Genomic DNA, 56,864 nt, shown 5'->3' with positions numbered 1-56,864 from the left:
GGTTGGGGTCGTGGCTGCACGACCACGCCGAGGACCGGAGGGAGTTCGTGGCCGCGCTGCTGAGGGAGTCGGACACGGGCGAGCCGGCGGCCCCGCCGCGCGCCTGGTCGGCCTCATAGTCCGGGCGCCGCCCTCACCAGGCCCGCGGCGATGGCCGCGCCGAGGGCGCCGTGGTCGCCGGCGGTCTGGTCGGCGTAGGCCACGGCGAAGTCGGCGACGGCCCGGTCGAAGGTGTCGGCACCGCCGAGGTAGGCCGCGATGGCGATGCGGTCGCCGGAGCGGGCGTGGGCGCGGGCCAGGGCGGTGCCGCACAGTCGGGCGTAGCCGGAGAGCGCCGCCGGGCCCATGCCGGCGACGTCGGCGGAGCGCTTGTCCTCCCGCAGCTGCCGCCAGTAGAAGGCGCGGCCCTGGGGGCCGGTCATCGAGCCGAGGAAGACGTCCGCGGCGCCCTGGAGCAGCCGCTGACCGGCGACGACGCGCTGGCCGGGATGGACGTAGGGCCCGGTCGGCAGGTGTTCCTCCAGCACCGATCTGCGGGCCTCCCTGATCCGCAGGAACAGCGGGTCGTCGGCGTCCCGCCCGGCGAGCAGCACGAGGAAGCAGCGCACACCGACGCTGCCGACGCCGACGACCTCCCGGGCGGTGTCGAGGAAGCGGTAGCGGTCGAGGAGGTGCCGGCGCTCCTCGGGGAGGGTGGAGCGGTAGTCGCTGAAGCCCTTGCGCACGGAGGCGGCGTCGGCGGCTCCGGCGGGTTCCAGGAGCGGCGGGTGGTGGATGATCCGGCGCTGCCCGTCGACCACCTCGGTGAGCGTGCCGAGGGCGCGCAGGCCGGCGTGGCGGCGGCCGCGGGTGAGCGTGGACTCCGCGCGGGCCCGGCGCCGCCCGGAGCGGAGCAGGGGGGCCAGGGTCGCGGCGTCGATCCGTTCGTACCAGACGGCCAGCTCGCCGAGACCGGCCAGCCGGCGCATGGCCGTGCGGTAACCGGCGGCGGCCGCCCGCGCGGCCGCGTGGGTCTCGGCCTTCGAGTGGCCGTTCTCCCCGGCGGCCACGGCCACGCTGGCCGCGAGCCGTTTGACGTCCCATTCGAAGGGGCCCGGGAAGGTCTCGTCGTAGTCGGCGAGTTCGAACAGCAGCCGTCCCTCGGGGCAGGCGTGCACCGCGAAGTTCAGCAGGTGGGCGTTGCCGCACAGCTGCACGGTGAGTCCGGTGCGGGGCTGCGCGGCGAGATCCGCGGCCATCACCCCGGCGGCGCCCCGCAGGAAGGCGAGCGGTGACGCGGCCATCCGGCCGTACCTGACGGGCAGCAGCTCGGTGAGGCGGTCGCGGCCCTGCCGTTCCAGTACGGCGACGGGGTCGGGCCGTTCGACGGAGGGCAGCCAGCCGGCGTGCGCGGAGCGCGGAACGTGCTTGCGGGCCTCTTTGCCGCGCCGGGCGCGGTCCTCGGGACTGCTCATACGACGCCCTCGTCTCCACGGTCTCGCGCTGCCTCCGCTGCTCGCGTCACCTCCTGCTCGCAGTGAAGGCCGCCCCCCGGTCACGCGCATGCGGAGTACGGCGAACGGGTGAACGGCGCTCGCGCCCGGCCGTGGCGGAAGACGGGGCCGGGCGCGAGGAGCCGGGATGGTGTCACCCGGGCGCCCCGGTGGTGCGTGGGGCACCCGGCGTCCGGGTCAGCGGCTGTAGCGCATGAACGCGCGAACCATGTGGCACGTCGTGTCGGAGGGCGGGCGCATGCCGATCTCCTCCGCCGTGCTGCGGATGGTCTCGTTGCGGACCCGGCCCGGCATGTGGACACCGGAGTCGAGCAGGGCTATCGCCAGGCGCATGGCCTTCAGGCGCCGGTTGTGCGCGACGTACCACTCGCGCGGCCGCCCGGCCGGCAGCGGTCGCTTGATGACGGGCTCGTAGGGCGAGTCGAACAGCACGGGGTGCTTGGCGGTGGACTGGGTCGGCAACGGCTTCGGCTTCAGGGCGGCAGCGGGCACGGGCATCCTCCTGTCGCGGTCAGGGCACCGCCGGGCGAGTCCGGCGACGTCCTCGAACACTGCTTCTATTCTACGACCCCCCACTGACAAAAGGCCCTGGCCACAAGGGCTTTCGGGGCTCCCGTGACTCAGGTGCCGGACGGGTTCTCGCGTACTGTGTGGCCCATGGAAATCTGGATCAACCCGGCCTGCTCCAAGTGCCGCAGCGCGATCGACCTGCTCGACGCCGAGGGGGCGCAGTACACCGTCCGCCGGTACCTGGAGGACGTGCCGAGCGAGGACGAGATCAGGGCCGTGCTCGAACGTCTGGGCCTGGAGCCGTGGGACATCACCCGTACCGAGGAGGCCGCCGCGAAGGAGCTGGGGCTCAAGGAGTGGCCGAGGGACGCCGGTTCGCGCGACCGGTGGATCGCCGCGCTCGCCGGGCACCCGAAACTCATCCAGCGCCCGATCATCACCGCCGACGACGGAACGGCCCTGGTGGCGCGCACCGAGGAGGCCGTACGGGAGGCGCTGTCCCGCGACAAGGGCTGAAGATCACGCAACTCCTCTGTGACACAGGTTACTTCGTCTGCTCCTGCGATCGCTGAGCATCCCCGTTCGGGATCTCGTACATAGCGGCGTACGCTCCCCTACCTCTTTCAGGAGGCGCGCATGTCGCGCAGGAGAACTCTCGGCACGAAGAAGAAGATCGCGCTGCTCGTCAGCGCCGCGGCGGTGGCGGGCGGCGGGGCGTTCGCCCTGGCCTCCACCTCGAACGCCGCGCAGAGCCCGCAGCAGGCCAAGACGCTGTCGGCCGGGGACTCGACCGTCTGCCAGGGGCTGGCCACGGCCCACGGCAACAACGACAGGTTCATCGCGGACCAGAAGGCGAACCCGGACGCGCAGTCGGCGGCCCGGATCGCCAACCGCGAGGCGGTCATCAAGCAGATCGAGGTCCAGCAGAAGGCTGCCGGATGCACCGTTGGGGAGTCGGCTCAGGACTCCCAGGGGGCGCAGAACGGCAACGCCGGCCAGCAGGGCCAGCAGGGTCAGCAGGGTCAGCAGGGTCAGCAGGGTCAAGGCCAGCAGGCGGGTGGCGGCCAGCAGGCGCAGCCGTCGCAGACCGGTGCCGCGGGCGACAACGGCGGCGGCGCCGCGGCCGCCGGGCAGCAGGTGTGCAAGGGCTCGACCGTCACGCTCTCCGGTGAGGGCGGTGCACCGGCCGCGTCCAGCAACCAGTTCCCGGCGGGCACGACACTGAAGGTCACCAACCTGGACAACAACAAGTCCACGACGGTGAAGGTCACCTCCGTATCGGGCAGTTGCGTCCTGCTCAACAACTCCGCCTTCGAGCAGGTCCGTGAGCCCGGCAAGTTCCTCATCCGCCGTGCGGTGATCGAGAAGGTGGGGTGAGGCTCAGGGACCGGACAGGAAACCGATGAGGTGACGGGTCAGGGCGTCCGGCGCGGCTCCTGGCAGCGCGTGGTGCGAGACGTCCGGCAGCACGGCGGTCTCGACGCGCGGGAGCAGCGCGGCGGCCCGGTCCGTCACCCGGGTGGAGTCATGGGTCCTGCTGTTCGCGGCCACGAGCAGCAGGACCGGCACCCGTAGTGCCCGCAGCACGTCCGGCGCGGGGCGCGGCCCCGTCACCGGTCTGACGGACGGGAAGCCGGCGGCCGCCTCCTGGAGGTGGAGCCAGTCCGGATCCAGGGCCGCTCCCCCGGTCTCCCACCGCAGGAAGGCGCCGACACGGCGGGGCGAGGGCCGCAGCAGCATCGGCAGGGCGTGGAGCAGGTACGCCGCCTTGTACCCGGCGAAGCACTCGGTCGGGTCCAGGAGGAACAGGCGGCGCACCCGGGCGGGGGAACGCAGCGCGTGGTGCAGGGCGATCCAGGCGCCGTAGGAGTGCCCGCCCACGTAGGCCGCTTCGGCGCCGAGGCCGTCCAGCAGGGCGTCCACCCAGCCGGCCAGGTCGGCGACCGTACGGGGGTGGCGGTCGCCGGCCTGGGCGCCGAGGCCCGGGGCGCCGATCAGGTCCGGGGCGTAGACACGCCGGACGCGGGCCAGGTCGGCGGCCTGGGCGTACCAGGACACGGAGGTCGCGGAGCCGCCGCCGGGCAGCAGGAGCAGCGGGGGCGCCTCGCGCGGGCCGCAGGCGTTGACCCGGGTGTCGCCGAAGGGCGTGGTGACGGTCAGCGCCTCCCGGTCGGCCGGCCATTTCGCCAGCACCTTCTCGTACGCGATCCGGAACGCCTCGTCGTCGTACGTGTAGGTCCTCGACCTGCCGACGGGCACGGCAACCCCCTATTATCTCGCCGAGCAAGATACTTGTTGAGCGAGATGATACCGGAGGACTCCCATGCCGACCCCGCACCGCCCCGCAGCGGCAGCCGAGCTGGAGACCGTGCACCTGCTGCGCGCCGTGGCGGTCGAACTCGGCCTGCACAGCGCCCGGTTCGCGGACCGCAACGGCATGCACCCCACGGACGTACGGGCCCTGATCGCGCTCATGGACGCCCGGCGGGCGGGCGAGGAGCTGAGCGCCGGACGCCTCGGGGCCGCCCTGAGGCTCAACTCGGCGGGCACGACCGCGCTCCTCGACCGGCTCGAAGGAGCGGGGCACGTACGCCGGGTGCGCTCCGCCGAGGACCGGCGGCGGGTCGTCGTGGAGGTGGAGGAGCGCGCCGTGGACGTCGGCTGGGCGTTCTTCGGACCGCTGATCGAGCGTTCGGCGGAGCTGCTGCGCGGCTACGACGACCACCAGCGGGCCGCGATCCGGGGCTTCCTGGAGGGCGTGCGGGAGGCCGCCGCCGCGCCTGGATGAGCCCCATACCCCGGCCCCACTTCGCCTCACAAGGTGAGCCGCGCCACAAAAGCCCCAGGTAACACGGGGTTCACATACGGGCAATGGTCGGGAAACGGCCTGTTGACAGGCTGCCCGGCAGATCGAGCGGCGCACCGGTGCCGCAGCGCCGCAGCACCCGCAACAGCGCCCGACCCACCCCCGAAGGATGTGGCCCCGTGACCTTCAAGGCTGAGTACATCTGGATCGACGGCACCGCGCCGACGGCCAAGCTCCGTTCCAAGACGAAGATCATCACGGGTTCCGCCGCCGGTCTCGACACGCTGCCGATCTGGGGCTTCGACGGCTCCTCCACCAACCAGGCCGAGGGGCACGCCTCGGACCGCGTGCTCAAGCCGGTCTTCACCTGCCCGGACCCGATCCGCGGCGGCGACGACATCCTGGTGCTGTGCGAGGTCCTCGACATCGACATGACCCCGCACCGGTCCAACACGCGTGCCGCGCTGGCCGAGGTCGCCGGGCGGTTCGCCGCCCAGGAGCCGATCTTCGGCATCGAGCAGGAGTACACCTTCTTCGACGGAACCCGTCCGCTCGGCTTCCCCGAGAACGGCTTCCCGGCCCCCCAGGGCGGCTACTACTGCGGTGTCGGCGCCGACGAGATCTTCGGCCGGGACGTCGTCGAGGCCCACCTGGACAACTGCCTGAAGGCGGGCCTCGGCATCTCCGGCATCAACGCCGAGGTCATGCCCGGCCAGTGGGAGTTCCAGGTCGGCCCGCTCGCCCCGCTGGAGGTCTCCGACCAGCTGTGGGTGGCCCGCTGGCTGCTGTACCGCACCGCCGAGGACTTCGGCGTCTCCGCCACGCTGGACCCGAAGCCGGTGAAGGGCGACTGGAACGGCGCGGGCGCGCACACCAACTTCTCCACCAAGGCCATGCGCGAGGGCTACGACGCCATCATCACCGCGTGCGAGTCGCTCGGTGAGGGCTCCAAGCCGCTGGACCACGTCAAGAACTACGGCGCCGGCATCGACGAGCGTCTGACGGGCCTGCACGAGACCGCCCCGTGGGACAAGTACACCTACGGCGTCTCCGACCGCGGCGCCTCGGTCCGCATCCCGTGGCAGGTCGAGAAGGACGGCAAGGGGTACATCGAGGACCGCCGTCCGAACGCCAACGTCGACCCGTACGTGGTGACCCGCCTGCTGGTGGACACCTGCTGCGCCGCACTGGAGAAGGCCGGCCAGGTCTGATCCGTCCCGCTTCCCGGCAGGGGCGTCCGCCATGACGGCGGGCGCCCCTGCGGTGTTCGGAGGCTCCGCCGGGGGTGCGGAGCGGGCCCATGTCCGTATGCCGAGACGGTATTTCGGACCCGTGAACCAGGAAGAATCCGCTGACCAGCGCCTACCGGGCAGCCTCGGAGCTCACGAAGCGTCAACTTCACACCAAGGAAGCGTCCAAGCAGTGAGAGGACTCTCCTGCGTGGCGCGCCCGTCTGCTTCAATGGGCGCATGGCCAGCTTCCGGAAGACCACCGCGACGGGTCGCCATGACCTCGAGCCCTTCTGGCCCTCCCGTCAGCACCACGACTTCGACCGGGTGTGTTGCCGCGCGACGAACGCGCGGGCCCTCTAAAGCCGTACACCCCGGCCTTCGGCCAGCGCGGAACGACGTACGTCCCCGGCGCGCCCGACCACGAATCGCGGCCGCCGCACTTCCCGACGAACTCCTCGCGCGAAAGAGCTGACCTCTCATGGCGACCACTCGTTCCCTCTCCTCCGCCGCCCTGACCGCCCCCGCCCCCGACGGCCCCCGGCACCGGCTGCGCGCCGTCGACCGGGACGAGGTGGTGGAGGTCGCGGACTTCCTGCCGCCGGGCGCCACCTGGCTGCCCGCGCCGCAGCACGCCCTGCCCACCCTGCCCGGCCGTCCCCCGATGGTCGGCTACCTGGTGCTGGTCCCGGCCGACCAGCAGCCGCCGTTCCTGCCGGTCGCGGTCCCGGACCAGCCGCCGACGGCCGCCACCGGGGACGGCGACCCGCTGCTGCGGATCGACCCCGTGCAGCGCATCGCCTCCCTGGACGGCCGTGAACTCGACCTCACCTACCTGGAGTTCGAGCTGCTCGCGCACCTGGTGGCGCACCCGCACCGGGTGCACACCCGCGACCAGCTGGTCACCACGGTGTGGGGCTACGGCCACGTCGGCGACGGCCGCACCGTCGACGTGCACGTCGCCCGGCTGCGCCGCAAGCTGGGCGCCCAGCACCGGCAGACCATCCAGACGGTGCGCCGCGTCGGCTACAAGTACACCCCGCCGACCGGCCGCTGACCCGCTCTGCCCTCGGCATACTCCCGTTCCGTACCGCGCCCGGACCGGGCACCATCACCGGCATGAGACTTCTCGTGCTGGGTGGTACGGAGTTCGTGGGGCGGGCCGTCGTGGAAGCCGCGTGCGCACGCGGCTGGGAGGTGACCGTCCTCCACCGGGGGCGGCACCGCCCGCCGGCCGGGGTGCGGTCGCTGCACGGCGACCGCACCGCTCCCGACGGCCTCGCCGCGCTCGCCGCCGACACCGGAACGTGGGACGTGGTGGTGGACACCTGGTCGGCCGCGCCGCGGGCCGTGCTGGAGGCGGCACGGCTGCTGCACGGCCGTGCCGGACGGTACGTGTACGTCTCCAGCCGGTCCGTGTACGCCTGGCCCTGGCCCTCGCTGGACGGGCCCGCCGGGGCCGGGGCACCGGTCGAGGGCGCCGCCGCCGACGCGGGCGCGACGGACTACCCGCGGGACAAGCGCGGCGGTGAGCTGGCCGCCGTCGGGACCTTCGGCGAGCGGGACTCGCTCCTCGTGCGGGCCGGGCTGATCCTCGGCCCGCACGAGAACATCGGGCGGCTGCCCTGGTGGCTGACCCGGATCGCCCGCGGCGGCCCGGTCCTGGCACCCGGGCCCCGCGAACTGGCGGTGTCGTTCATCGACGCGCGGGACCTCGCCGACTGGGTCCTCGCAGCGGCCGAGCAGCGGCTGAGCGGACCGTACGACCTGGCCGGCCCGCCCGGCCACACCACGATGGGGAAGCTGCTCGACGCCTGCGTCCGGGTCACCGGCGCGGACGCCGAACTGCGCTGGACCGACCCGGAGGTGATCCTGGACGCCGGGGTCGAGCCGTGGACGGGGCTGCCGGTGTGGGTGCCGCCGGACGGCGAGCTGTACGGCCCCGTCCACCGTGCGGACGTCTCCCGGGCGCTGGCCGCGGGGCTGGTGTGCCGGCCGGCCGAGGAGACCGTCGCGGACACCTGGCGGTGGCTCACGGGGATCGGCGGCGTGGCGCCGCGGCGGCCGGACCGTCCGCCGGTGGGCGTGGACCCCGAGGTGGAGGCCAAGGTGCTCGCCGCCGCCGGGGGTGTACCTGGCACCACCTCCGAGGAGGGGGCCTCGGGCCAGTGAACCGGGTGCGGGGGTCGGCCAGACTGGCCCCATGAACACCGACACGAAGAGCGACGGCGTCCGCGCCCACGTCCGCGAGGTCGTGCTCGCCGCCGTACGGGGGCTCGTGCTGGCACTGGCGATGCTGCCCGTCGCCGTACTCTGCTTCACCCTGACCCTGGTGTCCGTCGCGCTGATCCCGCTCGGCCTGGGCATCGTCACGACCCCGGCGATCCTGGGCGGCGTACGGGAGTTCGCGGACACCCGGCGGCGGCTCGCGGCCGAGTGGTGCGGGATACCGATCCGGTCGTCCTACCGGCCGCTGCCGGAGGGCGCCAACCCCTGGACGCGCACGGTCCTGATGCTGGGCGACCCCGCGACCTGGCGGGACATGCGCTGGCTGCTCGCCGACATGACGGCCGGGTTCGTCACCGCGCTGCTCCCGGCCGTGCTGCTCTTCTACCCGTTCGAGGGCTTCGCGGTGGCCGCCGGGCTGTGGCGGGTGGTCTCCACCGACGGCCACCCCTACTGGTACGGCTTCGTGCCGGTCACCGACCAGCCGACCGCGCTCGGCGCGGCCGCCACCGCCGCCGTGCTCCTCTTCGCCGCGTACCACCTCACCCCCCGCCTGCTCACCACCCACTTCCGGCTCACCCGGGCCGTCCTCGGCGGTGACCAGGGGGAACTCGTCGAGCGGGTCCGGGTGCTGACCGAGACCCGGCGCGACGCCGTCGACACCTCCGCCGCCGAGCTGCGCCGCATCGAGCGGGACCTGCACGACGGCGCCCAGGCCCGGCTCGTCGCCATGGGCATGGACCTCGGCACCATCGAGATGCTGGTCGAACGGGACCCGGCCCGGGCGAAGCAGCTGCTGGCCCAGGCACGGCGCAACTCCGCCGAGGCCCTGGAGGAACTGCGCGACCTGGTACGCGGCATCCATCCCCCGGTGCTCGCGGAACGCGGACTGGGCGACGCCGTACGGGCGCTGGCACTGCGGCTGCCGCTGCCCACCGAGGTGGCCGTGGAGCTGCCCGGCCGGGCGGACGCACCGGTGGAGTCGGCCGCCTACTTCGCGGTGAGCGAGGTGCTCACCAACGCCGTCAAGCACTCCGGCGCCGACCGGATATGGGCCGACCTGCACCACACGGACGGCATGCTGCGGATCACGGTGACCGACAACGGCAAGGGCGGTGCGGCGGTCGGGGCCGGTTCCGGGCTCGCCGGGGTCGAGCGGCGGCTCGGTACATTCGACGGCGTCCTGGCCGTCAGCAGCCCCGCGGGCGGCCCCACCATGGTGACCATGGAGATCCCGTGCGTGTTGTCCTAGCCGAAGACCTCTTCCTGCTGCGCGACGGGCTGGTACGGATGCTGGAGGCCTACGGCTTCGAGATCGCGGCCGCCGTCGAGACCGGCCCGGAACTGACACGCGCGCTGGCCGAGTCGGCCCCGGACGTCGCCGTGGTCGACGTCCGGCTGCCGCCCACGCACACCGACGAGGGCCTGCAGTGCGCGCTGGCCGCCCGCAGGGCACGGCCCGGGCTGCCGGTGCTGGTCCTCTCCCAGCACGTGGAGCAGCTGTACGCGCGCGAGCTGCTCGCGGACGGCAACGGCGGGATCGGCTATCTGCTGAAGGACCGGGTGTTCGACGCGGACCAGTTCGTGGACTCCGTACGACGGGTGGCGGCGGGCGGTACGGCGATGGACCCTCAGGTGATCCAGCAGCTGCTGTCCCGGCGGTCCGCCGAGGACCGGCCGCTCGGCCGGCTCACCCCGCGCGAGCGGGAGGTGCTGGAGCTGATGGCGCAGGGACGCTCGAACGCGGGGATAGCGGCCCAGCTGGTGGTGACGGAACGGGCCATCGCCAAGCACACCTCCAACATCTTCACCAAACTGGGCCTTGAGGTGTCGGACGATGACAACCGGCGCGTACTGGCGGTGCTCGCCCATCTCGACGGCGATCGCTGATGTTCACGAACTTCCGCTGCTCAGGGGCCTGTTGAGGTTGCCGGGAGGCGAGGGGTCCGTGAGGAATTCGTGAGACCGGTGAACACCTTCGAGGCGGCGTCCGTATGGAAGGGCGCCGCTTCACTCCTGTCGGGCGCCTCGATGCTGCCCCGCAAGGAAGTCAGAGGAGTTCCATGGGACGCAACACACGAAAACGCCGTACGCCGCTGGCCACCAAGGCCATAGCCGCATCGGCGGCCCTAGCGCTCGGTGGGGGCGGGCTGATCTGGGCGAACTTCTACGCCTCGGCGCACGAGTCGAACCACCAGACGTGGGGAGGCAACCAGACGAAGGCCGCCCAGGCCCAGGTCGCGACGATCTCCTGCCCGGACGTCGGTCAGAAGCTGACGAACGTGCCGAACCGCGCCCGGACCGACGTGGCCGGCGAGCTGGCCAACCTGGACCGTCAGATCACCGACGCCTACCAGCGGCTCGCGACCACGCGGGACGCGCAGGCCAAGGACGCGAGTTTCGTGCAGAACTCCATCCTGCAGCCGCTCAAGGACCGCCGTCAGGCGATCCTCGACCGGATCAAGCTGGAGATCACCCGTGTCGGCGGCACCGCGCCCGGCGATCTGAACAGTCTCGCCGCCTGCACGGCGCAGAACGCCAACCAGACCACCGCCGGCGGGCAGCAGCAGAACGGTGGTCAGCAGCAGAACGGCGACCAGCAGCAAGGCGGTCAGCAGCAGACCGGCGGGCAGCAGGAGGGCGGCGGCCAGCAGCAGAACGGCGGTCAGCAGCAGGGCGGTCAGCAGCAGAACATCGGCGGGCAGGCCGGCAACGGTCCGGTCGCGGCCGACTTCGTGGACATCACCAAGGTCCAGCCGAACGTGCAGGGCAAACCCCGCCAGCAGAGCGGCGGGTCGACCGGCACGTTCACCACGCGCTGCGGTGTGAACGCCAACAAGAACCACAACACGGACAACGTGATCGTGGCGCCCGGCGTGGCCAACGGCGCGCACCACCTGCACGACTACACCGGCAACCAGAAGGTCAACGCCTTCTCCAGCAACCAGACGTTCCTCCAGGGCGGCACCAGCTGCCAGAACCGGAGCGACCTGTCGTCGTACTACTGGCCGGTGGTCCGGATCCAGGACGGCTCGCAGGACTTCGACCAGAACAAGGACGGCGGCGGCAAGGAGGGCAACGTCGGCAAGATCCTGACGCCGGTCCAGGCGCAGATCAAGTACGTCGGCAGCCCCACCAGCAAGGTCGCCGCGATGCCGCAGTTCCTGCGGATCATCACCGGTGACGCCAAGACCACCACCAACGGTCTGGCCAACGCCAACGCGCACTGGAGCTGCACCGGCTTCGAGAACAAGGTGCAGCTGACCACGCAGTACCCGATCTGCCCGCAGGGCAGCAAGGTGGTGCGGACGTTCGCCTTCCAGAGCTGCTGGGACGGTCAGAACATCGACAGCGCCAACCACCGCACCCACGTCGCGTTCGCCGACGCGGGCGGCAACTGCCAGAACGGCTTCAAGGCGATCCCGCAGCTGACGATGCGGCTGGTGTACAACATCAACCCGCCGGCCGTCCAGAACGGGCAGGTGAAGAACGCCTACGCGGTGGACGGTTTCCCGGAGCAGCTGCACAAGGCGGCCACGGACCACGACGACTTCATCAGCGTCACGAAGAACGGCCTGGCCAACAAGATCGCCAACTGCATCAACCGCGGGCAGAACTGCGCGTGATTCCCGCGGCGGGCTCATGACGGCACGCCCCTCATGACAGAAGGCCGGTGACGGACCCCCCTCCCGTCACCGGCCTTCGTCGTGCGCGCGTGGTGCGATCGCCGGGCGAGAGTCCCGCGCGGAAGCGGGCGCGTCAGCCGCCGTGCGCGTGGCTGTCGCCGTCCGTGTGGCCACCGCCGTGGCCGCTGTGGTCGGCGCCGATCTCCACCTCGCCGCCGAGCGTGCCGCGCAGCGCCTTCACCACTCCGTCGTCGCCGACGGCGACCCACTTGCGGCCGACGAGGTAGTGACCGCCGTAGTCCTTCGCGTCGTTGATCCACTCGCGCTGGCCGCGGTCGGTGGCGAAGGTGGCGAGGATGAACTTCCCGTCACCGTTGCGGCACAGGGCCTGGCGGATCTCGTCGGCGTCGGTCTGCATGTTCGGCTTGCACTTCACCTCGGCGGCCAGGCGCTCCAGGCTGCCGGTCGCGGTGGGCGGCACCGTCTCGGTGTGCCCGCCCGAGCTGCATCCCGCCAGCGCGCACACGGCCGCGGCGCCGAGCAGCAGTCCTGTCAACCTCATCTGATCCTCCGGTACTGGTGGGGCCAAGCATGCCGCGTGGAGCCCCGGCGCGGGACCCCGCCCATCGGATACGGCTCCCGTGCGCGGTGCGCTCAAATCCGCTGACCGGACGCGTACGGGTGTGCGAGGGTGACCCGGTGAACCAGAACTGGGAAGATCGCGTGGCCGCCGCCTGGGCCTCCTTCGACGACTATCCGGAAGAGCGGGCGCACGAGTTCCGCGCGCTGATCGACGCCCTCGTCGACGAGCTGCCGGACGACAGCCCGCTGGGCCTCTTCGAGCAGGCCTGCGCCTGGGACTCGACCGGCCACTCGGACAAGGCGGCGCCGCTGTACCGGGCGGCACTGGCGGGCGGCCTCGGCGAGGTGAGCGGCTACAAGAGCCGCCGGACCAGGATCCAGCTGGCGAGCTCGCTGCGGAACATCGGACAGGCGGAGGAGGGCGTACGGCTGCTCACCCCGGAACTGGACCGCCCCTCGGACGAGTTGGACGACGCGGTGCGGGCCTGCCTCGCGCTGTGCCTGTCGAGCCTCGGGCGCGACCGGGAGGGCCTGTCCCTCGTCCTCGGCGCCCTCGCCCCCCATCTGCCGCGCTACCAGCGGTCGATGGCCAACTACGCGCGTGCGCTCGTGGAGCCGTAGGGACGCGTCCCGGGCCGGCGGCATGCGGCGCGGCGGGAGCCTGCGGCAACCGGCGCGCCCGCACAACCACTCGTCCGGCGGTGACCAACCACCCGTTCGCTCGTTCTCCCGGATGTGCAGTCACAGGATGTAGCCCCGCGCCAGGCACCCGCCGCCACCGGACCGCTCGACCTCGAGCAGGCCGAGGCCGCGCTCGTCGAGCACTATCCACGACTGGTCCGCCTCGCCTACCTGGTGCTGCCCCCGGGGCTCGGCCGCAGCCGCCGGGTGCTGACCGCACACTCCCTGGCCCAGCGTGCCCTGCCCCGGGGCCGCAAGCAGCTGTCGGCCGTCCCGGCCCAGACGGCGGGCCGGGACACCGATCCCGGATACGCCTGTCTGCGTGAGCGCGTCCTGCGCGCCGCCCTGGAGGCGGCCCGCCCCCGCAAGGGCCTGGCCCGGCTGGCCCCGCTGCCGCCGCTGCTGCCCCAGGTATGGGGGCTGCGGCTGTTCCCGCGCTCCGGCGGCGCCGACGAACTCGCCCTGGACCAGCGGCTGTCCGCCCTGTCCGGCCCGGCCCGCGCGGCGTACGTGCTGCGCGGCCTGGAGCGGCTGCCCGACCCGGACGCGCACCGGATCCTCGGGGCCGCCGGCGTCGACGACCCGGGCGGCGCGCTGGCCGCCGCGAACAGCGTGCCCGCACAGCACGCGCTGCTCTCCTCCCCCGAGTTCGACCCCTGCTCGCTGCAGGCCCGGCCCACCGACCTGATGCGCCGCCGCCAGCACACCAAGGCCGCCCTCGCCGCCGCCGCCGCGCTCGCCGTGTGCGGGGTCCTGGTCGTCCTGCCGGGCGGCGGCTGGGGCCCCGACGGCGCCGCCGCGCCCGCCTACGCGGAGAACCCGTCGGCGCGGGCCGCGCTCGACCCCGGCAGGCTCACCCGGGTACCGCCCACCGCCTGGGAGTCCGCGGCCCGCACCGACTTCTCCGTGTGGCCCGCGCGCGGCCCGCTCACCGGTGACGAGGCGCTGCTGCGCCGTGCCCTCGCCGTGTGGGCCCGCCCCGGGGAGACGGTCCATGTGTCGGCGACCCCGGGGACCCAGACCGGCGGCCCGGCCGGCCCGCCCCAGCTGCTGTACGCCGGCGAGGTGGACAACGCCCGGGTGGTGATCCTCTACGACGGCCTGCGCATCGCCCGTTACGCCGAACCGCGGGACGGCACCGAGGGAGCCGCCCTCGACTTCGCCCGCGTCGACGGCGCGACCGGCGCCGAGGCGAGCGCGCTGGTGCTGGGCCGCTCCGACGGCAACGTCCGCTACCTGACCGCCCCCTGGGTGACGAAGGCGGCCGCGCGGGACCTGATGAAGCCGGCCTCGGCGGCGACCGCGCTGGCCGTCACCGACGGCATCACCGCACCGCTGGCCAGCCCCGCGCTCCAGCCGGGCAGCTGCACCTCGTGGACCGTGCTGCAGCTGACCGACGCCTCCGGCACCCGGCTCTCCACCGACCTCGGCGAGCTGGTGCCGGCCCACCTCACCGCGGGCCGCCCCGGCTCGTCCGGCGAGGCGTCCGGCACCGAGGCGCTGCGGTCGTGGGCGCCGTTCGCCTGCTCCCTGGCGGCCGAGCGCTCCGCGGGCATCCGCAGCGTCAACGCCTGGGGGTACGCCGAACAGCCGCTGCCCGACGGCAGCGGGTCGGGCGACTGGGTGTGCACCCGCGCCGAGACCTGGCGCGGGGACGGGACCGCCGCGCTCGCCCAGTTCCACACGCCGGGCGGGGCCGCCGGAGCGGTCGTCGCCAAGGGCACGGACGTGCCGGCGTGCGGACCGCGTGACCCCCATGTGCTCGCCGGGGTGCTGTGGAAGTCCGCCGGCGGGCACTGGTACCTGCTGGCGGCGGGCAGCCGGGACACGGCGTCGATCCGGGCCACCGGCGGGGTCACCGCGTCCGGTCGGGGGGCGCTGCTCGCCGCCCGGGCCGAGCAGGGCGCGCGGGCGGACCTGAAGGGCACGCTGGCGGACGGCCGGTCGATCACCGGCTTGCGGTAGCCGTCGCACCACCACCGGCGGCCGGGTTGCTGACACGGTCGTAAACAAGCCGTGCCGCAGGGCTTCTCACACGCCTTACCCGTCAGTACATTGACGCCATGTCTAATACGCAGGCCCGGCCGGTGGAGTCCGAGCGCATCGCGCTCAAGGCCCGCAACGTGTCCTTCTCCTGGGAGGACACACCGCTGCACTGGGTGCCGGGCGACCCGTTGTCCACGCACACCATCAACGTGCTGCACCTGCTGCTGCCCGCCGGGGAGCGGTGGTTCGTGCACGTCTACAAGCAGGTGCTGCCGCTGATCCGGGACGACCGGCTGCGGGAGGACGTCGTCGGGTTCATCGGGCAGGAGGCCATGCACTCCCAGGCCCACGACGAGGTCCTGCCGCACCTGCGCGAGCTGGGCCTGGACCCCACGCCGTACACCGCGCAGGTCGACTGGTTCTTCGAGAAGCTGCTCGGCGACCGCACGCTGCCGCCGGGCCGGGCCCGCCGCTGGTGGCTGCTGGAGCGGGTGGCGCTGATCGCGGCCATCGAGCACTACACCGCCTTCCTCGGCGACTGGGTGCTCAACGCGGCGGAGCTGGACCGGCGGGGCGCCGACCCGACCATGCTGGACCTGCTGCGCTGGCACGGCGCCGAGGAGGTCGAGCACCGCTCGGTCGCCTTCGACCTGTTCATGCACGTCGACGGCGGCTACCGGCGCCGGGTGCGCACCTGGGCGGCGGCCTTCTCGGCCCTGGTGTTCCTGTGGCAGCGCGGAGCCCGCTTCTTCATGGAGAACGACCCCACGCTGGTCGACGGCAAGGCGTCCTTCCGGGGCTTCCACCAGCGTGGCCGGCAGGGCACCCTGCCCGCCACCGGGGACATGCTGAGGTCCATACCGCGCTACCTCAGCCGCGGCTACCACCCCTCGCACGAGTGCTCCACCGCCCAGGCCGTGGCCTACCTGGCCGCCTCCCCCGCGGCCCTCGCCGCGGAAGGGCCGGTGGCGTGATGCCGAAGCCGCTGACCGTCGCGCTGGTCGCGGGCGCCGCCCTGCTGACCCGGCAGGCCCTGCGCCGCCGGATCCAGGTCTCCCCGCTGTGGCCGATGCCCGCCCTGGACCCGCCCGTCTCCGGCCGGCCGCGCTCGCGGGCGCTGCGGCTGCTGCTCACCTCCCACGAGACGGTCGCCGACGGGGTCGTACGGCTCCGGCTCGAAGGCACGGGGCTGCCGCGCTGGGAGCCCGGGGCGCACCTCGACCTGGTGCTGCCCTCCGGTCTGGTGCGGCAGTACTCGCTGTGCGGGGATCCCGGGGACGGCGACTCCTACACGGTCGCCGCGCGGCTGGTCGAGGACGGCCGGGGCGGCTCCCGCGAGGTGCACGAGCAGCTCGCCGAGGGCATGGAGCTGGACGTGCGCGGCCCGCGGAACCGCTTCCCGCTGGTGGCGGCCCCGTCGTACGTCTTCGTCGCCGGCGGTATCGGCATCACCCCGATCCTGCCGATGCTGCGTGCCCTGCCGGACGGCGCCCGGTGGCGGCTGCTGTACGGCGGCCGGACGCGGGCGTCGATGCCGTTCCTGGAGGAGGTGCGGGAGCTCGCCGGGGAACGGCTGACGGTGGTGGCCGAGGACGAGGAGGGACGCCCGGACCTGGAGGCCCTGTTCGCGAACACGACCGACGGGACGGCCGTGTACTGCTGCGGTCCCGAGGGTCTGATGGCGGCGGTGGAGGCGGCGCTGCCCGAGGGTGCCGCCCTGCACCTGGAGCGGTTCGCGCCCCGCACCGGCACCGGCGGCAACACGGCGTTCGAGCTGGAACTGCGCCGCTCCGGCCGGATCTTGACCGTCCCCGCGGACTCCACGGTGCTCGCCGCCGTACGGCGTGAGCTGCCGGACACCGCCTACTCCTGCGAGCAGGGCTTCTGCGGCACCTGCCAACAGCGGGTGGTGGAGGGTGAGATCGACCACCGCGATGAGCTGCTGACGGACGCGGAACGGCGTGATTCGATGCTGATCTGTGTCTCCCGGGCCGGGAGCGATCGTCTGGTGCTCGACATGTGATCACAGGCGGCTGAATTCGATCGGTAAGGTGTTCGCATGAGTACCGGGGTTCGCCGCAGGATGGGCGTCGACGAGCGGCGGCAGCAGCTGATCGGCGTCGCCCTCGAACTGTTCAGCCGACGCTCGCCCGACGAGGTCTCCATCGACGAGATAGCGTCGGCGGCGGGCATCTCACGCCCGCTCGTCTACCACTACTTCCCCGGTAAACTCAGCCTGTACGAGGCCGCGTTGAAGCGCGCCGCGGAGGATCTCGCCGGTCGTTTCGCGGAGCCGCACGAGGGCCCGCTCGGCGCCCGGCTGCTGCGGGTGATGCGCCGCTTCTTCGACTTCGTGGACGAGCACGGCCCCGGTTTCTCGGCGCTGATGCGCGGCGGCCCGGCGGTCTCGGCCGACGGCATCGGAGCGAAGGACCATGTCTCGGCCACCAACGCGCTCATCGACTCCGTACGGCAGGCCGCCTACGAGCAGATGCTCTCGCACCTCGGGGTGGCCGAGGCGTCACCGCGGCTGGAGCTGGTGGTCCGCTCCTGGATCTCGCTCGCCGAGTCCACGGCCCTGCTCTGGCTGGACGGCCGCCGGATCCCCCGCGCCGAGCTGGAGCTCCAGCTCGTGCACGACTTCGCCGCGCTGGCCGCGGTCGGCGCCACGCACGACGCGGACATCGCCGCGCTGCTGCGCGGCATGGCCAAGGACGAACCGGCCGACGGCCCCTTCGCGGAGCTCGTCGGCCGGCTGATCGCCCTCGGTTCCTGACCCCTAGCGGTCGAACTTCCGGTAGGACGGATCCAGGTCACGGATCTCGGCGGAGGCGTGCAGGGTGAACGCCGCGTCCGCCACGTGCTCGCGGAGCAGTTCCAGCGCGGCCTGTGCGAGCCTCTCCTTCGTCTCGTCGGCGCGTCCGGCGAGGAGCCCGATCGTCACGTGCACGATGGCGTGCCCGCGCGCCCCGGGGTCCTCGTACCCGAACACCGTGTACGCGCTCGGCCGGAACTGCGTCTTGCAGGCCTCCGGCTTCGCCGCCGCGATCTCCACGGTCGCCCCGTGCAGCGCCCGCGCGAACCCCTCGCGGTCGAAGGCGTTCTCCATGGTGTCGGAGTAGTCGACGGTGATCTGCGGCATGCGCGCTCCTGTTCTACGGCAACGGCCTCACCCTAGTTCCCGGCCCGGGTGAACACCGCGACGGTCCGCGCGGGCACGGTGAAGGTGCCCGAGCCCGCCGCGTAGGCGGAGGTCTTCACCACCGCGTCCGCGCCCGCCGCCTGCACCGGGTGCAGCCGGTAGTGCGCCCCGGCGAGGGAGCCGATCCGCTGCTCCTGCCGCTTCGGCGTGGCGTTGAAGACGACGACGAGGTCACCGAGCTTCATGGTGATCACCCCGGGCGTCTCGTCCTTGCCGGACAGCGGGAAGGACAGCTGGTCCTGCACCTGCGCGGCCGTACCGAGGGAGAACGCCTTCTCGCTCGTACGGATCCTCAGCAGTTCCCGGTAGGCGGCCGAGGCGCCGGTGATCTGCGGGCACCCGACCCGCACGGAGCCCAGCAGCGGCTTGGCGTACTCCCACTTGGACTCGTTGTCGGCGGCCATGGGCAGCCCGCGCCCGAAGCCGTTGCCGTCGGCGCAGTTCCAGTGGATGGCGTTGAACCAGTCCCCGCTGTCGAAGGAGTTGCGGTCCAGGGACTTCGAGCGCAGCAGGTCGGTGCCCGCCTGGGAGAGGGCAGGACCCTGCGACAGGGCGGCCGTGGCCATCGCCAGGACCTGCATGCGGGCCCGGTCGGACGCGGAGGTGTCCTTCGGGAGCTTGTAGGTCAGGGCGTCGAACAGCGACTCGTTGTCGTGCGCGTCCACGTAGGCGAGCGCGTCACCGGGTGCGTCGGCGTAGCCGGCGGGCGCGCCGTTGTAGTCCACCTGGGCGCCGGTGACGTCCGTGCCGCCGGTGTCCGTGAACCGGTACGCGGCGAGGTTGCCGCTGAGACCGACCTTGATCAGGTCCTGGTAGTGCAGCAGCCGGGCCTTCTGCTCCGCCTCGGTGCCGTTGGCCGTGGACGCGTTGGGGTCGGTGTACAGCCCGGACGCGAAGCCCTGGACGCCGGGGTCGGAGTCGAAGGGACCGCCGCCGCGCACCGCGTCGCGGGCACGGTCGGAGAAGGTGGCGATGCCGGTGCCGGCCATGTTCTTCTGCGTGGCCTGCACGAAGCGGGCGTCGTCCGCGACCTCGCCGAAGTTCCAGCCCTCGCCGTACAGGATGATCTTCTTGCCGTCGACGCCGTCCTTGGCCGGGGTCAGCGCGTCCAGGGCCTTGCGCACGGCCAGGATGTTGGCCTTCGGGTGGTGGCCCATGAGGTCGAAGCGGAATCCGTCGACCTTGTACTGCTTCGCCCAGGTGACGATCGAGTCCACGACCAGCTTGCCCATCATCGTGTTCTCGGTCGCGGTGTTGGCGCAGCAGGTGCTGTTGGCCACCGAGCCGTCGGCGAGCAGCCGCTGGTAGTAGCCGGGCACGATCCGGTCCAGGACGGAGGTGTCCGCCTGGCCGGCGGCCGCCGTGTGGTTGTAGACGACGTCCATGACGACCCGCAGGCCGTCCTGGTTGAGCGCCTGGACCATCCGGCGGAACTGGACCGTGCGGGCCGTGCCGTCGGGATCGGTGGCGTACGAGCCCTCGGGGACCGTGTAGTGGTACGGGTCGTAGCCCCAGTTGTAGGCGTCCTTCGCGGCGGCCTTCGCCACGCACTCCTGCTGCTTGCCGGAGTCGGCCGGGTAGGAGGCGAGGTCGCAGTCCGGGACGGCCTGGTCGGCCTTCTTCTCGGGGACGGTGGCGATGTCGAAGGCGGGCAGCAGGTGGACGTAGGACGTCCCCGACTTCGCCAGTGCCTTCAGGTGCCTGGAGCCGTCACTGTCCTTGTCGGTGAAGGCCAGGTAGGTGCCCGGGTGCTTGGAGGTGCGGTCCCCGACGGAGAAGTCGCGGATGTGCAGCTCCTGGATCTGGGCGTCCTTCAGCGGTACGGCCTTGGGCTTGTGCAGGGCGGACCAGCCGCCCGGGGCGAGGGACCTGTCGTTCAGGTCGACGACGAGGCTGCGCTCGGAGTTCGCGGTGAGCGCGACCGAGTACGGGTCGGTGACCTTGTTGGTGACCGTCCTGCGGACGCTGGGCGCCCACACCTTCACCACGTACCGGTAGGGCTTGCCCTTCCAGGACGCGGGGCCGGTGACGGACCAGACGCCGGTGGCGGCGTCGCGGTGCATGGCCTTGAGCGAGCCGTCCAGTTCCAGGGAGACGCTCTGGGCCGTCGGCGCCCACACGGCGAGGGTCGGCCTGCCGTCGTGGAAGGCCGGGCCGAGCTTCGCCTTGGCCGCGCCCGGGTACAGGTCGTCCAGCACGCCGGCGATCTGCACTCCGGTGGCGGCCAGCACGGCGCCGTTCGCGGCCCGCTGCGAGGCCACCAGCTGGCCCTTCAGGGCGGTACGGACCCGGTCGCGGTCGCGCGGGTCGACGGACCAGGCGGTGTAGTCCTTCAGGTGCGGGAACTTCGCCTTCTGGGCGTCGGTGAGCGTGGCCTTCTCCAGCCGGATCCAGTGCTCGTCGTCGCTGGTGAGCGTCCCGTCCTCGACGGCGATGGAGCCGTCGCGGGAGTACAGCAGCTGGGTGGAGGCGGCGCCGTCCGCGCCGTTCCAGGCGACGGTGTCCCGGTCGATCCAGACCGCCTTGGAGGTGGTCAGGTCGAGGGCGGCCGCGCTGCCCGCGGGCTGCGGCAGCAGGTACTTCTCCTGACCGTTCAACAGCCACACCTCGTGGCCGTTCGCCTTGAGGTCCAGCGACTGGTCGGTCGGGAGATCCTTGTCGTCGCCCTCGTGGATGATGTAGCTGAGGCTGGTGGCACCCTCGGTGAGCGGCACCTCGAAGACCGCGCCATAGGCATCAGTCTTCACCGGCTTCAGCGGGTTCGACCAGTCGGTGGGGTTCGCGGCACCCGTCCAGACGTGCAGGCCCCAGCCGTCGTAGTTCCCGTCGGCCCGGTGGTAGTGGAGGACCGCCTTGGCCTTGTCCTGCGCCGGGTAGTCGGGCCGCTGGGTGGTCACGTCAGGCTTGCCCTGCTCGATCCAGACCTCACCCGTCTTGGTGACGTCGATCGTCCGGTCGGCGGAGACGTCCTTGTCGCCGTCCTTGTCGATGACCAGGAAACCGACGTTGGAGGCGCCGGGCTTGAGCTTGACGTAGGCGAAGGCGCCGTAGGCGTCCCGGCCGGTGAAGGGGTGGCTGGCGGGCCAGTTCGTGGCCTCGCCGTCGGCGAGGTCGCCCCAGGCGTACAGGCCCCAGTCGGCGTAGTCGCCGTCGGTGCGCTTGTAGTGGACGATCGCGTAGTCCCGGGAGGACGCCGTGGGAACCTCCGGGGCGGGCGGGGTGCCGGTGCTGCTGCTCGCCGTGGCGCTCGCGGTCCGCCCGGCGGAGTCGATCACGACGGCCTTGTAGCGCAGCGCGGTGCCGGACGGCACGTCCTCGCCGATGGTCTGGGTGACCTTGTAGGGGGCGTGGTCGGCGGAGCCGAGGGTGCGCCACTCGCCGTTGCCCACCTGGGCGGCGAAGACGACCCGGTCGAGCTGCCCTGCGCCGGTGTCGGCGGCGAGCTCGACGGTTCCGGTGGCGCCGGCGTCCGGGGCCTTGAGGGTGACCGTGGGCTTGGCGGCGGGCTCGGCGAGGGCGCCGGCCGCCTTGTAGACGACGGCGGAGCCGGCCGGGACGGTGACGGTGATCTTCTTGTCGCCGTCGGTCTTCGCCGTGGCGTCCGTGCCGTAGATCCCGCGGTACGTCATGTCGGCGGAGCCGGTCGCGAAGGTGGCGTCCTTCGCGTCACTGGCGTTGTTGAAGGCGACGACGTACTCCTGGCCGGACTTGGCGTCCGTACGGGTGAAGGCGTAGACGCCGGAGCCGTCGGCCGCGTAGCGCTCCGTCTGGACGCCGTCCGTCAGGGCGGGGTTGGCCTTGCGGAGCCGTGCGAGGTCGGCGATCTGCCGGTAGAGGGGCGCGCCGGTGTCGTACGCGTCGCTCGCGTGGGTGCGGCCGGTGCCGATCTCGTCGTCGTCCAGGTAGTCGGCGACCTTGGAGGCGAACATGGTCTGGCGGGCGTCCTTGTCGCCGCCGGAGCCGGTGAAGCCCTGCTCGTCGCCGTAGTAGACGACCGGGTTGCCGCGGCTGAGGAACATCAGCTCGTTGGCGAGCTCGTCCTTGCGCAGGATCTCGGCGTCGGTCGCCTTCGGGTCGTCCTGCTTCAGGAAGTACCCGATGCGGCCCATGTCGTGGTTGCCGAGGAAGGTGACCTGTTCGTACGCGTTGGCCTTGTCGGTCGTGTACTTGTAGTCGTCACCGAAGACGCTCGCCAGCCGCCGGGCGCTGCCGCCCTGGGAGGCGTAGGCGCGGGCCGCGTCCTGGAAGGGGAAGTCGAGGGTCGCGTCCAGGCGGCCCTGGGTGACGTACGGCGAGGTGAGCGAGGTGTCGGCGGTGTAGACCTCGCCGAACATGAAGAAGTTCTTCCGCCCGTGCGCCGCCGCGTACTTGTCGAGCGCGGTCGCCCACTGGGTCCAGAACTCCATGTTCACGTGCTTGACGGTGTCGATGCGGAAACCGTCGATCGCGAAGTCCTTCACCCACCGCTGGTAGATCTTCTCCATGCCGTGGACGACCTCGGGACGCTCGGTCCACAGGTCGTCCAGGCCGGAGAAGTCGCCGTAGGTGGTCGACTCGCCGGCGTACGTCGAGTCGCCCCGGTTGTGGTACATCGTCGGGTCGTTCAGCCAGGCCGGGACCTTGGACTTCTCGGTGACCTTCGGGGTGCGCGGGAAGGAGCCGGCGTCGACGGCGGGGAACTTCTTCCGGCCGTCGGCGTAGTCGGCGTCGTCGAAGGGCCGCCCGTCCTCGGTCAGATACGGGAAGGCGCCCTTGGAGAGGTAGTCGTAGGTCTTCTCCTTGTAGTCGACGACGTCCGCGGTGTGGTTGGTGATGACGTCGAAGAAGACCTTCATGCCCTTGGCGTGCGCCTTGGCGATGAGGTCCTTGAGGTCCTTGTTGGTGCCGAAGTGCGGGTCGACCTGGGTGAAGTCGGTGATCCAGTAACCGTGGTACCCGGCGGAGGCGTTGGCGCCCGAGCCCTGCACCGGCCGGTTCTTGAAGATCGGCGCCATCCAGATGGAGGTGGTGCCGAGGCCCTTGATGTAGTCGAGCCGCTTGGACAGGCCCTTGAGGTCGCCGCCCTGGTAGAAGCCCTTGTCGGTGGGGTCGTAACCGGTACTCGTCCGGGAACCGGTGAGTCCGCCCCGGTCGTTCGAGGTGTCCCCGTTGGCGAAACGGTCCGGCATGACGAAGTAGAACTGCTCGCGCGTGTCGTCGTGCCGGGCGGGCTGGGCGGCGAGCGCGGCGTCCGACGGCGGTGCGGGCGGGGTGGCGGCGTGGGCCGCGAGGGGCTGCACGAGTGCGGCCGCGAGGGCGGCGGCGGTGACAGCCGCCGCCCTTCTCACACGGGGGGTTCGGCGCGTGGGGGGCGCCGGCCATCTCGGTATCACAGGCGGGAACTCCTTGCGATTACGGCTCTGTCGGGTCCGACCCCTACGCCGCGGCACGGCTTCACTGCCGGGCGCCCGCGCGACCGTACCCCCCAACGAAAGGTTTCAGCAAGGGTCTTGAAACCGACGGCAAGAATTTTCAACCATCTTGTCCAGCACCGGACCTTCCCTGGGCGCCTGTCATTGACCGTTCAACACCCGGCTCTTTGACCGTTCAACGGCTCACAGCGTCCTGTGGGCCGGCCACCTCACGGGTGACCTGCGACGATCCGGGCGGCCCGGGTTGCGGCGGGTCGTGGGCGGAGCGAGCGTGGAGAGAGGGACGGCTGCGACAGCGCAGGCACCGCGAGCGGTGCCGGGAGCGGACGAGGGCACCGCGTCGACGCACGACCGAACCGCCCCGTTGTCCCGCTCACGGCGTACGGCGTTCCGCGCACCGGCGCGCCCCTTCGGACCCGGGTGACCCCGGCGATCCGGAGGGACGCGCGCAAAGCCCTGGAATCCAGCGGAGAAGCACAAGGGGAGCGGCGAGAGCGATGGTGAACGGACCAACGGGCAGGCAGCCCTTCGGAGAGCACCCGGAGAGAGCCGATGCGGGCATCTCCAAGCAGACGGCCGAGTTCACGGGCCGGTACCTGATCCTGCTGGACCAGGACGAACCGGAGCGCGGGATGGAAGCCCTGCGCAGCTCCGTCGGCATCTCGTCCATCGAGCGGGTCGGCGGGGCGGAGGCGGTCGGCGCCGCGGAACTCCTCCAGCACCCGGACGTCTCGGTGGTGTTCGACGAACTCGGCGTCGCGGTGGTCTCCGCGCAACCCGACCAGCGTCACGCGCTGGTGACCACGGCGGAGGCGGAGGCGCACATCATCGCGGCGGAGCCGGAGCGGGTGGCGTACGCCTCGGTGATCACCGAGGCCCGGCAGACACTGACCGGGTTCTATCCGGCCTACCGCAGCGACGAGACGGAGGTCGACCACCACACCCGGGCCCAGGTCGCCGCCGGCCTGGGGCCGGCCTGGGACGAGTACCAGCTGACCTGGGGCGTCCAGGCGACACGGGCCAACTGGTCCCTGCTGACCGGACGGGACGTGAAGATCGCCGTCCTCGACACCGGAGTGGACACCGACCACCCGGACCTGGTCGGCCGCATCGAGGACACGGCGTCCTTCGTCCCCGGCCAGAGCGTGGAGGACGGCAACGGTCACGGCACGCACTGCATCGGCACCGCGGCCGGTCCGGCCGAGCCCGAGACCCTGCGCTACGGCGTGGCCGGAGGGGCACGGGTGCTCGCGGGCAAGGTGCTCAGCAACCGCGGGACGGGCCCCGACGGCCAGATCCTCGCCGGCATCGCGTGGGCGGTGTCCCGGGGTGCCCGGGTGATCTCCATGTCCCTCGGCTCACCGGTCGAGCAGGGCGAGCTGTTCCCGCAGACCTACGAGACCGTGGCCCGGCGCGCACTGCAACGCGGCACGGTGATCGTCGCGGCAGCGGGCAACGACAGCCGCCGTCCCGGTTTCGTGGCGCCCGTCGAGCGGCCCGCCAACTGCCCGTCCATCCTGTCCGTGGCCGCGCTCGGCAAGGACCTGGCGACAGCGTGGTTCTCCTGCGGGGGCATCAACGGCGCGGGCGGTGAGGTGAACATCGCGGCGCCCGGGGTCGAGGTGTTCTCGGCCGCTCCCGACGGCAGTTACGCGTCGATGGACGGCACCAGCATGGCGACGCCCCATGCCGCCGGTGTCCTCGCGCTGCTCAGCGAGGCACACCCGGGCGCCTCCGCGGCCGATCTCAGCGCGCGGGTGCAGTCCATGGCGCATCCGTTGCCGCAGTCCGGTCGGGACGTCGGCGCGGGTCTGCTCCAGGCACCATGAGCCAGGCACCGGGCTCCGCTCCGGTCGGGGTCGTCGTCGCGGTCGACCCCGACCGGTACGCGCAGACAGTCGACGCCATGCGCCGGGTCGGACTGGCGGTCACCGGCGAACAGCCCGTGCTCGGCTCGTTGTCCGGAACGATCGCCGAGGACCTGATCCCGCTGCTGACGGCCGTCGAGGGGGTCGAGTCGGTGGACCGGGAGCGGATCGTGCGGCTGCCACCGCCCGGCTCCACGCCCCGGTAGCGCACGCCGGGCTGCTCCGATCGGCGGCTCCCGGGCGGGTAGCACGGGGCCCGGCCGGGTGAGCGGCCGGGCCCCCGCGCGGGTCAGCAGCTCGACTTGCCCGCGTAGACCGCCAGCGCGGTGTTGGCGGCCAGGGTGGCGGTGAGCTGGCCGGAGGAGTTCACGGTCACCGTCGTGTTGTTCTGGACGTTGCAGTACGTGCCTGCGGGCAGGGCGGTCTGGTAGGTGCGGGTCAGGGACGTGGACTCGTGGTTGATGGCCACGTACCCCTTCGCGCCCCGCCCGAAGGCGATCGCGTTGTTGCCGTTGTCCCACCAGTTGGAGACGGCCTGGCCGCGCGTCGCGTTGCGGAAGGCGACCATGCGGATGATCTCCGGCCAGGCGTGCTGGCACTTCCAGCCGTCCTGCCAGCAGGCGTTCACGGCGCCGCCGTTGGGCGGTCCGGCGTCCGCGTCGGACCACTCGTAGCCGGAGTTGACGTCCGGGGCGCCGTAGGGCCAGGCGAGCATGAAGACGTTGGCCAGGGTGTAGTTCGCGCCGGACTTGTAGTTGAGGGTGCTGCCGTTGCGCTCGGTGTCGTGGTTGTCGACGAAGACCCCGGCGACGGAGCTGTTCAGATAGCCCCAGCCCTCGCCGTAGTTGGTGAGGTAGGCCAGTTTCTCGCTGGTGAAGACCCGCTTGAGGTCGTAGGCGTAGCGGAACTCCTGGACGTCGCCGTTGCCGGTGTACTCGGTGGGCTGGACGGCCTCGCCCGCGCCGTAGATGACCTCCTGCTTCCAGTAGGCGGACGGGTTGGTCAGGCGGCTCTTGATGTTCGCCAGGTCACCGGCGGGGATGTGCTTGGCCGCGTCGATACGGAAGCCGTCCACGCCCAGGGTGAGCAGGTCGTTCATGTAGCCGGCGATGGCCCCGCGGACGTACTCCTCCCCGGTGTCCAGGTCGGCGAGGCCCACGAGTTCGCAGTGCTGGACGTTCCAGCGGTCCGCGTAGTTCGACACCTGGGAGGTGCAGTCGTCGAAGTCGTGGCTCGAGTACAGCCCGGGGTAGTCGTACTTGGTGTACGACGAGCCGCCGGTGCCGGTGCCGCTGCCCGCCGACATGTGGTTGACGACCGTGTCGACGACGACCTTCACACCGGCCGAGTGGCAGGTGTTCACCATGTTCCGGAACGCGGTGCGGTCGCCGAGCCGGCCCGCGATCTTGTACGACACCGGCTGGTACGACGTCCACCACTGCGAGCCCTGTATGTGCTCGGCGGGCGGGGAGACCTGCACGTAGCCGTAGCCGGCGGGGCCGAGGGTGCCGGTGCACTCCTTGGCGACCGAGGCGTAGTTCCACTCGAAGAGGACGGCGGTGACGTCCTTGGTGCCGGGCGGGGACGCCTCAGCGCTCGTCGGGTTCATGCCAACCAGGAGGCCGGTGGCGAGGGCCAGCACCGCGGGGAGGGTTCTGCGTGCCATGTGGGGGTCCTTCGTCCTTGAAGGCTTGGGGAGGCCGCTGAAGGCGCTTGCTGAAATGTTTCAGCAAACTTGCGGTGACGCAGATGTTAAAGGCCCGCTGCCGGAAAGGCAGCGGGCCGGTGTGAAGTTGATGCAAGAAATTTCAGACGGCGGGTCAGCCCCGCGTCGTCCACCAGACCGTGGTGTCGGCGGGCACCTTCGCCTCGCCGCCCGTCTCCGCGATCTCGCCGCTGCTGAGCAGCACCCGGCCGTACGCCGGGGTCCGCACCGACTCACCCGTGGTGTTCGCCACGCACACGAAGTCGCCACGGCGGAAGGCCAGGACGCCCTCCGGCGCCCGCAGCCACTCCACCGAGTCGCCCGCGCCGAGGTCGGCCTGCGCGCGCCGGGCGCTCAGCGCGGCCCGGTACAGCTCCAGCGTGGAGTCGGGCTCGCCGGTCTGCGCCGCCACGCTGAGCTCGGCCCAGCTCTCCGGCTGCGGCAGCCAGCTGCCGCCGTCGCCGAAGCCGTAGGAGGAGCCCTCGCGGGTCCACGGGATCGGGACGCGGCAGCCGTCACGGAAGCCGTCCTGGCCGGCGCCGCGGAAGTACGCCGGGTCCTGGCGCACCTCGTCGGGCAGGTCGACGACGTCCGGGAGGCCCAGTTCCTCGCCCTGGTAGACGTAGGCCGAGCCGGGCAGCGCCAGCATCAGCAGGGTGGCGGCACGGGCCCGGCGCAGGCCCAGTTCGCGGTCGCCCGCGGTGCGGATCTGGGTGCCGAGGCCGGGCGGGTTGGCGAAGCGGGTCGCGTGCCGGGTGACGTCGTGGTTGGACAGCACCCAGGTGGCGGGGGCGCCGACCGGCCGCATGGCCTGAAGCGTCCGGTCGATGACCTCGCGCAGTTCCTCGGCGTCCCACTCGGTGCCCAGGTACTGGAAGTTGAAGGCCTGGTGGAGCTCGTCGGGGCGCACGTAGTTGGCGGTGCGCTCGACGGTCGGGGTCCAGGCCTCCGCCACGAAGATGCGCTCGCCCGCGTACTCGTCGCAGATCGTGCGCCACTGGCGGTAGATGGCGTGCACGCCGTCCTGGTCGAAGAACGGCATGACATCGTTGCCCAGCAGTTTCAGCTGGTCGTGGGAGCCGAGGTCGGGCAGGCCCGGTGCCTTCACCAGTCCGTGGGCCACGTCGATGCGGAAGCCGTCCACGCCCATGTCCAGCCAGAAGCGGAGGATCGAGCGGAACTCGTCGCCGACCGCCGGGTGCTCCCAGTTGAAGTCGGGCTGCTCGGGGGCGAAGAGGTGCAGGTACCACTCCCCGGGGGTGCCGTCCGGCTCGGTCACCCGCGTCCAGGCCGGGCCGCCGAAGATGGACTCCCAGTCGTTGGGCGGGAGTTCGCCGTTCTTCCCCTTGCCGGGACGGAAGTGGTAGCGCTCGCGGAGCGGGGAGCCCGGGCCCTCGGCGAGGGCGCGCTTGAACCACTCGTGCTGGTCGGAGGAGTGGTTGGGGACCAGGTCCACGATGATGCGCAGGCCCAGGCCGTGGGCGTCGCGGATCAGCGCGTCGGCGTCGAGCAGGTTGCCGAACATGGGGTCGACGGCGCGGTAGTCGGCGACGTCGTAGCCGGCGTCGGCCTGCGGTGAGGCGTAGAAGGGGCTGAGCCACACGGCGTCGACGCCGAGGTCGCGCAGATAGGGCAGGCGGGAGCGCACGCCCTCCAGGTCGCCCATGCCGTCGCCGTTGCTGTCGGCGAAGCTGCGCGGATAGACCTGGTAGATGACCGCGTCCCGCCACCAGTCGCCGCGGGTGGCGACGGTGGCGACGGCGGAGTCGGTGGCCGGGGCTGCAGGATTCTGCTGGCTCATGGCGTCCTTGGAAAGGTGACGGTCCCCCGTTCGAACGCAGTCGAGGGTGGGGGAGGTGTTCGGTTCGGAGGCGCGTGGGTACGGCGGCGGGGGCGGGCCGGGGGTGTCGAGGCGGCCGCGGTGACAGCGGGGTCGGATGGGCACCGCGGCCGCCTACCCGCGCGCCCGAGAGCGCGCGGGAGCCTCTGGCGGGGAGGGCGTCAGCCCTTCGTGCCGCCCGCGGTGAGGCCGGTCACGAGGTTCTTCTGCACGAGGTAGAAGAACGCGGACACGGGTATCGCGACCAGCACGGCGGTGGCCGCCATCAGGTTGCGCTGGGCGTCGTGCTCGCTGACGAAGCTCTGCAGGCCGACGGCGAAGGTGTACTTGCTGTCGTCGAGCATGAACGTCGAGGCGAAGGCGACCTCACCGAAGGCCGTGATGAAGTTGTAGAAGGCGGCGACCGCGAGGCCCGGCTTGGCGAGCGGCAGGATCAGCCGGAAGAAGGTGCCGAACGGGGTGAGGCCGTCGACCCGCCCCGCCTCGTCGATCTCGAACGGGATCGTGTCGAAGTAGCCCTTGAGCAGCCAGGCGCTGTAGGGCACCGCCGTGGAGCAGTAGACCAGGACCAGACCGAGGTAGCTGTCGATGAGCTGGAGGTCCGAGAGGATCTGGTACATCGGCACGATGAGGACGGCGATCGGGAACATCTGGGTGAGCAGCAGCACCCACATGAACTTCCGGTAGCCCGGGAACCGCATGCGGGACACCGCGTAGCCGGTGGTGGCGGCGACGAGGACGCCGATCACCGTGGTGCCCAGCGACACGATCAGCGAGCTCTTCAGCCAGTCGAAGAAGCCGGTGTGCTGCAGGACGAACGAGTAGTTGCTGAACGTCATCTTGTGCCAGATGCCGCCGGGGTGCAGGTAGTCGTCCTTGTCCGGGCCGAGGGAGAGGAAGACCAGCCAGGCGATCGGGAAGAGCGCGATCAGACTGGCGACGATCAGGATGCCGTGGGAGGCGACGGACGCGAGCAGTCCGCGCTCGCCCCGGCGGGGCTTGCTCCGGGCCGGCACCGGGGGCTGCTCGACGTCCGTGGCGGAGGTCTCGACGGTGGTCGTGGTCATGGGAACTCCTGCCTCAGATCGCGAGCTGCTGCTCGTTGCGGTTCAGCCAGCGGCGGTAGAACGAGGTGAAGACGATCAGGATGGCCAGCAGCAGGATGCCGTAGGCGGCCGACTGCGCGAAGTCACGCGGCTGCTGTCCGAAGCCCAGGTAGTACGCCCAGGTCACGAGGATCTGCGCGTCCGGGGCGGTGTTGCCGAAGAGCAGGAAGATCACCGCGAACTGGTTGAACGTCCAGATGATGCCGAGCAGCACCACGGTGGAGCTGACCGACCTCAGGCCCGGCAGGGTGACGAACCGGAAGCGCTGCCAGGCGTTGGCGCCGTCCATCTCGGCCGCCTCGTAGAGGGAGGAGTCGATGGACTGGAGGCCGCCGAGCAGGGAGACCATCATGAACGGCACACCGCACCAGGTGTTGACCATGATGGCGGCGAACCGCTGCCAGAAGGTGTCCTCCAGCCACAGCGGGGCCGGCAGGTGCAGCGCGTCGAGGGCGGAGTTGATGACGCCCCCGTCGGCGAGCATGAAGCGCCAGCCGAAGACGGTGACGAAGGTGGGCACGGCCCACGGCAGGATCAGGATCAGCCGGTAGAACGTGCGGCCGCGCAGCTTCTGGTTGAGCAGCAGCGCGAGGCCGAGACCGATGAAGTAGTGCAGCGCGACACAGAGGGCGGTCCAGGCGATCGTCCAGATGAAGTGCGACCAGAAGCGGTCGTACGACGTCGGGCCGAACAGGATGTCCTTGTAGTTGTCGAGCCCGATGAACTTGTAGGTGGCGTCGATGTGGTTGACGCCGATCGTGCGCGCGGTGTTGAGGCTGTTGGCGTCGGTGAGCGTCAGGTACAGCCCGTACACCAGCGGATACAGCACCAGGGCGCCGAGTACGACGGCGACCGGGGCGATCATGGCGTACGCGTACCAGTGTTTCTGGTAGCCGTTCTTGAAGCGCTGCCCCAGCCCGGGCCGAGGCGCGCGGTCACCGCGGCGCTTGCCGGTCGCGCGGTCGATGGCGACTGTCATGGTTCGACACCTTCAAAGGATCAAGGATTCGGGCTGGGCACAGGGCGGTGGCCGCCGGATCCTTCCCCCCCTCGAGGGAGGATCCGACGGCCACCCGGGCTCACTTGCTGAAGCCGGACACCAGCTTCGAGATCGCCAGTTCGGCGTTGCTCAGGCCCTTGTCCAGCGACTCCTTGCCGCCGGCGATCTTGGGCAGCTCGGTGTCGAGCGGACCCCACAGGCTGCTGTACTCGGGCAGCGCCGGGCGGGGCTGGGCGGCGGCCAGGACACCCTGGTAGCCGGCGATCCCGGGGTCGGCCTTGACCTGGTCGGTGTAGGCGTCGTCACGGGTGGGCAGCGTGGAGTTCTTCAGGGCGATGGTCTCCTGGGACTTCGCCGAGGTCATGAACTTCAGCAGCTTCAGCGCCGCGGCCTGGTGGGCCTTGTCGGAGCCGGCGTAGACCGAGAGGTTGTGGCCGCCGGTCGGGGCGCCCGCCTTGCCGGACGAGCCGGCCGGCACGGTGGCGATGCCGAGGTTGGACTTGTCCTTGAAGGCGCTGCCCTTGTAGAAGTTCGTGATCTCCCAGGGGCCCTGGATGATCGAGGCGACCTTGCCGTTGACGAACGCGTCCTGGATGTGGGCGTAGGCGTCGGCGGTGGTGTCCGCCTTGTGCAGGCCCTTGCCCGAGTACAGGCTCAGCCAGGTGCCGTAGGCCTTCTTGGCCTCGGCGGAGTTCACGGTGATCTTCTTGGCGGCGGCGTCGACGGTGTCGGTGCCCTCGCCGTAGAGGAAGGTCTGGGCGTAGTAGGCCTGGGTGGAGCCCCAGTAGCCGTCGACCTTGGCCTTGGTCTTGATCTTCGCGGCGTCGGCCTTCAGCTCGTCCCAGGTCTTGGGGGCCTCGGTGATGCCGGCCTTCTTGAACAGGGCCTTGTTGTACACGAAGGCGAGGGTGTCGGTGACCAGCGGCACGCCGTAGGTCTTGCCGTCGTACTGCGCCTGCTTGATCAGGCTCGGCTGGAACTTGGCCTGGTCGGCCAGGGCCTCGGTGCCGTCCAGCGGCAGGAAGTAGCCCTTCTTGGCGAAGGCGGGCGTCCAGCCGACCTCGGAGCGCAGCACGTCCGGGGCGCCCGAGGCGCCGGCGGCCGTGTCGAACTTGTTCTGCGCCTGGTCGAAGGGGACGTTGACGTACTTGACCTTGATGTTCTTGTTGGCGGCCTCGAACTGCTTGACCAGGGCCTGGTACGTCGGTGCCTCATTGGTGGCGTTGGAGGTGTCCCACCAGGTGATGGTGACCGGGCCGTCCGACTTTCCGCTGTCGCTGTCGCTCCCGCCGCACGCCGTCGCCGTGAGGGCGAGGGACGCCACCAGCGCGGAGGCCGCTATGCCACGCCGCATGAGTTCTCCTTGAGGGTTAAGCCCGTATGAGCAGGGAGCGGTCCCGTCCGCCGTCCCCGCGGTCTTGCCGACTGCGCCGTTGCGGCCGCCGGGCGAGTGGGAACGTAACAGCGTTGTAAGCGGCGCGAAAGACCTTGCAGAAAAAAAGTGCAAGGGAACACGATGGTTACGCCGCCGTGACCTGTGCGCGAGCGGCTCGTGACCCCTTTACGTCGGTGATCAGCGCGGGAGGGGCCACTTGTGCAAGACTCTGCAAGCTCTTGCTTTTTGTTGGTCCCACCGAAGGACGAGGAGCGCGATGACGCAGCAGACCACGCCGGGCCGTCCGGCCTCCCGCGCCCGGCGTCCGGCCGGTGTGCAAGGGGGCAGGCGACCGGTACAGTCCAGTGCCGTGACCACACGGCTTGCCGACATCGCAGCGCAGGCGGGGGTGAGCGAAGCGACTGTCAGCCGGGTCCTCAACGGGAAGCCGGGCGTCGCCGCCACCACCCGCCAGTCCGTGCTGGCCGCGCTGGACGTGCTCGGCTACGAGCGGCCGGTCCGGCTGCGGCAGCGCAGCGAGGGTCTGGTGGGCCTGATCACACCGGAGCTGGAGAACCCGATATTCCCGGCGCTGGCCCAGGTCATCGGCCAGGCGCTGACCCGTCAGGGGTACACGCCGGTGCTCGCCACGCAGACCCCGGGCGGGTCGACCGAGGACGAGCTGACCGAGATGCTGGTGGACCGCGGCGTCGCGGGGATCATCTACGTCTCCGGGCTGCACGCGGACACCACGGCCGACATGCAGCGCTACGACCGGCTGCGGGCGCAGGGCGTGCCGTACGTGCTGGTGGACGGGTTCTCACCGAAGGTGGAGGCGCCGTTCATCTCCCCCGACGACCGGGCGGCGATGACGCTGGCGGTGACGCACCTGGTGTCGCTGGGCCACACCCGGATCGGGCTGGCGCTCGGACCGAAGCGGTTCGTGCCGGTGCAGCGCAAGATCGAGGGGTTCGTCCGCGCGGTGCAGGAGCAGCTGGGCATGCCCGCGGAGCGGGTGGAGACCGAGCTGGTCCAGCACTCCCTGTACACGCTGGAGGGCGGTCAGGCCGCCGCGACGGCGCTGATCGACCGCGACTGCACGGCGGTGGTCTGCGCCAGCGACATGATGGCCCTCGGCGCGATACGGGCGGCCCGGCAGCGGGGTCTGGAGGTGCCGCGGGACGTGTCGGTGGTCGGGTTCGACGACTCGCCGCTGATCGCGTTCACCGACCCGCCGCTGACCACGGTCCGCAAGCCGGTCCCGGCGATGGGGCAGGCCGCGGTGCGCACGCTGCTGGAGGAGATCGGCGGTACGCCGGCGCCGCACAGCGAGTTCGTGTTCATGCCGGAGCTGGTGGTGCGCGGCTCGACCGCCTCGGCGCCGCACGCCCTGCGCGCCTCGTAGCGGCGGCACGTCCCGCGGGTCGGCCGTCGGCCGCGCGTCCCGGGTACCGCACGTCCCCGGTGCCGCGCAGAAGGTGCGTCGGGGACCCGGCCTTGGGATGATCGGGCGAGGAAGCCTTGTCTGGCAGACTTGATGCCTATGAGTGACTCGACCGTGACAGATTCGGAAGGTCGCGAGGACGTGGCCGTTCCGCGGGCCGTCACGGGCGAGGGGGGCCGGGGTCTGCTGGGCCGGCTGCGTCATCCGCGCCGGCCCCGGTTGTGGTTCGAGATCCTTCTGATCGCGCTGAGTTACTGGGTCTACTCACTGATCCGCAACGCCGTCCCGGAGCAGCGGGCCGCCGCGCTGCGGAACGCGGACTGGATCTGGCGGACCGAGCACCAGCTGGGCATCGCCGTCGAACGGGCGGTCAACCACGCCGTGAACTCGGTGTCTTGGCTGATCGTCGGCATGAACTACTACTACGCCACGCTGCACTTCGTCATCACGCTGGGCGTGCTGGTGTGGCTGTACCGGTGGCATCCCGGCCGGTACGCCGCCACCAGGCTGGCGCTCTTCGCGACGACGGGCGTGGCCCTCGTCGGTTACTACCTGTTCCCGCTCGCGCCGCCCCGGCTGATGCGGGACGGGCGCTTCGTGGACACGGTCATGGTGCACCACACCTGGGGCTCGATGGCCTCCGGCGACCTCAAGCACATGTCCAACCAGTACGCGGCGATGCCGTCGATGCACATCGGCTGGTCGCTGTGGTGCGGTCTGACGGTCTTCGCGCTGGCGTCGGTGCCGTGGGCACGGGTGCTCGGCCTGCTGTACCCGGCGACCACCCTGCTGGTGATCGTCGCCACGGCCAACCACTTCTGGCTGGACGCGGTGGGCGGCATGCTCTGCCTGGCCTTCGGCGCCGCGGTGGCCCGGCTCTGGTACGGCGCCCTGCCCCACACGATGCCGAGGCGGGTGCCGGTCCGGGCGCCCGAGCCGGCTCAGGCCCCGTCGCCGTAGAACAGCTCCTCCACCACCGTGCGCGCCCTGCGGGTGGTGCGGCGGTAGGCGTCGAGCATGTCCCCCGCGTGTCCGGCGCCGTACCCGAGGTAGCGGCCCACGGCGGCCAGCTCGCGGGGCTCGGTGGGGAAGGTGTCCCCGGCCCGGCCGCGGACCAGCATGACCGCGTTGCGCACCCGGGTGGCCAGCACCCACGCCTCGTCCAGGATCTCCGTCTCCTCGGCGGACAGCAGACCGGCCGCGCGGACCGCGGACAGGGCGTGGCGGGTGCGGGTGGTGCGCAGCCCGGGCACCTGGTGGCCGTGCCGGAGCTGGAACAGCTGGACGGTCCACTCGACGTCGGACAGGCCGCCGGGGCCGAGCTTGGTGTGCAGCTTGGGGTCGGCGCCGCGCGGCAGCCGCTCGGCCTCCATCCGGGCCTTCAGCCGGCGGATCTCGCGTACGGCGTCCTCGGCGAGCCCCTGCGGCGGGTAGCGCAGCGGGTCGATCAGCTCGGTGAAGCGGCGGCCGAGGTCCGCGTCCCCCGCGACCGGCTCGGCCCGCAGCAGCGCCTGCGACTCCCAGACCAGGGACCAGCGGCGGTAGTACGCCCCGTACGACTTCAGGGTGCGCACCAGCGGGCCCGACTTGCCCTCGGGGCGCAGGTCGGCGTCGATCAGCAGGGGCGGATCGGCACTGGGCAGCTGGAGCAGCCGGCGCATCTCGGCGACGACCTTGTTGGCGGCCGCGGCCGCCTCGTGCTCGTCCACGCCGTCCTGCGGTTCGTGCACGAAGAGCACGTCCGCGTCGGAGCCGTAGCCCAGCTCGTGCCCGCCGAAGCGGCCCATGCCGATGATCGCGAACCGGGTGGGCAGGGTGTCGCCCCAGCCGCCGCGCACGACCGCGCGCAGGGTGCCGGCGAGGGTGGCCGCGGTGAGGTCGGAGACGGCCGCGCCGACCCGGTCCACCAGGGCGCCCTGGTCGGCCTCGGCGGGGAAGGTCTCGGTGCCGTAGGAGCCGACGATGTCGGTGGCGGTGATGCGGAACAGCTCGCGGCGGCGGACGCCGCGCGCCGCGGTGACGCCCTGCTCGGCGTTCTCCGCGCGGCCCACGGCGGCGAGGATCTCCTGCTCCAGCTGGGCGCGGTCGCGGGGCTCCAGGCCGCCGCCGTCCCCCTGGCCGAGCAGGGCCACCGCCTCCGGGGCGCGCATCAGCAGGTCGGGGGCGAGGCGGCCCGCCGACAGGACGCGGGCCAGGTTCTCGGCGGCGGCGCCCTCGTCCCTGAGGAGCCGCAGGTACCAGGGGGTCTTGCCGAGGGCGTCGGAGACCTTGCGGAAGTTCAGCAGGCCCGCGTCGGGGTCCGCCGAGTCGGCGAACCAGCCCAGCAGGACCGGCAGGAGGGTGCGCTGGATCGCCGCCTTACGGGTCACGCCGGACGCCAGCGCCTCCAGGTGGCGCAGGGCGGCGGCCGGGTCGGCGTAGCCGAGGGCGACCAGGCGTTCGCGGGCCGCCTCGGGGCTCAGGCGGGCCTCGCCGGGGGCGAGTTGGGCCACCGCGTCGAGCAGCGGGCGGTAGAAGAGCTTCTCGTGCAGCCGTCGTACGACGCCGGTGTGCCGCTTCCATTCGCGGTTCAGGTCGGCCACCGGGTCGGCGCGCAGCCCCATGGAGCGGCCCAGGCGGCGTACGTCCTCCTCCGCCTCGGGGACGAGGTGGGTACGGCGCAGGCGGTACAGCTGGATGCGGTGCTCCATGGAGCGCAGGAAGCGGTACGCCTCGTCCAGGCGGGCGGCGTCCTCGCGGCCGACGTAGCCGCCGGCGGCCAGGGCCTGGAGGGCGTCGAGGGTGGTGCCGCTGCGCAGGGACGGGTCGGTGCGGCCGTGCACCAACTGAAGGAGCTGGACCGCGAACTCGACGTCGCGGAGGCCGCCGGGGCCGAGTTTGAGCTCGCGTTCGATCTCGGCGACGGGGATGTTCTCGACCACCCGGCGGCGCATCTTCTGCACGTCCGCGACGAAGTTGTCGCGTTCGGCGGCCTTCCAGACGAGGGGTTCCAGCGCGTCGATGTAGGCCCGGCCGAGGTCCTGGTCGCCGGCCACCGGGCGGGCCTTCAGCAGGGCCTGGAACTCCCAGGTCTTGGCCCAGCGCTGGTAGTAGGCGACGTGGCTGCTGAGGGTGCGGACGAGGGGGCCGTTGCGGCCCTCGGGACGGAGGTTGGCGTCCACGGGCCAGATGGAGCCCTCGACGGTCGTCTCCGAGCAGATCCGCATGAGGTGGGAGGCGAGTTTCGTGGCGGACCTGAGGGCCTTGGCCTCGCTGGTGCCGTCGGTGGCCTCGGCCACGAAGATGACGTCCACGTCGGAGACGTAGTTCAGCTCGTGACCGCCGCACTTGCCCATCGCGATCACGGCGAGGCGGCAGGCCGCCGCGTCCTCGGGGGCGGCGGCCTGTGCCATCGCCAGCGCGGCGCGCAGGGTGGCGGTGGCCAGGTCCGCGAGTTCGGCCGCGGTCTGGGCGACGTCCGTGGTGCCGCAGACGTCCCGGGCGGCGATGGAGAGCAGGCAGCGGCGGTAGGCGACGCGCAGGGAGACCGGCTCGGTCGCGTCGGCCAGGCCGCGTTCGAACTCCGCCACGCCCGGGTGGAGGTCGCGGGGCTCGTAGGTGACGAGGGCCTGCCAGTCGCTGGGGTGGCGGGCGAGGTGGTCGGCGAGGGCGGCGGAGGCACCGAGGACGCCGAGGAGGCGGTCGCGCAGCGGCTTGGCCGCGATCAGGGTGTCCGTCAGCTCGCGCGGGGCGGCGGAGCCGTTCTGCGCCTCCAGGAGGCGGACCAGACCGTGCAGGGCCAGGTCGGGGTCGGCGGTGGCGCCGAGGGCCTCCAGCAGGACCGGGTCGTTGCGCACGGGGTCCAGCTCGGGGCCGTCCAGCAGGCGCTCGGCGGCGGAGGGGTCGGTGAAGCCGTGCCGGAGCAGACGGGTGAACGTGCTGCTTCTGCGCCCCGGCGTCATCCTCGGCCTCCCCTTGTCTCGGATCAAGGTCGTCCTGGCCAGAGCCTAACCGCACCACGAGGCCCGGGCTCCGGGGCGGGCCCGGGACCGGGGCGGGATTCGGGGCGCGGCTCCCTGGGCTTCGGCGCGGGTAGGGGGTTGCCGCCGCGGCTTCCGTGTGTGCGGGACGCCCCGGGTCCGGCTGCGGGATTCGGCGCCGCCGACGTCATCCACGGTGCTGGGTGCGTGCGCGTGGTTCACGTGCGCTCGGCCTGGCGTGAGCGGGTGCCCCGCCGGTGGGCCCGGGGCAGGATCCGCGCCGTACGGATCCGGTCCGGCGCACCGCGCTCCGCCGCGGGCCCGGGCGCGGCGCGGAACCCGCGATCCCGTGTTCCGCACGCCCTGTCGGCGGCCGGGGCCGACCGCCGGGGCGATGCCTGCGACCCGGCGACGGCGTGAGAGGCCGTGCGGGTGACGTGGGGCGGGTGGGCATCCGGAGCCGCGCGGGCGACGGGGCGCGGGCGGGTGATCGGTGGACGGCCCGGTGTGCATCCGCCCGGCGCTACCGACGGCTCCCTCGATCCGCCCCAGGCGGGGCCGTTTCGGTGGCGCCCCGGAGGGATTTCCGCTTCGGTGAGGGCGAGCCGTTCAGCCGTGACGAGGAGGAGTCGTTCCATGCAGATGTCCCTCGAAGTGGTCATGCTGCCCGTGTCCGACGTGGACCGGGCCAAGGAGTTCTACCGCGACAAGGTCGGCTTCCACGTCGACCTGGACGGGGAGGTGATGGAGGGCGTGCGGATCGTGCAGCTCACGCCGCCGGGGTCCGGGTGTTCCATCGCGCTGGTGGACGGGCTGCAGATGCCCACCGGGACACCGCGGCCGGGGACGTACCACGGTCTGCAGCTGTGCGTGACGGACGCCAAGGCCGCCTACGAGGAGCTGACCGCGCGGGGCCTCGAGGTCAGCGAGCCGGTGCAGTTCGCACCGCAGGACGGGGCCACCTTCATGTACTTCAAGGACCCCGACGGCAACGGGTGGGCCGTCCAGGAGTACAAGCGGCGGCTCACCGAGCCGCTGCACCAGGCGCTGGCCCGACCGGCGGCGCCTCAGGACTAGCGACCTGCCGCGGCAGCCGGGCGGTCAGCAGATCGAGCATGCTCCGGGCCGCCCGGACCGCCGCGTCCGCGCAGCAGTTGTTGAAGAGGAGGTGGACCTCCTCGGCGCGCGCGGCGAGGGCGCGGACGCGGGGCAGCCACTCGGCGAGTTCCGCCTCCGTGTAGTCGTGGCGGAAACGGTCCTCCTTGCCGCCCGTGCCCCAGTGGGCGCTGCGGCCGTGGAAGCGGACGACGGCGAGGCGCGGGGTGGTCACGGAGGTGTCCGGGGGCAGCGAACCGGGCAGGCCCTGGCGGGTGTCCACGCCGACGGCGGTGGCGCCCAGGTCCCTGAGGAAGGCGGTCGTACGGGCGGACCGCCACCAGGCGCGGTCGCGGAACTCCACGGCGAACGGCCAGTCGCGGGCGCGTTCCCGGGCCGCGCGGACGAACGCCTCGGAGTCGGGGCCGGGGGCCAGGGAGGGCGGGTACTGGAACAGGAGCGTGCCCAGCCGCCCGGCGCGGCGCAGGGGGTCCACCGCCTCGGCGTACCGCGTCCAGGTCTCCGTGAGCAGGCCCTCGTCCCGCGGGTGTCCGCGCAGGTCCGCGGGGAGGGAGGCGGGGCGGGTGGGGTGGCCGGTGAGGAGGGAGAACGCCTTGACGTCGAAGCGGAACCCGGCGGGGGTGCGGTCCGCCCACAGCCGGGTGGTGCGCGGACTCGGCAGGGCGTAGTACGGGGAGTCGGCCTCGGCCACGGGGAAGCGGCTCGCGTAGTGCCGCAGACGTCCCTCGGCGTCGCGGTGGCCGCGTGGGTACCAGCCGCTCCGCACCAGCGCCGGGTCGGTCCAGCCGCAAGTGCCCACCAGAATGCGCGTCATGGCGGCGCGGGTACCCGCCGTTCATCCGGTCTTCACTCGCGAGGTTGGCTTCCGTGGGCCACGGGAATGTTGGCGTGTGCATGCTCTGTCCGCACCGCCAGCCCCGTATCCCCCCCACCCCGGAGGTTGATGTGTCCGGCAGTTCCGTGTACCGCCGTGCCCGCACCGTCGTGGCGTCCGCGGCGGCCCTCGCCGCGGCCGCGGCAGGTCTGTGGACCGGTCTCGGCAGCGGGTCCGCGCACGCCGCGACCACCGTTCCCAGTCCGGACCACGTGGTCGTCGTCGTCTTCGAGAACCACGCGTACAGCCAGGTCATCGGTTCCTCCAGCGCGCCCTACATCAACTCGTTGAAGTCGGGCGGCGCCAACCTGTCCCAGGCGTACGCCGAGACCCACCCGAGCCAGCCCAACTACTTCGCCCTGTTCTCCGGTTCGACGCAGGGCATCACGGACGACAGCTGCTACACCCCGGGCTTCTCGTCCGCGCCGAACCTGGCCTCCGAGCTGATCGCCGCCGGCCGCAGCTGGGCCAGCTACAACGAGACGCTGCCCAGCCAGGGTTCGACCACCTGCAGCAGTGGCAAGTACGCGCGCAAGCACAACCCCTGGTTCGGGTTCAACAACGTACCGACGTCCAGCGCCAAGACGTTCGCCCAGTTCCCGACGGACTACTCGACGCTGCCCCAGGTGTCGTTCGTCGTCCCCAACCTGTGCAGCGACATGCACGACTGCTCGGTGTCCTCCGGTGACACCTGGCTGAAGAACAACCTGGGCGCGTACGCGACCTGGGCCAAGACCCACAACAGCCTGCTCGTCGTCACCTTCGACGAGGACAACCGGCTCAGCGGCAACCGCATCCCGACGGTCCTGTACGGCCAGCCGGTCACCGCGGGCTCGTCCAGTTCCACCACCTACAACCACTACGACCTGCTGCGCACCCTGGAGGACACCCAGGGCCTGAGTACGCACGCGGGCAACGCTGCCTCCGCCAAGGACATCACCGGTATCTGGGCGTCCTGACGTGTACGTAGCGGACAGCCGCGCCGTCGCGTCCGCTGACGGTGCCGTCCGGCCTCCGGCCGGGCGGCGCCGTGCCGCGGTCGCGCCCACCGTCCTCGCCCTCGGAACGGTCAGCCTGGTCACCGACGTGTCCTCCGAGATGGTCACGGCGGTCATGCCGCTGTACCTCGTGACCGGCCTCGGCCTGTCCCCGCTGGGCTTCGGACTGCTGGACGGCATCTACAACGGCTTCTCGGCACTGGTCCGGCTCGTCGGCGGGCACCTCGCCGACCGGGGCGGCGGCCGGCACAAGTGGGTCGCCGGGTTCGGGTACGCCCTCTCCGCGGCCTGCAAGCCCCTGCTGCTGGTGGCGCACTCACTGACCCCGATCGGGCTGGTCCTCGCCGCCGACCGCACCGGGAAGGGGCTGCGGACGGCTCCCCGGGACGCACTGATCTCGCTCGCGAGCACGACGGAGTCCCGCGGCCGGGCCTTCGGCGTGCACCGGGCGATGGACACCGCGGGTGCGCTGCTCGGCCCGCTGGCGGCGTTCCTCGTCCTGCGGGCCACCGTGGACGGCTACGACGCGGTGTTCACCGTCAGCTTCTGCGTGGCCGTCCTGGGCGTCCTGGTCCTGGTCCTCTTCGTGCCGGGCGGCAGGCGCGGCGGCGGACCACGAGGCCCGGCCACGTCGGGCGCGGCTCCCGCCGAACGCCCGACCCTGCGCGCCGCCGTACGGCTGCTGCGCCGCCGGGACCTGCGCCGGATCACCGTGTGCGCGCTGCTGCTGGGCCTCGCCACGGTCAGCGATTCCTTCGTCTACCTGCTGCTCCAGCGCCGCCTCGGCGTGCCCGACCGCTGGTTCGCGCTGCTGCCGCTCGGCACCGCGGCCGCCTTCCTGCTGCTGGCGGTGCCGCTCGGCCGGCTCGCGGACCGGGTGGGCCGGTGGACGGTCTTCCTGGCCGGGCACGGGGCCCTGCTCCTCGCCTACGGCCTGCTGCTCACGTCCTGGCACGGCACGGCCCTGCCGTACGCCGTCCTCGCCCTCCACGGCGGCTTCTACGCGGCCACCGACGGGGTGCTGATGGCGGCGGCCTCCGACGGGGTCCCCGAAGCGCTGCGCTCCTCCGGACTGGCCGTGGTGCAGACCGGGCAGGCACTCGCGCGGTTCGCCTGCTCGCTGCTGTTCGGCGCGGCCTGGACGGCGTGGGGCGACCGCACCGCACTGGCCGGCGCGGCCGTGGCGCTCGCCGCGTGTGCCGCGTTCTCCCTCACCCTGCGCCCGAAGGAGCCGGTGACCGCATGACCGTACGCAACCGCGTCCTGATCCTGGCGGCGGCGGTCGCCGTGCTCGCGGCCGTCGGGCTGGCGTCCGTGCTGCACGCCTCCGCCCGCGCCGACCGCCGCGACCGCACCCAGGCGGGTGGCCCGCGGGTCACACCCGGCACGGTGGCGCTGACCGGCCACGGCCGCATGGTGTTCCGGAACATGGCGTGGGGACCGCACCGGGACGAGCTGACGAGCGTCCCGGCCGGTGAGCCCGCGGCGCCGCGCACCGCCTCGGGCGTCAAGTGCCTGCGCTTCTACGCCGCCTCGGGCACCGGCGTGTGTCTCCAGGCGGTGCACGGGCCGGTGTCCGACACCTACCGCGCCCTGATCCTCGACGCGCGCCTGCGCGCCGTGGACCACTACGACGTCCCCGGCATCCCCTCCCGCGCCCGGGTCTCCCCCACCGGCCGCTTCGCCGCCTGGACGGCCTTCGTCGGCGGCGACTCGTACGCCGGCACGAACTTCTCCACGCGCACGGCGATCGCGGACACCCGCACCGGCGTCCTGGTCCCGTCGCTGGAGGACTTCCGGATCGTCAAGGACGGACGGCCCTACCGGGCGGCGGACGTCAACTTCTGGGGCGTGACGTTCGCGGCGGACGACCGCACGTTCTACGCGACGCTGGCCACCGGGGGGCGCACCTACCTGGTCCGCGGCGACCTGCGCCACCGCACGGTCACCACGCTGCACCCGAACGTGGAGTGCCCGTCCCTGTCCCCCGACGGCACGCGGGTCGCCTACAAGAAGCGGGTGGCGGGGCTGCCGAAGGACGCCCCGTGGCGTCTGTACGTCCTCGACCTGCGCACGATGCGGGAGACTCCGCTGGCCGAACCGAGGAGCGTCGACGACCAGGCGGTCTGGCGGGACGCCCGCACGATCGTGTACGCGCTGCCCGGGGACTACGGCGCGGATCTCTACGAGGTCCCGGCGGACGGCTCGGGCAGGGCCCGGCGCATCAGCACGGCGGCGGTGTCACCGGCGTACCTGCGCTAGCCGCGCGGCCGTGGGTCGGCGAGGGAGCGGGGGAAATCACCCGGGGGGTGTGAGGCGGGCGGTCCCGCACCGGCGCACTGTGGGCTCGGACAACGGCCTGATGTGCGAAGAAGGGACCACGTAGATGAACCTCGCCTACGACTACCCGCTGCTGGCCGCCCTCGGGACCATGCTGTGGTTCTTCCTGTGGATCATGTGGTTCTTCCTGCTGTTCAAGGTCGTCCTCGACATCTTCCGGGACGACTCCATGAGCGGCTGGGGCAAGGCCGGCTGGTGCCTGTTCGTGATCGTGCTGCCGTTCCTCGGGGTCTTCGTGTACCTGCTCGCCCGCGGCAAGGACATGGGCCGCCGGGAGCAGGAGCAGGCGATCCGGCAGCGCAAGGCGTTCGACTCCTACGTCAGGGAGGCGGCGGGCGGTGCCCGGCCCAGCAGTTCCGACGAACTCGCCAAGCTCTCCGAGCTGCGCAACCGCGGCGACATCACCCCGGAGGAGTTCCAGAGGGCGAAGGCACTGGTGCTGAGCGGCGACGACGGCACGGACCGCACCGGCTCGGCCACGACGTCCGTCCCGCACTGATCACCGGACGACAGCAAGCGAGGCAAAGACATGACCACGACACACACCACAGAGGCCAGGAAGCAGCACTGGGCCAGCGGTCTGATGCTCTTCGGCGCCGTCATGCTGATGGTCGCCGGGGTGATCGACATCTTCCGCGGCATCATGGGCATCGCCGAGGACGACGTGTTCATCGCGGCGAACGGCTACGTCTTCCGCTTCGACCTGACCGGCTGGGGCTGGGTCACCCTCATCCTGGGCGCCGTCGCCGTGGTGGTGAGCATGGGGCTGTTCCAGACGGCGAAGTGGGCGCGGATCTCCGGCATCGTCATCGCCGGCCTGATCATCATCGCCAACTTCCTCTCCCTGCCGTACTCCCCCATCTGGTCCACCCTGATGATCGCCTTCGCGGGAGTCGTCATCTGGGCCCTGTGCGTGGTCCAGCCGGCGACCACGACCCCGCCGCGGGAAGCTCCCCGCACCCCCTGACGAAAGGGCACGGGCGCACCCCTGGGGCCGACGGTTCGTGACCGCCGGCCCCGCGAGCGCAGCGCCGACCGGTGAGCGTGCGGCACCGGCCCAGGTACAGGGCCGCTCCGCAGAGGGTCACCACCAGAAAGCCCAGGGAGACCAGGAACCCCGCGGTCACGGCCTGTGTGTCGACGAGGGCCGGTCCGGCGTCCGCTCGCACGTGCGTCGCGGTGGCCGTCCCGGCGACCGCGAGGCCCACCACGGCGGAGAGTTGCTGCGTCACGGCGAGCAGCCCGGACGCGTCGGGTCTCCGAAGCGCGGGCACCCCGTTCATGGCGTCGGCCTTCACCGACGCCTGCGTGCCGGCCCCCAGCCCGCAGAGCACCATGCCCGGCAGGTGCCAGAAGTAGGACGTGCAGGACAGTGCCGCGATCCACATCCCCACCCCCGCGATCGCGCAGAGCAGTCCGCACAGCACAGGGACCCTGGCACTACCTGTGCGGTCGAACAGGTGACCGGCCGCCTGGGTCCCCAGGATGACGCCGACGAGGAGGGGCATCTGTGCGATTCCGGCCCGCAAGGGGGAGAAATGCAGCACTTCCTGAATGTAGAGCGCGCTGTTGACGAACACCGCGAAAAGACCGAGTTGCAGGCCGCAGTTGACCAGCACGTCCGCGCCGAACCGTCGCCCGGCGAGAAGTCGCAGGTTGACCTGGGGGTGGCGGGACCGCAGAGTGGCGCGGCAGAAGACGCAGGTGATCAGCAGGCCGGCACACAGCGACGCACAGAATCGCCATGACGCCAGGCCCCATTGCGCACTCTGCTGAAGCGCCAGTACGACCAGGCAGACACCCGGCACCAGGAGGAACAGCTGGGTGAGGTGCGGCCGTTCACCGGTCGGCCGTGGACCGGGAGTACCACGCAGAGTGAGGATGAAGGCGAGGACACCGAGCGGGATGTTGAGCCAGAACACGTAACGCCATCCGAGCGCCCCTGTGACGGCTCCACCCACCACAGGCCCCAGGGCTCCGCCGAACTGGGACACACCGCAGAACAGGGCGACCACCCGGCCCTGACTCGCCTTTGCGAAGGCGCCTGTCACCATCGGGATGGCGACGGGCCACATCAGGGCCGCGCCGGCCCCCTGCAAAGCCCTGAAGCCGACCAGGGCCGCGAATGCGGTACCTGCGGTCGGCACCATCGCACAGGCGACCGACGCGAGTGTGAACACCAGCACCCCGCAGCGAAAGGTCCGCATGAGCCCGATCGTGCTCCCGAGGCGCCCTCCGAGGAGGACGAGTGCAGCCGTGGTCAGCACGTAGACACTGATGATCCAGTGAGCCGCCACCAGCCCGAATCCCAAGTCGTGGGCCATGGACGGGAGAGCGATGACGACCACGGTCCGGTCGAGCGACGTCATCGTGAAGGCGAGAGCGATCGCCTGCAGTTCCCTGAAGGACAGAGGGCTGACCGTCTCCTCACCCGCAGAAGGCACGACGAGGCACTTCGCACGCGGTCATCGCGCCGGCTCCCGGGTCCGGAGGGCGGCGACGCCGCCCTCGTGCCGCCCGATGACATCCGGGCGATCGACAGGCCTCCTCATACCGCACCTCCGGTTCTTCCGCTCCTTCTGCCTTCCTGCCGAACGTATCGATGCCCGACATCGATCTGACGATCCGATCGGCTGATTGCGTGGAGGACCGAAGGCAGCGGGGCGGCTCACAGGCCGGGATCGTCGAACTGGTCGAGGAGAAAGTCGATCGGGGCGAGGCCCGAGGCGGCGGATGCGCCGTCGTGGAGAAGCTGCTCCGTCCAGATGACCTTGCCGTGAGGGGTGTACCGCGTCCCCCATCGCTGGGCGAACTGCGCCACCAGGAACAGTCCCCGTCCGCCCTCGTCGGTGGTCGCCGCCCGCCGCATGCGCGGCGACGTGCCGCTTCCGTCCGACACCTCGCAGATCAGACACCGTCCGTGGAGCAGCCGTACGCCGACCGGTGGCGAGCCGTACCGGATCGCGTTCGTCACCAACTCGCTGACGATCAGCTCCGTGGCGAACGCGGTCTCCTCCAGCCCCCACTCCTGCAACCTCTCCCGGCAGCGCGCCCGTACCGAGGGAACCACCGCCGGGTCCGGCGGCACGTCCCACATGGCCACGTGCGAGCGCGGGAACCTCCGGGTACGTGCCGCCAACAGCGCGATGTCGTCGGAGGAGGGCGACGGCTTCAACGAGTCGATCACCGCTCGACACGTCTCCTCCGGCGAGCGGCCCCCGGACTCGCCCAACGCCCGGCGCAGTCGCTCCATCCCGACGTCGATGTCGTGGGTACGGTCCTCCACGAGGCCGTCGGTGTACAGCACCAGTTGCGAACCCTCCGGCAGGGACAGTTCCACGGTCTCGAAGGGGTAGCCGCCCAGGCCGAGCGGCGCCGAGGCCGGCACGTCAGGACAGGTGACCGTCCCGTCCGGGCGCACCACCACCGGTCCCGGATGCCCCGCACGGGCCATCGTGCAGGCCTCCGCCACCGGGTCGTAGACCGCGTAGAGGCAGGTCGCTCCGGTCACGCCCTCGCCTTCCTGGCCGGCCCTGGCATCGTCCGTGTGCTCCTCGTTGTCCATGCGGACGACCAGGTCGTCCAGGTTCCCGAGCACCTCGTCCACAGGCAGGTCCAGGGTGGAGAAGTTGTGCACCGCGGTGCGCAGCCGGCCCATCGTCGCCGCCGCGTGCAGCCCGTGACCGACGACGTCACCCATCACCAGAGCCACGCGAGCGCCCGGAAGCGGGATGATGTCGAACCAGTCCCCGCCCACCCCGGCCTCCGCAGGCAGGTACCGCCAGGCCACCTCCAGCGCGTCCTGCTCCGGCTGCCGCCGCGGCAGCAGGCTGCGCTGCAGCGTCACCGCCATCGCGCGCTCCCGGGTGAACCTCCGGGCGTTGTCGATGGCCACCGCCGCCCGCGCGGCCAGTTCCTCCGCGAAGGTGAGGTCGTCCGGCTCGAACGCCGCGGAATCCACCGTCCGGTAGAAGTTCGCCACGCCCAGCGTTGCGTTCCGCGCCCGCAGTGGCACGGCCACCATCGAACGCAACCCGCGCTCCAGGGCCCTCCTGGCGCGCTCCGGATCCTGTTCCCGCCAGCCCTGTGCCTGCCGCAGGTCCGCCTCGAGCGTCACCCGTCGCTCCTGCAGCGCCCGCATCTGCGGCGTTCGACGCGAGAAGGAGATCATCTGGCCCCGCGGATACACCGGAACCATCCGCCGGTCGCCGCCGATCGCCGCCCGGCGCAGATGCCGCCAGCCCTCCGCCGTCGGCTCCCAGCCCCGCAGCACCGCTTCGAGCAGGTCCACCGTCACGAGGTCGGCGAACTGCGGCACCGCCACGTCGGCCAGCTCCTGGGCCGTACGCTCCACATCCAGCGTGGTCCCGATCCCCACCCCGGCCTCGTACAGCAGCTTCAGCCGCTCCCGCGCGACCTCGGCCCGCCCCGAGACCGCCGCCAGCTCCGTGGTGTCCCGCAGAGTCACCACGCTGCCCTCCGGGTCGGCCTGCGGGTACGTCGGCCGCTTGTTCACCGCCAGCAACCGGTCCCCCACGAGACGGACCTCGTCGGTGACCGCCTCCGGCGACGACAGCAGACGCGTGATCGGCTCCGGCAGTCCCAGCTCCTGCACCGGGCGCCCCCGCGGGTCCGCCGGGAGTCCGAGCAGCCGTGCCGCCTCGTCGTTGGCCATCAGCAGTCGTCCGTCGGCGTCGGTGATCAGCACTCCTTCCCGCACCGCGTGCAGGACCGCGTCGTGGTGCCTGTACAACTCCGCCAGCTCCACCGGGGCCATGCCGTACGTCTGCCGCCGCAGCCGCCGGGACACGAACGTCGTTCCCGTCACGGCCAGCGCCAGCGCGGCCACGCCGCTGCCCACGATGATCGGCACCTCCGGCAGCCACAGCCCCGCCACGTTCCTGACCGTGATTCCGGCGGAGACCAGGCCGACCACCTTGCCGTGCGAGTCGGTCGCCGGGACCACCGCCTGCACGTCCGTCCCCTTGCCCGCGGGCAGCGGCGGCCCGCCGGCCTGCTCGACGACGGTACGGCCCTTCAGCGCCGGTTCGATGGTGCCGACGAACTTCTTCCCGATCTCCCGCGGGTAGGGATACGTGTAACGAATCCCGTCCGTGTTCATGACGACGACGAAGTCCACGCCCGCACGCTTGCGCGCCTCCTCGGCCCGAGGCTGGAGCACCGCCGTCGGATCCGGGCCCCGCAGCGCCTCGGCCACGCCAGGAGCACTCGCGAACGACTGCGCCACGATGATCGACTCCCTGCGCCCCTGCTGCAGGGCGTCGTTCGCCGCCTGGAGCACCATGACCCCCACGGCGGCCACGACCAGCAGGACCACGATCACGACCTGGAGAAGGAACACCTGACCGGCCGTACTGCGCAGGTCCAGCAGGGAGGCGCGACGTGCGTGCGAGCCCCCGACGGGCGGATGACGTTCCGGACCCCGTGGGCGTCCGGAAAATGCTTCCATACACCCTTGATAACACCGCTGCGAGGAAGCCGACGCCCGGACCCGGAAGGCCGCGGACGGCCTGCCTGAGGGCATCGTGCCGCACGGACATCACGTCACGTGAGACACCCTCTGAGCCTTGATCGGCGCGGCCGACCTGGCGGCCTGCTCGATCTTCGCGCAGTAGGCCGCACGGGCTTCCTCGTCGATCGGCTGCTCGTTCTCGGCGCGCACCCCGGTCCGGCCGTCGAGGGCCTCGCGCAGGATGTCGGCGTGCCCGGCATGCCGGATGGACTCGCCGAGGACATGGACCATGACGGCGAACAGGTTCGTGTTGGGACAAGGCTCCGGCCACCACGGCACGTGGCCGGGGGCATCGAGGGGAAGCTCGTCGATCGTCGCGTCCGAGTGTTCCCACGTGCGCCGGTAGAACCCGATGATCTGATCACGGGTCTCGTCCTCGGTCGCCCACAGATCGCCGCCGTCGGAGTCCTCCCACCGGGGCAGCGGTTCCGGGGAAGGGCGGTCGAAGACCTCGCCGAAGTACCTGGCCTCGACGGTGGCCACGTGTTTGACCAGGCCGAGGAGATTGGTCCCGGTCGCTGTCAAAGGCCGGCGGGCGTCGTATTCGGACAGGCCGTCGAGTTTCCAGAGCAGCGCCTTGCGGTCCCGCCGCAGTCGCCGGTGCAGGTTGTCCTTCGCGAATTCATCGATCATGCGCCATGAGCCTGCCATGGGCTGCTCCGCGCGCACAGACGTCCCATGGACGGCCCCTGGAGGCATGGCAAACACCCGGGTCCCGGGGCGGACGGCTGCGGGCCACGCTTGCCGACCGGGCAGAGGCCGCCCCGGCCCGCCCCTACAGCACCGGCAGGTTCTTGCGCAGCTCGAACGCCGTCACCTCGGACCGGTACTCCTCCCACTCGGACTTCTTGTTCCGCAGGAAGAAGTCGAAGACGTGTTCGCCGAGGGTCTCGGCGACCAGGTCGCTGCCCTCCATGAGGGTCAGGGCCTCGCCGAGGTTCTGCGGGAGGGGCTCGATGCCCATGGCGCGCCGTTCGGCGTTGGAGAGGGCCCAGACGTCGTCCTCGGCGCCCGGCGGGAGCTCGTAGCCCTCCTCGATGCCCTTCAGGCCGGCGGCCAGCAGAAGGGCGTAGGCCAGGTACGGGTTCGTGCCGGAGTCCAGGGAGCGGACCTCGACCCGGGCGGAGCCGGTCTTGCCGGGCTTGTACATGGGCACGCGGACCAGGGCCGAGCGGTTGTTGTGGCCCCAGCAGATGTAGGACGGGGCCTCGCCGCCGGCGCCCGCCGTGCGCTCGGAGCCGCCCCAGATGCGCTTGTAGGAGTTGACCCACTGGTTGGTCACGGCGGAGATCTCGGCGGCGTGCCGGAGCAGGCCGGCGATGAAGGAGCGGCCGACCTTGGAGAGCTGGTACTCCGCACCGGACTCGTAGAACGCGTTGCGGTCGCCCTCGAAGAGGGACAGATGGGTGTGCATGCCGCTGCCGGGGTGCTCGGAGAACGGCTTCGGCATGAAGGTGGCGTGCACGCCCTGCTCCAGCGCGACCTGCTTCATGACCAGGCGGAACGTCATGATGTTGTCCGCGGTCGACAGGGCGTCGGCGTAGCGCAGATCGATCTCCTGCTGGCCCGGCGCGCCCTCGTGGTGGGAGAACTCCACCGAGATGCCCATCGACTCCAGCATGGTGATCGCCTGGCGGCGGAAGTCCATGCCGACGTTGGTCGGGGTGTGGTCGAAGTACCCGGAGTTGTCGGCGGGGATGGGGCGGGAGCCGTCGAGGGGGCGGTCCTTCAGCAGGAAGAACTCGATCTCGGGGTGGGTGTAGAAGGTGAAGCCGAGGTCCGAGGTCCGGGCGAGGGCGCGCTTGAGGACGTAGCGCGGGTCGGCGAAGGAGGGCGAGCCGTCCGGCATGAGGATGTCGCAGAACATGCGGGCGGTGCCGGGGGTCTCCGCGCGCCACGGCAGGACCTGGAAGGTGGAGGGGTCCGGCTTGGCGATCATGTCCGACTCGTAGACCCGGGCGAAGCCCTCGATGGCCGAGCCGTCGAAGCCGATGCCCTCGTCGAAGGCCTGTTCCAGCTCGGCGGGGGCCACGGCCACGGACTTCAGGAAGCCCAGCACGTCCGTGAACCACAGGCGTACGAACCGGATGTCGCGCTCCTCCAAGGTCCGGAGCACGAACTCCTGCTGCTTGTCCATCTTCCGCTTCCCCATCCTTGCTGGTCAGGCCGCCGGTTCCCGGTGCCGCGGGAGGCGGTCGGGCACCTGAGCATCCCACCACAACACCATTTCATGCGCGTTGCGGACCTTGATCGCCGAAGCGACTCCGGGCTGAACGCCTCTCGTACGGCAGGTGTACTGCCCTCTCGCCCATCTTGCCTGCTCGCCCCGGCATCCGTCATGACCGATCCGCGTCGCGGAGTGAGGCACGCCACGCCGTTTTAATTTGCATCTCAGATGCAAGTTTTCATAGCGTGCGATCAGTCGAGTACTGAGGAGTCCCGATGCTCTCCGAGCAGTCCGCGGCCACCGTCCGCGCCACCCTCCCCGCCGTCGGCGCCGCCATCGGCGAGATCACCGAGCGCTTCTACGCCAAGCTCTTCGCGGCCCACCCCGAACTGCTGCGAAACCTGTTCAACCGGGGCAACCAGGCCTCCGGCGCGCAGAAGCAGGCGCTCGCGGGCTCCATCGCCGCCTTCGCCACGCACCTTCTGGAGCACCCGGACCAGCGGCCGGACGCCATGCTGGGCCGGATCGCCCACAAGCACGCCTCGCTCGGCGTCTCCCCCGAGCAGTACGACGTCGTCCACCAGCACCTCTTCGCCGCCATCGCCGAGGTCCTCGGCGAGGCCGTCACGCCCGAGGTCGCGGCCGCCTGGGACGAGGTCTACTGGCTGATGGCGAACGCCCTCATCGCCGTCGAGAAGCGGCTGTACGAGGAGAGCGGCAGCCGTGGCCCGCGGGAGTGGGAGGTCGTCGACCGGATCGAGGAGACCGCGGACGTCGTCAGCTTCCGGGTGCGCCCGGTGGACGGCGGCCCGGTGGCCGACTTCCGCGCCGGGCAGTACGTCTCCGTCGGCGTCACGCTGGCCGACGGGGCCCGGCAGATACGGCAGTACAGCCTGTCCGGGGCCCCGGGCGAGGCGGTGCGCCAGTTCAGCGTCAAGCGTGTGCACGGCGGTACGGCCCCGGAGGGCGAGGTCTCGAACCACCTCCACGCGCGCGTGCGCCCCGGTGATGTCCTCGAACTCTCCGAGCCGTACGGCGACCTCGTCCTGGACGCCGGTGCGGACACCCCGCTGCTGCTCGCCTCGGCGGGCATCGGCGTGACCCCGATGGTCGCGATGCTGGCCGACCTCGCCGCCGTCGGCCACCAGGGCCCGGTCACCGTCCTGCACGGCGACCGCTCCCCCGCCGACCACGCCCTGCGCGCCGACCACGAGACGTACACCGCCAAGCTGCCGGACGCCTGCGCCCACTTCTTCTACGAGCGGGACGCCGGGCCGGACCACCGCTCCGGCCTGGTCGACCTGGCCGGCATCGCCGTACGGCCCGGTACGCGCGCGTACCTGTGCGGTCCGCTCCCGTTCATGCGCGCCGTACGGTCCGGGCTGATCGAGAAGGGTGTGGCCCCCGCCGACATCCACTACGAGGTCTTCGGCCCCGACCTGTGGCTGGCCCACCAGGGCTAGGCCCGGCAGCCCACGGCCGGTGCCGTGGCTCGCGGGCGACCGCGCACCGCGAGGGAGGAAGGGGGCGGCCGGCGGTCAGGCGCCCGGGCCCCGGGCGATGCCCAGCAGCAGCGGGCCGGTCGGGTCGGCGACGATCTCGGAGACCGTGATCGGGTCCAGCGTCGCGAAGAACGCCTCCTGGGCACGCCGCAGGGCACCGCGCAGCCGGCAGCCGGAGATCAGGGGGCAGGGGGTCGCGCCCTCGCACTCGACGACGTCACCCTCGCCCTCGAAGGTGCGGACCACTGTGCCGACGGACGCCGTACGGCCCCGCTCCGTGAGGCTGAGGCCGCCACCCCGGCCGCGGCGGGCGTCGACCAGGCCGAGGTGCTGGAGCTCGGCGACGACCTTGGCGGCGTGCGTGTAGGGCACGTCCATGTCCGCCGCGACCTGACGGGTGGTCGGCGTGCCGGCGGTGGCGACGGCGAGTCGCATCAGGACGCGCAGGGCGAGATCGGTGGAGCGCAGCAGCCGCATACCGCGAGGGTAAATAATGCGCATCCCCGATTCAAATTTCCGCGGGCCGCCCCCTTCCCCGTCGAAGGATTCCGTGCCCTCTCTACGGAAGCGCCACTCCCGCGCACTACGATCAGCGGGCCCGACCCCTTCTATCCGCCCTTTCCCCCAGAAGGACTCGCCTCATGGGTTCCGCCAAGAACAGCAGCACCGCGGCGCGCAAGGCGCGCATCGAGGACATGCGGCGCGCCGAGCGTGCCCGGGAGCGCCGCAACCGGGTGCTCACCATCGCCGCGAGCGTGGTCGTCGTCGCCGGTCTCGTGGTCGGCGGTGTGGTGCTCGTGAACAAGCAGTCCGACAAGAAGGACTCGGTGGCGAGCGGCGACGCCAAGAACTCGGGCGACTCCGGGCACTTCACCACCGGCAAGGACGGGGTGCGGGCGTGGTCCGGGAAGCTGGCGCGGACGCACGTGACCACCAAGGTGTCGTACCCCATGCACCCGCCGGTGGGCGGCAACCACAACCCGGTCTGGCTCAACTGCAACGGTGACGTCTACACCGAGCCGGTGCGGGACGAGAACGCCGTGCACGCGCTGGAGCACGGCGCGGTCTGGGTGACGTACACGGCGAAGGCGAAGAAGGCGGACGTCGACGCGCTCGCGGCGAAGGTGAAGAAGACGCCCTACTCGCTGATGAGCCCGTACGCGAACCAGGACGCGCCGCTGATCCTGTCGGCGTGGGGCCACCAGGTGACCGTGAAGAGCGCGAGCGATCCCGAGGTGGACAAGTTCTTCGCCGCCTATGTGCAGGGGCAGCAGACACCCGAACCGGGCGCCTCGTGCACCGGCGGGGCCATGAAATGAGCCGGCGGTACATCGGCTGGGTGGCGGGGGCCGCGGCGGCGGTGCTCGTCGCCGCGGGCGCGATCACGTACGCGGTCGCGGAGGACACCGGCGGTTCGGACCCGAAGACGCCGGCGGCGGACTCCGCCGACGCCGGGTTCGCCCGGGACATGGCCGTCCACCACCAGCAGGCCGTCGAGATGTCGTACATCGTGCGGGACCGCACCGGCGACGAGGACGTCCGGCGGCTCGCCTACGACATCGCGCAGACCCAGGCCAACCAGCGCGGCATGCTGCTGGGCTGGCTGGACCTGTGGGGGCTGCCGAAGGTGTCGGCCGACCCCCCGATGACCTGGATGGGCATGGGTGACATGGCCGCCGGCAAGGACGGCGCGCTGATGCCGGGCATGGCGACCAACTCCGAGCTGAAGAAGCTCGGGTCGCTCAGGGGGAAGCAGGCCGAGGTCCTCTACCTCCAGCTGATGACGGACCATCACAAGGGCGGCATCCACATGGCCGAGGGATGCGTCGCCAAGTGCACCGTCGGTGTGGAGAAGAGGCTCGCGCAGGGCATGGTGGACGCGCAGCAGTCGGAGCTCCAGGTGATGGCGGGGATGCTCGAGGAGCGCGGGGCGCGACCGCGTTCGTGAACAGACGGCAGGCCGTTCCGTTATCCAACCGTGAGGGACGAACGGCGCAATCCACCCCAAGTGACGGGCACTTGAGCTTCTCTTGACCTTCACGTTCCCCTGGCATGAACGGTTCATCGCCAGAGTGGCCACCGTCGTGTGATCCATTCGCCGGCCGATACCGCCGCGGGCCGGCGCGCGGGAGCTCGACGTTCCAGCCACTACATGCATGCGAACCGCATCGCAGGGGGTTCTATGAGATCCAACCGCGCCAAGGTGCGCGCCGGTGTGAGCATGGCAGCGACACTGCCCATGATCGCCGGTGCGCTGGCGCTGGGCATACCCGCGGCACAGGCCGCGGACAGCCCCGCACGTGACGTACTGAAGGGTTCCAGGCCGCTCTGGGCGACGGCCAAGGCGGACAAGGGCGCGGCGTCGAACAGCGCCCAGGTCAAGGCCCGGGTCTACCTGGCCGGCAAGGACGCGGCCGGACTCGCCGCCTACGCCAAGGCCGTGTCCGACCCGAGCTCGCCGCTCTACGGCAAGTTCCTGAGCGCCAAGAAGGCCGAGTCCCGTTTCGGGGCCACCAAGGCCCAGGTGAGCGCGGTCAAGTCCTGGCTGAAGTCCTCCGGCCTGGAGATCACCGAGGTCACCGCGCACTACGTCACCGTCTCCGGTGACGTCGCCGCCGCCGAGAAGGCGTTCGGCACCCAGCTGCACAACTTCGCCAAGGGCTCGAAGACCTACCGCGCCCCCGCGCAGACCGCGTCCGTGCCGGCCGGCCTCCGTGGCGCCGTCCTGACCGTCACCGGCCTGGACAACGCCCCGCACAAGTCGTCCCACCACGACCAGCTGCCGCCGCCGGACGCCGTGTTCAAGAACGCCGGGCCGTTCTCCTCGTACTACGGCTCGAACACCGCGAGCACGCTGCCGGACGCGTACGGCCACAAGATCCCGTACGCGATCAAGGGCTACACCGGCAAGCAGCTGCGCGCCGCCTACGGCGCGGGCACCTACACCGGCAAGCACGTCCGTGTCGCCATCACGGACGCCTACGCCTCGCCGACCATCGCCTTCGACGCGGGCAAGTACGCGCAGAAGAACGGTGACGCGGCCTGGAAGACCGGTCAGCTGCACCAGGTGCTGCCGAAGAACTACACGAAGACCGAGGAGTGCGGGGCGGCCGGCTGGTACGGCGAGGAGACCCTCGACGTCGAGGCCGTGCACGCGGTCGCGCCGAACGCCGACGTCACCTACGTGGGCGCCGCGTCCTGCTACGACGACGACCTGCTGGACTCGCTCAGCAAGATCGTCGACAACCACCTGGCCGACATCGTCTCCAACTCCTGGGGCGACATCGAGGCCAACCAGACGCCGGACCTGGCCGCCGCGTACGACCAGGTCTTCCAGCTGGGCGCGGTCCAGGGCATCGGCTTCTACTTCTCCTCCGGCGACAACGGCGACGAGGTCGCCAACACCGGTACGAAGCAGGTCGACACCCCGGCCAACTCGGCGTGGGTGACCGCGGTCGGCGGCACCTCGCTGGCCGTCGGCAAGGGCGACAAGTACCAGTGGGAGACCGGCTGGGGCACCGAGAAGGCGACCCTGTCGGCCGACGGCAAGAGCTGGGACGGCTTCCCCGGCGCCTACACCTCGGGCGCGGGCGGCGGCACCAGCAAGACCGTGCCGCAGCCGTACTACCAGAAGAACGTCGTGTCGAAGGCGCTGGCCACGGCCAACAACGCCGCCGGCAACCGCGTCGTGCCGGACATCGCGGCCATCGCCGACCCGAACACCGGCTTCCTGGTGGGCCAGACCCAGACCTTCCCCGACGGCTCGGAGAAGTACAGCCAGTACCGCATCGGCGGCACTTCGCTGGCCGCTCCGGTCATCGCGGCGGTCCAGGCACTCGCCCAGGAGGCGCGCGGCGGCAAGGCGCTCGGCTTCGCCAACCCGGCGATCTACGCCAAGTACGGCAAGAAGGGCGTCTTCCACGACGTCACGGACAACCCGACGGGCTCCGGCCTGGCGGTCGCCCGTGTGGACTTCGCCAACGGCTTCGACGCCGCCGACGGCCTGCTGACCTCGGTCCGCAGCCTGGGCAAGGACAGCTCGCTGTCCGCGGTGAAGGGCTACGACGACGTGACCGGCGTGGGCTCGCCCGCGAACGGCTACGTGCAGTCGTACCGCAAGCACTGATTCCGCGGATCGGCTGAGCGGATCGGCCGAGGGGCGGGGGGGGGGGGGGGCCCCCCCCCCCCCCCCGGGGCCCCGCCCCCCCCCCCCCCCGGCCCCCCCCCGGGGGGGGGGCCCCCCCCCCCCGGGGGCGGCGGAGGAGTGGGGGCGGGACCCGCCCGC

Annotated in this window: 47 protein-coding genes (1 of these 47 running past the window's edge); 29 read left to right on the top strand and 18 right to left on the bottom strand. The window is 71.6% G+C overall.

The window, feature by feature from the left end; all coding sequences use genetic code 11:
- Positions 1 to 119: the 3' portion of an alpha/beta hydrolase gene (locus tag ACF08B_RS15185; protein WP_392317773.1), read on the top strand. 640 nt of this gene lie to the left of the window's left edge; 119 of the gene's 759 nt are visible here — the last part of the coding sequence; its start codon lies beyond the left edge, outside the window; it ends in the stop codon at positions 117 to 119.
- Here the strand turns inward: ACF08B_RS15185 and ACF08B_RS15180 are convergent.
- Complete coding sequence (locus ACF08B_RS15180; RefSeq protein ID WP_392317772.1) at positions 114 to 1,454, bottom strand: DUF2252 domain-containing protein; 1,341 nt, start codon at positions 1,452 to 1,454, stop codon at positions 114 to 116. The two genes, ACF08B_RS15185 and ACF08B_RS15180, sit on opposite strands and share 6 nt — an antisense overlap.
- Positions 1,455 to 1,670: 216 nt before the next feature.
- Positions 1,671 to 1,985 (bottom strand): hypothetical protein, encoded by a 315-nt coding sequence (locus ACF08B_RS15175; protein WP_093478193.1) that lies wholly within the window; start codon positions 1,983 to 1,985, stop codon positions 1,671 to 1,673.
- 165 nt (positions 1,986 to 2,150) lie between these two features.
- Here ACF08B_RS15175 and ACF08B_RS15170 point away from each other — a divergent pair, with 165 nt between their 5' ends.
- Both ACF08B_RS15170 and ACF08B_RS15165 read left to right on the top strand, forming a co-directional pair.
- Entirely contained in the window at positions 2,151 to 2,519 is a 369-nt protein-coding gene (locus tag ACF08B_RS15170; RefSeq protein WP_392317771.1) for an arsenate reductase family protein, read from the top strand.
- A 120-nt stretch (positions 2,520 to 2,639) separates the two neighbouring features.
- On the top strand, positions 2,640 to 3,380 hold the full coding sequence (locus ACF08B_RS15165) for a hypothetical protein (protein WP_392317770.1): 741 nt from the start codon (positions 2,640 to 2,642) through the stop codon (positions 3,378 to 3,380).
- A gap of 3 nt (positions 3,381 to 3,383) precedes the next feature.
- Here ACF08B_RS15165 and ACF08B_RS15160 read toward each other — a convergent pair whose 3' ends face one another.
- A complete protein-coding gene (locus ACF08B_RS15160; RefSeq protein WP_392317769.1) occupies positions 3,384 to 4,262 on the bottom strand; it encodes an alpha/beta fold hydrolase in 879 nt (292 codons plus the stop codon).
- A 64-nt stretch (positions 4,263 to 4,326) separates the two neighbouring features.
- Here ACF08B_RS15160 and ACF08B_RS15155 point away from each other — a divergent pair, with 64 nt between their 5' ends.
- The 7 genes from ACF08B_RS15155 to ACF08B_RS15125 all read left to right on the top strand — a co-directional run bounded on the left by ACF08B_RS15155 (position 4,327) and on the right by ACF08B_RS15125 (position 11,890).
- The gene (locus tag ACF08B_RS15155; RefSeq protein WP_392317768.1) at positions 4,327 to 4,791 is read left to right on the top strand and encodes a MarR family transcriptional regulator; all 465 of its coding nucleotides are present in this window, start codon (positions 4,327 to 4,329) and stop codon (positions 4,789 to 4,791) included.
- 197 nt (positions 4,792 to 4,988) lie between these two features.
- A complete protein-coding gene (gene glnII / locus ACF08B_RS15150; protein ID WP_392317767.1) occupies positions 4,989 to 6,020 on the top strand; it encodes a glutamine synthetase in 1,032 nt (343 codons plus the stop codon).
- Positions 6,021 to 6,519: 499 nt separating this feature from the next.
- Entirely contained in the window at positions 6,520 to 7,095 is a 576-nt protein-coding gene (locus tag ACF08B_RS15145) for a winged helix-turn-helix domain-containing protein (protein ID WP_392317766.1), read from the top strand.
- Positions 7,096 to 7,157: 62 nt separating this feature from the next.
- Complete coding sequence (locus tag ACF08B_RS15140) at positions 7,158 to 8,210, top strand: NAD-dependent epimerase/dehydratase family protein (protein ID WP_392317765.1); 1,053 nt, start codon at positions 7,158 to 7,160, stop codon at positions 8,208 to 8,210.
- 31 nt (positions 8,211 to 8,241) lie between these two features.
- Positions 8,242 to 9,516: a sensor histidine kinase gene (locus ACF08B_RS15135; RefSeq protein ID WP_392317764.1), complete on the top strand. Its 1,275-nt coding sequence runs from the start codon at positions 8,242 to 8,244 to the stop codon at positions 9,514 to 9,516.
- Positions 9,501 to 10,154 (top strand): response regulator transcription factor, encoded by a 654-nt coding sequence (locus tag ACF08B_RS15130; RefSeq protein ID WP_073893257.1) that lies wholly within the window; start codon positions 9,501 to 9,503, stop codon positions 10,152 to 10,154. Before ACF08B_RS15135 ends, ACF08B_RS15130 begins: the two co-directional genes overlap by 16 nt.
- Before the next feature lie 173 nt (positions 10,155 to 10,327).
- Positions 10,328 to 11,890, top strand: coding sequence for a DUF1996 domain-containing protein (locus ACF08B_RS15125; RefSeq protein ID WP_392317763.1), 1,563 nt, complete (start codon positions 10,328 to 10,330; stop codon positions 11,888 to 11,890).
- Between the two features lie 133 nt (positions 11,891 to 12,023).
- On the opposite strand, the gene ACF08B_RS15120 is transcribed toward ACF08B_RS15125, so the two are convergent.
- Complete coding sequence (locus ACF08B_RS15120) at positions 12,024 to 12,452, bottom strand: hypothetical protein (protein ID WP_392317762.1); 429 nt, start codon at positions 12,450 to 12,452, stop codon at positions 12,024 to 12,026.
- 137 nt (positions 12,453 to 12,589) lie between these two features.
- On the opposite strand from ACF08B_RS15120, the gene ACF08B_RS15115 reads away from it, so the two are divergent.
- The 5 genes from ACF08B_RS15115 to ACF08B_RS15095 all read left to right on the top strand — a co-directional run bounded on the left by ACF08B_RS15115 (position 12,590) and on the right by ACF08B_RS15095 (position 17,915).
- Positions 12,590 to 13,093, top strand: a complete 504-nt coding sequence (locus ACF08B_RS15115) for a tetratricopeptide repeat protein (RefSeq protein ID WP_392317761.1) — start codon at positions 12,590 to 12,592, stop codon at positions 13,091 to 13,093.
- Positions 13,094 to 13,207: 114 nt separating this feature from the next.
- Positions 13,208 to 15,118, top strand: coding sequence for a hypothetical protein (locus tag ACF08B_RS15110; RefSeq protein ID WP_392317760.1), 1,911 nt, complete (start codon positions 13,208 to 13,210; stop codon positions 15,116 to 15,118).
- A gap of 98 nt (positions 15,119 to 15,216) precedes the next feature.
- Positions 15,217 to 16,113, top strand: coding sequence for a metal-dependent hydrolase (locus tag ACF08B_RS15105; RefSeq protein WP_392317759.1), 897 nt, complete (start codon positions 15,217 to 15,219; stop codon positions 16,111 to 16,113).
- Positions 16,113 to 17,162: a PDR/VanB family oxidoreductase gene (locus tag ACF08B_RS15100; RefSeq protein ID WP_392317758.1), complete on the top strand. Its 1,050-nt coding sequence runs from the start codon at positions 16,113 to 16,115 to the stop codon at positions 17,160 to 17,162. Before ACF08B_RS15105 ends, ACF08B_RS15100 begins: the two co-directional genes overlap by 1 nt.
- A 36-nt stretch (positions 17,163 to 17,198) precedes the next feature.
- Positions 17,199 to 17,915 (top strand): TetR/AcrR family transcriptional regulator, encoded by a 717-nt coding sequence (locus tag ACF08B_RS15095; RefSeq protein ID WP_392317757.1) that lies wholly within the window; start codon positions 17,199 to 17,201, stop codon positions 17,913 to 17,915.
- 3 nt (positions 17,916 to 17,918) lie between these two features.
- Here ACF08B_RS15095 and ACF08B_RS15090 read toward each other — a convergent pair whose 3' ends face one another.
- A complete protein-coding gene (locus tag ACF08B_RS15090; RefSeq protein ID WP_392317756.1) occupies positions 17,919 to 18,281 on the bottom strand; it encodes a 5-carboxymethyl-2-hydroxymuconate Delta-isomerase in 363 nt (120 codons plus the stop codon).
- A 32-nt stretch (positions 18,282 to 18,313) separates the two neighbouring features.
- A complete protein-coding gene (gene pulA / locus ACF08B_RS15085; RefSeq protein ID WP_392317755.1) occupies positions 18,314 to 23,713 on the bottom strand; it encodes a pullulanase-type alpha-1,6-glucosidase in 5,400 nt (1,799 codons plus the stop codon).
- Between the two features lie 536 nt (positions 23,714 to 24,249).
- Here pulA and ACF08B_RS15080 point away from each other — a divergent pair.
- Positions 24,250 to 25,581 carry a S8 family serine peptidase gene (locus ACF08B_RS15080; RefSeq protein WP_392317754.1) on the top strand — a complete coding sequence of 444 codons (1,332 nt, stop codon included), beginning with the start codon at positions 24,250 to 24,252 and terminating at the stop codon, positions 25,579 to 25,581.
- On the top strand, positions 25,578 to 25,826 hold the full coding sequence (locus ACF08B_RS15075; protein WP_392317753.1) for a hypothetical protein: 249 nt from the start codon (positions 25,578 to 25,580) through the stop codon (positions 25,824 to 25,826). The genes ACF08B_RS15080 and ACF08B_RS15075 overlap by 4 nt, the downstream gene beginning before the upstream one ends.
- A gap of 83 nt (positions 25,827 to 25,909) precedes the next feature.
- Here the strand turns inward: ACF08B_RS15075 and ACF08B_RS15070 are convergent, their stop codons facing one another.
- The 5 genes from ACF08B_RS15070 to ACF08B_RS15050 all read right to left on the bottom strand — a co-directional run bounded on the left by ACF08B_RS15070 (position 25,910) and on the right by ACF08B_RS15050 (position 32,625).
- Entirely contained in the window at positions 25,910 to 27,286 is a 1,377-nt protein-coding gene (locus ACF08B_RS15070; RefSeq protein WP_392317752.1) for an alpha-amylase family protein, read from the bottom strand.
- 154 nt (positions 27,287 to 27,440) lie between these two features.
- Complete coding sequence (locus ACF08B_RS15065) at positions 27,441 to 29,126, bottom strand: glycoside hydrolase family 13 protein (protein WP_392317751.1); 1,686 nt, start codon at positions 29,124 to 29,126, stop codon at positions 27,441 to 27,443.
- Positions 29,127 to 29,326: 200 nt separating this feature from the next.
- Positions 29,327 to 30,232: a sugar ABC transporter permease gene (locus ACF08B_RS15060; protein WP_392317750.1), complete on the bottom strand. Its 906-nt coding sequence runs from the start codon at positions 30,230 to 30,232 to the stop codon at positions 29,327 to 29,329.
- A 13-nt stretch (positions 30,233 to 30,245) separates the two neighbouring features.
- Entirely contained in the window at positions 30,246 to 31,250 is a 1,005-nt protein-coding gene (locus ACF08B_RS15055) for a carbohydrate ABC transporter permease (RefSeq protein ID WP_392317749.1), read from the bottom strand.
- A 100-nt stretch (positions 31,251 to 31,350) separates the two neighbouring features.
- Positions 31,351 to 32,625, bottom strand: a complete 1,275-nt coding sequence (locus ACF08B_RS15050) for an extracellular solute-binding protein (protein WP_073893286.1) — start codon at positions 32,623 to 32,625, stop codon at positions 31,351 to 31,353.
- Between the two features lie 391 nt (positions 32,626 to 33,016).
- Between ACF08B_RS15050 and ACF08B_RS15045 the strand changes: the two genes are divergently transcribed.
- On the top strand, positions 33,017 to 34,051 hold the full coding sequence (locus tag ACF08B_RS15045; protein ID WP_073894112.1) for a LacI family DNA-binding transcriptional regulator: 1,035 nt from the start codon (positions 33,017 to 33,019) through the stop codon (positions 34,049 to 34,051).
- 138 nt (positions 34,052 to 34,189) lie between these two features.
- A complete protein-coding gene (locus ACF08B_RS15040; protein ID WP_392317748.1) occupies positions 34,190 to 35,050 on the top strand; it encodes a phosphatase PAP2 family protein in 861 nt (286 codons plus the stop codon).
- Here the strand turns inward: ACF08B_RS15040 and ACF08B_RS15035 are convergent.
- A complete protein-coding gene (locus ACF08B_RS15035) occupies positions 35,032 to 38,031 on the bottom strand; it encodes a bifunctional [glutamine synthetase] adenylyltransferase/[glutamine synthetase]-adenylyl-L-tyrosine phosphorylase (RefSeq protein ID WP_392317747.1) in 3,000 nt (999 codons plus the stop codon). The genes ACF08B_RS15040 and ACF08B_RS15035 overlap by 19 nt on opposite strands.
- Before the next feature lie 654 nt (positions 38,032 to 38,685).
- Between ACF08B_RS15035 and ACF08B_RS15030 the strand changes: the two genes are divergently transcribed.
- Positions 38,686 to 39,126 carry a VOC family protein gene (locus ACF08B_RS15030; protein ID WP_392317746.1) on the top strand — a complete coding sequence of 147 codons (441 nt, stop codon included), beginning with the start codon at positions 38,686 to 38,688 and terminating at the stop codon, positions 39,124 to 39,126.
- Here the strand turns inward: ACF08B_RS15030 and ACF08B_RS15025 are convergent.
- Positions 39,074 to 39,979, bottom strand: coding sequence for a DUF72 domain-containing protein (locus tag ACF08B_RS15025; protein WP_392317745.1), 906 nt, complete (start codon positions 39,977 to 39,979; stop codon positions 39,074 to 39,076). The two genes, ACF08B_RS15030 and ACF08B_RS15025, sit on opposite strands and share 53 nt — an antisense overlap.
- Before the next feature lie 131 nt (positions 39,980 to 40,110).
- Between ACF08B_RS15025 and ACF08B_RS15020 the strand changes: the two genes are divergently transcribed.
- The 5 genes from ACF08B_RS15020 (at position 40,111) to ACF08B_RS15000 (ending at position 44,344) form a co-directional block, all read left to right on the top strand.
- The gene (locus ACF08B_RS15020; RefSeq protein WP_392317744.1) at positions 40,111 to 40,998 is read left to right on the top strand and encodes an alkaline phosphatase family protein; all 888 of its coding nucleotides are present in this window, start codon (positions 40,111 to 40,113) and stop codon (positions 40,996 to 40,998) included.
- Position 40,999: 1 nt separating this feature from the next.
- Positions 41,000 to 42,283 (top strand): MFS transporter, encoded by a 1,284-nt coding sequence (locus tag ACF08B_RS15015; protein ID WP_392317743.1) that lies wholly within the window; start codon positions 41,000 to 41,002, stop codon positions 42,281 to 42,283.
- Positions 42,280 to 43,299 carry a TolB family protein gene (locus tag ACF08B_RS15010; RefSeq protein WP_392317742.1) on the top strand — a complete coding sequence of 340 codons (1,020 nt, stop codon included), beginning with the start codon at positions 42,280 to 42,282 and terminating at the stop codon, positions 43,297 to 43,299. Before ACF08B_RS15015 ends, ACF08B_RS15010 begins: the two co-directional genes overlap by 4 nt.
- Positions 43,300 to 43,423: 124 nt before the next feature.
- Positions 43,424 to 43,876 (top strand): SHOCT domain-containing protein, encoded by a 453-nt coding sequence (locus tag ACF08B_RS15005; protein ID WP_392317741.1) that lies wholly within the window; start codon positions 43,424 to 43,426, stop codon positions 43,874 to 43,876.
- A 30-nt stretch (positions 43,877 to 43,906) separates the two neighbouring features.
- Positions 43,907 to 44,344, top strand: a complete 438-nt coding sequence (locus ACF08B_RS15000; protein ID WP_093478145.1) for a hypothetical protein — start codon at positions 43,907 to 43,909, stop codon at positions 44,342 to 44,344.
- Here ACF08B_RS15000 and ACF08B_RS14995 read toward each other — a convergent pair.
- From ACF08B_RS14995 to glnA, 4 genes are all read right to left on the bottom strand, one after another.
- Positions 44,274 to 45,821: an MFS transporter gene (locus ACF08B_RS14995; protein WP_392317740.1), complete on the bottom strand. Its 1,548-nt coding sequence runs from the start codon at positions 45,819 to 45,821 to the stop codon at positions 44,274 to 44,276. The two genes, ACF08B_RS15000 and ACF08B_RS14995, sit on opposite strands and share 71 nt — an antisense overlap.
- Before the next feature lie 224 nt (positions 45,822 to 46,045).
- On the bottom strand, positions 46,046 to 48,847 hold the full coding sequence (locus ACF08B_RS14990) for a SpoIIE family protein phosphatase (RefSeq protein WP_392317739.1): 2,802 nt from the start codon (positions 48,845 to 48,847) through the stop codon (positions 46,046 to 46,048).
- Between the two features lie 90 nt (positions 48,848 to 48,937).
- Positions 48,938 to 49,543 (bottom strand): DinB family protein, encoded by a 606-nt coding sequence (locus ACF08B_RS14985; RefSeq protein ID WP_392317738.1) that lies wholly within the window; start codon positions 49,541 to 49,543, stop codon positions 48,938 to 48,940.
- Between the two features lie 142 nt (positions 49,544 to 49,685).
- On the bottom strand, positions 49,686 to 51,047 hold the full coding sequence (gene glnA / locus ACF08B_RS14980; RefSeq protein WP_392317737.1) for a type I glutamate--ammonia ligase: 1,362 nt from the start codon (positions 51,045 to 51,047) through the stop codon (positions 49,686 to 49,688).
- Between the two features lie 305 nt (positions 51,048 to 51,352).
- On the opposite strand from glnA, the gene ACF08B_RS14975 reads away from it, so the two are divergent.
- Positions 51,353 to 52,540 carry a globin domain-containing protein gene (locus ACF08B_RS14975; RefSeq protein ID WP_392317736.1) on the top strand — a complete coding sequence of 396 codons (1,188 nt, stop codon included), beginning with the start codon at positions 51,353 to 51,355 and terminating at the stop codon, positions 52,538 to 52,540.
- A gap of 75 nt (positions 52,541 to 52,615) precedes the next feature.
- On the opposite strand, the gene ACF08B_RS14970 is transcribed toward ACF08B_RS14975, so the two are convergent.
- Positions 52,616 to 53,056: an RrF2 family transcriptional regulator gene (locus ACF08B_RS14970; RefSeq protein WP_392317735.1), complete on the bottom strand. Its 441-nt coding sequence runs from the start codon at positions 53,054 to 53,056 to the stop codon at positions 52,616 to 52,618.
- A gap of 164 nt (positions 53,057 to 53,220) precedes the next feature.
- Between ACF08B_RS14970 and ACF08B_RS14965 the strand changes: the two genes are divergently transcribed.
- The 3 genes from ACF08B_RS14965 to ACF08B_RS14955 all read left to right on the top strand — a co-directional run bounded on the left by ACF08B_RS14965 (position 53,221) and on the right by ACF08B_RS14955 (position 56,705).
- Positions 53,221 to 53,898 carry a DUF3105 domain-containing protein gene (locus tag ACF08B_RS14965; RefSeq protein ID WP_093478130.1) on the top strand — a complete coding sequence of 226 codons (678 nt, stop codon included), beginning with the start codon at positions 53,221 to 53,223 and terminating at the stop codon, positions 53,896 to 53,898.
- On the top strand, positions 53,895 to 54,527 hold the full coding sequence (locus tag ACF08B_RS14960) for a DUF305 domain-containing protein (RefSeq protein ID WP_392317734.1): 633 nt from the start codon (positions 53,895 to 53,897) through the stop codon (positions 54,525 to 54,527). The genes ACF08B_RS14965 and ACF08B_RS14960 overlap by 4 nt, the downstream gene beginning before the upstream one ends.
- A 234-nt stretch (positions 54,528 to 54,761) precedes the next feature.
- On the top strand, positions 54,762 to 56,705 hold the full coding sequence (locus ACF08B_RS14955) for a protease pro-enzyme activation domain-containing protein (protein WP_392317733.1): 1,944 nt from the start codon (positions 54,762 to 54,764) through the stop codon (positions 56,703 to 56,705).
- Positions 56,706 to 56,864 lie beyond the last annotated feature (159 nt).

This window comes from Streptomyces sp. NPDC015139, assembly GCF_043079785.1.
Lineage (GTDB): Bacteria > Actinomycetota > Actinomycetes > Streptomycetales > Streptomycetaceae > Streptomyces > Streptomyces albidocamelliae.
The sequence above is the reverse complement of the archived record's forward strand: the minus strand, read 5'-3'. Positions and strand labels throughout refer to the sequence as shown.

Bases quoted from the DNA above. Each gene is read 5' to 3' on its own strand.
- ACF08B_RS15055 (WP_392317749.1), bottom strand. From the start codon at position 31,250: ATGACAGTCGCCATCGACCGCGCGACCGGCAAGCGCCGCGGTGACCGC.
- ACF08B_RS15100 (WP_392317758.1), top strand. From the start codon at position 16,113: ATGCCGAAGCCGCTGACCGTCGCGCTGGTCGCGGGCGCCGCCCTGCTG.
- ACF08B_RS15075 (WP_392317753.1), top strand. From the start codon at position 25,578: ATGAGCCAGGCACCGGGCTCCGCTCCGGTCGGGGTCGTCGTCGCGGTC.
- ACF08B_RS15025 (WP_392317745.1), bottom strand. From the start codon at position 39,979: ATGACGCGCATTCTGGTGGGCACTTGCGGCTGGACCGACCCGGCGCTG.
- ACF08B_RS15050 (WP_073893286.1), bottom strand. From the start codon at position 32,625: ATGCGGCGTGGCATAGCGGCCTCCGCGCTGGTGGCGTCCCTCGCCCTC.
- glnA (WP_392317737.1), bottom strand. From the start codon at position 51,047: ATGGACAAGCAGCAGGAGTTCGTGCTCCGGACCTTGGAGGAGCGCGAC.
- ACF08B_RS15105 (WP_392317759.1), top strand. From the start codon at position 15,217: ATGTCTAATACGCAGGCCCGGCCGGTGGAGTCCGAGCGCATCGCGCTC.
- ACF08B_RS15125 (WP_392317763.1), top strand. From the start codon at position 10,328: ATGGGACGCAACACACGAAAACGCCGTACGCCGCTGGCCACCAAGGCC.
- ACF08B_RS15060 (WP_392317750.1), bottom strand. From the start codon at position 30,232: ATGACCACGACCACCGTCGAGACCTCCGCCACGGACGTCGAGCAGCCC.
- ACF08B_RS14955 (WP_392317733.1), top strand. From the start codon at position 54,762: ATGAGATCCAACCGCGCCAAGGTGCGCGCCGGTGTGAGCATGGCAGCG.
- ACF08B_RS15170 (WP_392317771.1), top strand. From the start codon at position 2,151: ATGGAAATCTGGATCAACCCGGCCTGCTCCAAGTGCCGCAGCGCGATC.
- ACF08B_RS14970 (WP_392317735.1), bottom strand. From the start codon at position 53,056: ATGCGGCTGCTGCGCTCCACCGATCTCGCCCTGCGCGTCCTGATGCGA.
- ACF08B_RS15035 (WP_392317747.1), bottom strand. From the start codon at position 38,031: ATGACGCCGGGGCGCAGAAGCAGCACGTTCACCCGTCTGCTCCGGCAC.
- ACF08B_RS15080 (WP_392317754.1), top strand. From the start codon at position 24,250: ATGGTGAACGGACCAACGGGCAGGCAGCCCTTCGGAGAGCACCCGGAG.
- ACF08B_RS14965 (WP_093478130.1), top strand. From the start codon at position 53,221: ATGGGTTCCGCCAAGAACAGCAGCACCGCGGCGCGCAAGGCGCGCATC.
- ACF08B_RS15005 (WP_392317741.1), top strand. From the start codon at position 43,424: ATGAACCTCGCCTACGACTACCCGCTGCTGGCCGCCCTCGGGACCATG.
- ACF08B_RS15010 (WP_392317742.1), top strand. From the start codon at position 42,280: ATGACCGTACGCAACCGCGTCCTGATCCTGGCGGCGGCGGTCGCCGTG.
- ACF08B_RS14985 (WP_392317738.1), bottom strand. From the start codon at position 49,543: ATGATCGATGAATTCGCGAAGGACAACCTGCACCGGCGACTGCGGCGG.
- ACF08B_RS14990 (WP_392317739.1), bottom strand. From the start codon at position 48,847: ATGGAAGCATTTTCCGGACGCCCACGGGGTCCGGAACGTCATCCGCCC.
- ACF08B_RS15000 (WP_093478145.1), top strand. From the start codon at position 43,907: ATGACCACGACACACACCACAGAGGCCAGGAAGCAGCACTGGGCCAGC.
- ACF08B_RS15070 (WP_392317752.1), bottom strand. From the start codon at position 27,286: ATGGCACGCAGAACCCTCCCCGCGGTGCTGGCCCTCGCCACCGGCCTC.
- ACF08B_RS15145 (WP_392317766.1), top strand. From the start codon at position 6,520: ATGGCGACCACTCGTTCCCTCTCCTCCGCCGCCCTGACCGCCCCCGCC.
- ACF08B_RS15135 (WP_392317764.1), top strand. From the start codon at position 8,242: ATGAACACCGACACGAAGAGCGACGGCGTCCGCGCCCACGTCCGCGAG.
- ACF08B_RS14975 (WP_392317736.1), top strand. From the start codon at position 51,353: ATGCTCTCCGAGCAGTCCGCGGCCACCGTCCGCGCCACCCTCCCCGCC.
- ACF08B_RS15030 (WP_392317746.1), top strand. From the start codon at position 38,686: ATGCAGATGTCCCTCGAAGTGGTCATGCTGCCCGTGTCCGACGTGGAC.
- ACF08B_RS15090 (WP_392317756.1), bottom strand. From the start codon at position 18,281: ATGCCGCAGATCACCGTCGACTACTCCGACACCATGGAGAACGCCTTC.
- ACF08B_RS15065 (WP_392317751.1), bottom strand. From the start codon at position 29,126: ATGAGCCAGCAGAATCCTGCAGCCCCGGCCACCGACTCCGCCGTCGCC.
- ACF08B_RS14960 (WP_392317734.1), top strand. From the start codon at position 53,895: ATGAGCCGGCGGTACATCGGCTGGGTGGCGGGGGCCGCGGCGGCGGTG.
- ACF08B_RS15120 (WP_392317762.1), bottom strand. From the start codon at position 12,452: ATGAGGTTGACAGGACTGCTGCTCGGCGCCGCGGCCGTGTGCGCGCTG.
- ACF08B_RS15165 (WP_392317770.1), top strand. From the start codon at position 2,640: ATGTCGCGCAGGAGAACTCTCGGCACGAAGAAGAAGATCGCGCTGCTC.
- ACF08B_RS15095 (WP_392317757.1), top strand. From the start codon at position 17,199: ATGAGTACCGGGGTTCGCCGCAGGATGGGCGTCGACGAGCGGCGGCAG.
- ACF08B_RS15140 (WP_392317765.1), top strand. From the start codon at position 7,158: ATGAGACTTCTCGTGCTGGGTGGTACGGAGTTCGTGGGGCGGGCCGTC.
- ACF08B_RS15040 (WP_392317748.1), top strand. From the start codon at position 34,190: ATGAGTGACTCGACCGTGACAGATTCGGAAGGTCGCGAGGACGTGGCC.
- ACF08B_RS15180 (WP_392317772.1), bottom strand. From the start codon at position 1,454: ATGAGCAGTCCCGAGGACCGCGCCCGGCGCGGCAAAGAGGCCCGCAAG.
- ACF08B_RS15155 (WP_392317768.1), top strand. From the start codon at position 4,327: ATGCCGACCCCGCACCGCCCCGCAGCGGCAGCCGAGCTGGAGACCGTG.